This window comes from Chitinimonas sp. JJ19 (genome assembly GCF_036961565.1).
Taxonomy (GTDB): domain Bacteria; phylum Pseudomonadota; class Gammaproteobacteria; order Burkholderiales; family Chitinimonadaceae; genus Chitinimonas.
In genome coordinates this window covers 1-46314 of sequence record NZ_JBAMDD010000024.1, presented here as the reverse complement: position 1 = coordinate 46314, position 46314 = coordinate 1, and the positions used below count along the sequence as shown (strand labels likewise).

Here is a 46314-nt window from a genome sequence, read left to right as displayed (position 1 = left end):
GAAAGAGGCAAGGGATGCGCTGCTCAAGCAAATCGGAATGAAGTCCAAGACCCAACAGGCAAAAATTACCACAGTAGTGGGGGCATACGATCCTGCTACGGGCAAGGTTGTTGCAGTCGCGAAAACTACCTGTGCAAGTAATGCCGGAAAGTGCGCAGAGGATTTGGCGAAAGAGGCGCTCGGTAATCCATCAAACGTCGAGTTTACTCGCGTAGTTCGACCAAGAACCGATGAGGTCATTTCTCGTTGCCCACGCTGCACGGGGAAGTATGGCATAGAGAACTAGGAGAAACTATGTTTGACACTATTAATAGTATTAAATGGACCGCTTTACGCCAGGCACACGGGGATGCGAGTCACGTGCCGGCAGCGATTCGGGATTTGCTATCAGAGGATAGTGAGCGGCGGCGTGCCGCATACTGGCAAATCGACAATCATGTCATCTTGCAAGGAGATTTGTATGAGTCGGCCTTCTACTGTATTCCATATTTGGTTGAGATATTGAGTGCACCAGAAGTGCCAGGAAAAAAGCAGGCCTATGATCTATTGATTGAGGTGGCAAATGGTTATGCGCCGCCTGAAATTCGATGCCTCTATAATGAGAAGCAGTATTCATTGGTGGATGCCTGTCAATTGGCGATTTCTGATTGTTTCGAGATATATCTGGCTGAGGTAAGAAATACTAAGTCAATATATCGGAATGACGCATTGTGGCTGCTTGTCTCACTTGCGCATCATCGGGAAGAGATATTGCAGGGGCTAATGAATCAGCAGGCTATCGAGGAGGATGTTGAATTTAGAATGGAAATTGAGAAAACTATTTCTGAAATAAAGGAGAATATGCAAGGTTGATGTCGTGTGTGTGGCTGGAAGTTTATAGCCCACAGACCTGCTGCAATATGTTGATCTTCTAACTGCCACGGTCCAGCCCACCACCTGATCGCCGAAAGCGACGGGCAGAGGTGCACGGTGAAAGAATACATTTACCTGCGCGAGCTACCGGTAGCACTGGTGTGGGAAGGTCAGCTGTATGCCATCTACCCCAACCACTGGGGCACTCCAGTGACGGTGAGCGTGGCCTGAATCCGACTGGGCCTGGGGGAGGCTCTGCCTTTAACTACGTTGTGCAACAAAGTCTACTACATTGAATAAAGGTGTTGCAATAGGTGCCATTAAAGGCTGCGTGGGATTCTGAGAAATGAAAAAAATCGAGGTACTGTTGGTTCGGGAGTTCAGTGCCGCATCGCTTGTTCCTAAGGAGCGTTTACTTGCTGATGCGGCTTGCAAATTGGATGAGTGTATTCAGGTTAAATCAATATTCGGGGGCAAGAAGTGGCAGGATATTTCGGTAGGTGATTTGGACTATACCGAAGGGGTGGTGTTACGACTGTCAGATGAGGCTTTTTCCTACTATATTGCGGCATACCTGCATAGATTTATTACAAGGTATGATGAGGCTGATGTAATGCTTGATTGTATAATGAGTATGCTTACGCCGCCTTTGAGTCATGGAGAGCCACGGCCTGCTTGGGTGGCATCTAGACTGAGTTACTGGAGTGACGCCAAATGTGGCTTGATTGCCCAAGTGCTTAAATACCTTTCTGATGAGCATGACTGTTATGCGAGCAAGCAAGCACTGGCTGCATTCTGGGCAGCCTTGCTGCCGGCTCCATGACTGGTACTCTAGTTATTATTGGGCGGTGTCAAAACGCCAATGCAACTGTCAAGCGGTGAAAACGGAGTCAATTTAGCCTACTCAAAATAGCTTTTCAACGGCCTGCTGGTGCGAGCATCCGCCGCAGTGGCCCGCCATTGAGTCATCAAAATGCAAGACTCAAGATATCTCCCTGTGATTAGCCTACCCTGCAGATTCGCTACACCACAATAACCTCAGGCAGCGCAAAACCGTTGAAGGTGGAGCCACAGGCGTTGCTGTAGGCACCGGCATTGCGCACATAGACAAAGTCGCCTTCGGTCAGGTCGGCCGGCAGGGGTTGGCTGCGGGTGCAGATGTCCATGGAGTCGCAGGTGGGGCCGGCCACGACCCAGGGTACGATGTCGCCCTGGCGGTCGCTGCGCATGTCGTATTCGATGCCGGTGGTGGTTTCCAGCAGGCCGTTGAATACGCCGGCGTCAAGATAGGCCCAGGGCTGGCCTTTGCGTACGGTCTGGCCGATGACGCGGGTGACCAGCCAGCCGGCGTCAGAAACCAGGAAGCGGCCTGGCTCGGCCATGATGCGGATATCGTCAGGCACAGCGGCGAGGGCGGTGTTGATGACCTCGGCAATCTGCCGTATCGATGGGATGGCTTCCCGGTGCTCGACTGGGTAACCGCCGCCCAGATTGAGCAGGCGGGGCTTGAGCCCTCGGGCGCGCATGGTGTCGAACAGCGCGACGGCGGCTTCTATGCCGATACGCCAGTTGTCTGGATTGAGGCACTGCGAGCCGGCGTGGAAGGTGGCACCGGCCAGGTCGGCACCGAGCTTGACGGCTTCGTCCAGGATGGCTTCGATCTCTTCTTCAAATACGCCGAACTTCTCTGACAAGGGCGAGACCGAGCCTTCGTTGCTGGTGTGCAGGCGCAGGTAGAAGCTGGCGTCGGGCTTGATGCCATGTACCTTGCGCAGTTCGCTGACCGAATCCACCACATACCATTGCACGCCGGCCTGGGCTGCCAGGGCGATGGCTTCGCGCGCCCGCATGGGGTTGCTGAAGTACAGCGTTTCTGCGGGCACACCCAGGGCCAGGCAGGCATCCAGTTCGGCCGGGGAGGCGATCTCAAAGCCGGCGCCTTCGTCGCGCAATACCGCCAGCACCGCCTGGGTGGGATTGCACTTGACGGCGTAGTGCGGTGTTACGCGGGGCAGCGCGGCCTTGAAGCGGCGGACTTTCTCGCGCAGTACGTCGCTGTCCATCAACAGGAAGGGGCCTTGATAGCCGTGCTGCAGCTGCTGGCGCACCAGGTTGAAATCGGCTTGGGGTTCGCGGTGGGGGTCAAAGCTGCGGCGCATGGCTATCGTACTCGGTTTGCGGGACGCGGCAGTTTAGAGCAGCGGCCTGAATAGTTGTAGCGTGGCAGGGCGCTGCTACGCAGTGGTGGCGACAGCGCAACGCTGCTTCGCCATAATGGCCGCCGCCATCAAAAAGATCAGCAGGGGACACGCGGCATGTTTCAGCAGGGCACAGATTATCTGGATAGCTATTACAGCGTCAGCAGCCAGCCGCAGCAGGTGCGGCGGTCCCGCTTGGAGGGGGAGGTAGACGCCGATGTGGTGATTGTCGGTGCCGGCTATACCGGCCTCTATACCGCGCTCAATCTGGCTGAGGCCGGCCTCCGGGTGGTGGTGATAGAAGCCAGCCGGGTGGGCTGGGGTGCGTCCGGCCGTAATGGCGGGCAGATCATTCTGGGTTTTAGCTGCGATATGCCGCCGTTCGAGGCTGCGCTGGGCCTGACAGGCGCACGCGAGGTATGGCGGCTGATACAAGAGGCGGCGGGCGAGATACGCAGCCGTATTGTCCGGCACGAGATTGATTGCGATCTGGCCGAGGGGCATTTGTGGACATCGGTGCAGCAGCGGCGCGTGGGGCTGCTGACGGGGTGGCAGGAAGAGGCGGCCAGCAAGTGGGGCTATGAGGGGCTGCGCTTCATACCCAAGGCGGAACTGCCCCAGCATATAGGCTCGGATCGCTACCAGGCCGCCTTGCTCGACAGCAAGGGGGGGCACTTGCACCCGCTCAAGTACGTGCTGGGCCTGGCCCGGGCGGCGGAAGCCGCCGGGGTGCGTATCTATGAAGACAGCCAGGCCACCAGTTATGCCCGCAGCAGTAATGGCGTCACTGTGCAGACCCGCCATGGCCGCATCCAGGCCGGTAAGCTGGTACTGGCCTGCAATGCCTATATCGATAAGCTCGATAGCCGCCTGCAGAGCCGGGTGCTGCCAGTCGGTACCTATATCATTGCCACCGAGCCGTTGGGCGAGGCGGTGGCCCGGCAGTTGCTGCCATCGGGCCATGCGGTGTCGGATAACCAGTTTATCCTCGATTATTTCCGCATGACGGCTGACCACCGCCTGCTGTTTGGCGGCAAATGCACCTATACCGGCAAGACCCCGCGCAATCTGGCGGCGGGCATGCGCGGCGACATGCTCAAGGTGTTTCCGCAACTGCAGTCAGCCAAGGTAACGCACGCCTGGGGCGGGCATATCGATATCACCATGCCGCGTACGCCGGACTTTGGCTGCGATGGCGATGTCTACTGGGCGCAGGGCTTCTCTGGCCACGGCATTGTGCCGACCTGCGTGGCTGGCCGGGTGCTGGCAGAGGCGATACGGGGCGATGACACCCATCTCAAGTTGTTTACTGCCTTGCGCAATCCGCCTTTCCCAGGTGGCGAGAAATTGGGTGCGCTATTTCAGGCCGTGGGTATGTCATATTACCGTTTGCGCGACTATTTCTAGGCTGGCCCAGGTGGCCATGGGCAAGCCTGAATCTGCGGCCCATGCCAGATAGGCCTTAGATATCAAGCTGATGGTGCAGGCAGTGCGATATCCGCGCCGTCCTGCACTGTACTTGGCCCCCAAGCCGCCTGAGCGGGGGCGCCTTGTGTGGGGTGGGGGCTGTGCTAAGATTTTTTGTTGCATATAGGCAAAGCCCAGCATGTATGCGCCAGCGACGGGCAACGGTCGGTGCTTTCCAACTCTTCTGGAGAAAAGCGTGTCACTCAAGAGCTTCCTGATCAAAGCGAAATTGGTGGAGCCTGATCCGGTGGAGCCGGATGCCGCCCCCTTGGCTGCCCCGCTTGATTTCGAGCTGATGGGCGCCAGCCGGGCGGTGCCAGAGGCACCTGCACCCAAGCCGCCAGCAATACCGCAGGCTGGCTTGGAAGGCGTGAGCAGCCATATTGCCGAGAACACCCCGCTGGAATCCATCTACGCGGTATTTGGCGTGCCTGGTACCACCTTCCCGGCAGAGCGCCTGCTGAAAGTGCTGGATGGCCTGCGCGCCATGGACCCGGTGAACCAGCGGGCGGCTGTTGCCGCGTTGGATGCGGCGGATGATTCCTGGGCGATTGCGGATGTGTTGGAAGACGCCAGCCGTAAAGTCCAAGCCCTGAAAGCCCACCTAGCCAAACTGAATGAGACGGTGGCGGCGGTGCGCGAGCAGGAGCAGGTTCAGAAAGCCGCACTGGCCAAGGACTATGAAGGGCTACGTGCTTCCATTGCCGAGCAGATGGCCCAGTTGCAGGAGGCGGCCCAACTGGCCGCTGCCGAAAATGCCAGTGCCCTGGCGGCGCTGGAGGCCAGTACGCTGGCTGCAGTGAATACCAGCCAGCGCGAGCAGTCGCGCATACAGTCTGAAATAGAGCGGCTTGATGGCATTGCTCGCCATCTCGTCCAGGCCGCCAACCCGCTTTGATATCCCTTATCCAAGGATTGTGAATATGAAACTGACCCCCCTGTCAAAAGGCCTGTTGTCGCTGATCGTGTTGGCTGGCCTGGGATCCGTGGGCTGGAACCTGTACAAGAACAAGGCGGCCGCGCCGGCAGAGGCCGTGGATGCGGCGACGGTGCCTGCTGGTACACCTGCGCCGGTGGCCGTGGCGGATGTGCCGCCCGCACCGGTTGCCAGCCCTGCTGCGCAGCAGTCGGGGTTCAATTCCTATCGCAGCATTATTGAGAAAGGCGTGGTCCGCGTCAGCGTGCAGTCGCCCGCCAAGCCCTTTTTTGCGCTGGAGAACGGTGCACCCAAGGGCTTCAATGTGGATTTCATGAAGCTGCTGTTTGCCCAATCGGAATTCACCAAGCAGCATCCCAAGATCGTGCTGGATACCGACCATATCGTTGATACCTATCCCGCAGTGCCGGAGCAGCTCACCAAGAACGACAGCCGTGGCAACCCGGTGGTGGATATCGCCATCGATGGCCTGACCTTTGCTGATGGCGACCAGCCGGGTGTGGTCTACACCGTGCCTTACGTCAGCGACTTCGGCTATTCGCTGATCACGGCGGCGAATTCGTCGGTACGCGGCGTCAGTGACCTGGCCGGCAAAAAGGTAGGGGTGCTGCAGGGCGACCCGGATGCCAGGGCCTATGCCCAGCAGAATTTCCGTGGTGCGCAGATTGTTGAGCTGAGCGATGCCAGCACCAATGGCGAGCGTGACTGGATCAAGCGTGCCATCCAATCGGGCCAGGTGGATGCCCTGATTTATGACTACCCCTTTGGCGTGGCCGAAATTGCCGGCACCGACCTGGTGTTTGCGGTGGCCAAGCTGCCGCAATCGGATGTGCGTTACAAGATCGGTGTCCGCAAGGGTGATGCCGAGCTGCTGCAGAACCTCAATACCGCCATCAGCAAGGTCAAACAGTCGCCCGAATACCTGGACCTACTGCGCAAGTATTTCATCAGCAACAATCTGGGTCGTGTCGCCAGCGCCAATGGCAACGAGACGGTCTATGTGGTCAAGCCGGGCGATACCCTGTCCATCATCGCTACCCGCCTGCTGGGTAACAAGGCACGCTATGCCGAGATCGAGGCCCGCAACAACCTGCCCAATCCCGACCTGATCCAGGTCGGCCAGAAGCTGGTTATCCCCAAGGGCTGATGCGCTGCGATGAGTGATAACAAGCCAAGCTACTTATCGGATTTTCTGCAAAGCCCAGGCAATGTGAGTTTGCTGCTGGGCGGGGTGGCCACGGCTGTCGTCCTGTCGTTTCCCTATGGCTTGCTGGGGGCGGCATTCCCCTTGCTGGGCACGCTGGCACTGGAGTTTGTGGCCTGTCTGTTTGTGCCCGACATGACCACGTTCAGGCATTGGGCCGATACCCGGCGTGGCCAGCAGCATAGGGTGGAGCATACGCAGCGGGTGATGGGGGAGATACGCAGGCGTTGCTCCAGCCCCAATCAGTTCCGCCAGTATGAGGAGGACCACCGGGCCATAGCGCAGCAGGTGGCCAGCCTGCTGGAACTGGCCGGCAAGAAACCGGGCACGCTCAGGCTGGAGGACCTGGAACGGATTGCCGATGTGCCCAGCGAATATTTGGGCCTGCATCTGTCGCTGATGGTGATGGATGAGCGCACCAGTGCGATAGACCTCAAGGATATTCATCGCAAGCTGGACCATATCGTCAATCAGATAGACGACCCCAGGGCAGGTAGCGATATCCGCCAGCTTGAACGGGCGCGGGACGAGTACGAGGCGTTGATTGCCCGGCATCAGCGCATGCTCAGCAAGCGCACGGCAATCGAGGCCGCCATCGTGGCCTTGCCCGACCAACTGGCCGAGATTTACCAGATCGTCATGGGCGAGAGCACACAGAACGACGGCGCACGCCTGAGCGGTGCCATCGCCAGCCTGCGTCTGCGGCAGGACATTGAGTCGGAGATCGCCGAGGATATATCGGGCGCCATACCAAGCCCAACCATGAAACGCACGGGCGATGCCGCAAGCGTCCGCTCGGCTCGTTAGCCATAGCGCCTTACATTGAACAATCAGGAAGGAAAATCATGTCCGACATCAGCTTCTTCTCGCGGGTAGGCAATCTGTTCAAGGGTTTCATGTCTTTGTGGATACAGGATGTGGAAAAGGAGCACCCGGAGATCGCCTACCAGAATCGCATCGATGCCATGGTGTCCAAGTACGCCAAGCTCAAGGATGTCACCGCTGCCGTTCTGCGTCGGCGCGAAGACATCGATTCACGCCTCAACAAGCAGGGCGAGGAGCTGAAGCGGGTGGCGGCTGATCTGGAGGCGGCGGTTGCCACCGGGCAGGACGATCTGGCCGTGGTGCTGATACAGAAGAAAGAGGCACTGGAGGCGTCGATTGCGTCGCTGTCGGTGGAGTTCGAGCAGTCGCGCCGCGATGCGGAGGAGGCCAAATCCTCGCTCAACAGCATGAAGGCCGAGATCGCCAAGCTGAAGGACGAGCGGGATTCCATGCTGGCCAAGCTGCAGAGCGCGCAGGCCCGCATCCAGATTCAGGATCAGTTGGAGGGGCTGTCGGTAGAGGCCGATGTACGGGCGCTGGATAATGTCCGCGAGCACATCAACAATACGGCGGCCCGTGCCAAGCTCGGCGCCGAACTGGCCGATTCGGACCTGGACAACAAGCTGGCACAGCTGCGCGTTTCCAGCGGCGCCATCTCGGCCCGTGCCACGCTGGAAAAGCTGAAGGAAGCGCAGGCCGCCAAGGCTGCCGGTGGTAAAACCCTGTAAGGCGGGAGCCGGATCATGAGCGCGGAACCGATCAAAATGCCGGCCTGGGCCGACATCCTGCGTGAGCGCTATCTGGCGGGCGAGGCCAATGTCTTTGTCCTGCATGGCAATGTGTTCGATAGCTACCCGCTGGGCAAGGAGTACGCTGCGCTGCCCCGTGTGCTGGACAGCATGCTGGCCAAGAAGGACACCCTGCTGGAGCTGAGCCTGGCCCAGGGGGTAAGGATAGTGCGCAGCCAGCGGGCCTTGCCCTCGCTCGATGGCCTGCAGGAGAAAGGCCTGGGTGGTGCCCTCCAGTACCTGGAGAGCCATATGCGTACCCACCACAATACTGCTGTGGTGGTGCCCTATGCTGAGACCCTGTTCCCGGCTGCCGAGACTCACCATCTCTCCTTTGAAGAGCGGGCTGCTGTTACCACCCTACACCGCTGGTCTCTGGACGAAGCGCTGGGCAGGTCCGACGCCATCATCATTCTGGTGGCAGAGACACTGACCTCACTGGCGCCCTCGTTGCTGAGCAACCCGCGCATCATCGCCATCGACCTGGGTTTGCCGGACGAGCTTGCCCGCACCGAGGCCATCGCCCAATTCGCCCCGGCCTTGTCGGCCGAGCAGCGCACCCGCATTGCGGAGCAGACGGCCGGTCTGCGCTTGGTGCAGATAGCCAGCATCGTCAGCGACCACGGCCGTGCCGATGGCTTGGATGAAGCGGCGCGGCGCAGCTATATCGCCGGGTTGCTTGGTGATAGTCCTGATGCAGCAGGCCGCGCCCAGGAGTTCGCCCGGGTGACGGCGGGCATGAGCCGGCAGGCCATCCGTGCCCTGATTGCACCGGCCACCCCCGAGGAGCACGAGGAGGGTGAAGATGAGGTGATGGCGGTCATCCGCCGTCGCAAGCGGGAAATCCTGGAAAAGGAATGCTCGGGCCTGATCGAGTTCATCGAGCCCCGGCACGGCCTGGAAGTTGTTGGTGGCAATGCGGCCATCAAGACCGAACTGGCACGCGTGGCCAAGGCGCTGCGAGAGGGAGACATACGCCGGGCGCCCATGGGGCTCCTGGCTGTCGGACCCATGGGGTCGGGCAAGACCTTTGTGATCAAGGCCTTTTTGAAAGAGGCGGGTCTCAATGGCGTCATGTTGAAGAATTTCCGCTCGCAATGGGTAGGCGCTACCGAGTCCAATCTTGAGCGGGTACTGGCCATGGTCAAGGTCATGGGGCCGGTGGCGCTGGTAATAGACGAGGGCGATCGCAGCTTTGGGTCGCGTAGCGAAGACAGCGATGGCGGCACCAGCTCACGCGTGATTGCCCGCCTGAAGACGTTTATGTCCGAACCCGAAAACCGTGGCAGCGTGCTGTTCATCATGATGACCAACCGGCCGGACAAACTCGATATCGATATCAAGCGGCCAGGCCGGCTGGACGTCAAATTACCATTCTTCTACGCCCAGACCGATGCCGAGCGGGTCGAAATTGTAGGCGCACTGCTGGCGCGGCACGGCATGGCATGGCTGGCTACCGATGCCCAGCGCCTGCAGGCCTGTACGCCGCTGGCCGGGTATTCCAATGCCGATCTGGAGGCCGTGGTGCTGCTGGCTGCGGCCAGCGTCAGTGACCAGGGCAGCAGCATCAGCGCCGAACAGTTCGAGCAGGCGGTGGCCGATTTCATGCCGCCGCAGGACAGGAATATGGTGCGTTACATGGAGTTGCTGGCGGCGCTGGAATGCTCGCGCCGATCCTGGCTGCCCGCCCATCTGCAAGGCCTGAGCACCGAAGCCATGCAAGCGCAGTTGCTACAACTGCAGCACATCATTCATTGAGGAGACTTCATGTTTATCGATCAAACCTTGCCCGCGTTTTCTGCCGACCAGGTCAAATCCAGCTGCCTGGCCATGCTGCAGGTGGCCCGCTCGCATGGCATACATCCGGCGGAATCAAGCCTGATCAGCGGCTTCTGGCAGCAGGCTGAACCTGCCTTGGGGGCGTTCGATGCCAATACCACCGAAGCCTTCACTGCCGGGCTGTTTGCCTCGGCCGGGCACAAGCAACTGGTGTTGGACCTGTGCCTGGCCTGTGCCTTTGCCGATGGCCACTACAGCGCGGAAGAGAAGGTGGCGATTGCCGCTATCGCCGCCCAGCTGGGTTTACCCGAGGCCGTGGTGCAGGAGCGCACTGCCGAGGTACGCGTGGCCTTCCTCCGCTCCCTGGCGCATCTGCCAGACGCGCAATCGGTGGCGGCGCTGGCCAAGGGCCTGGAGTAGAGGGCCGCTCAGCGTGTGGGTGGGGAGCCTGTCGGCCACGGCGGCTGTTCAGGGTGCCTGCCCGCTAGTCGGGTAGTTGCCCCGGCCTGCAACTGGCTGGCCTAAGCTCGTTCCAAGCGGGATGTTCAGCGGGGGAGCGAGCCATGATCAAGGGTATAGCCAGCAACCTGCCTGCGCTCAATGCGCAGCGCAATCTACAGTCCAGCCGTGATGCCCAGGGACTGGCCTTGGGGCAGTTGTCGTCGGGCAAACGGTTGACCAGCGCAGCAGTCGATGCGGCGGCTAGCGCCATCGTCGAGCGCTTTGCCGCGCAGATTACCGGCAGCAACCAGGCCGCGCGTAATCTGAGCGACGGGATATCGCTGGCGCAAACGGCTGAAGGCGCTTTGACCAGCGTGGGCGACAATAGCCAGCGTATCCGCGAACTGGCGGTGCAGGCCGGCAATGGCACCCTCAACGCGCAAGACAGGGCGGCGCTGCAAAGCGAGGTGGATGCGCTAAGCCAGGCCAGTGCCGATACCCTGGCCAGCGCCAACTTCAATGGCCAGGCCCTGTTCCAGGGTAATACCCTGCGTTTCCAGGCGGGCCCCAATGCGGGCAATGAGATCAATCTGGCGCTGGGCGACCTGTCATCCGGCGTGGTGGCCAGTGCCGCAGGCCGGGTTGATTTGTCCAGTCCGGCCAAGGCACAGCAGGCATTGGGCCAAATCGACGCCGATATCGGCACTTTGAGCAGCCAGCGCGCCACCTTGGGTGCCGTGAGCAGCCGCTTTGGCGCCAGCATCGATGCCTTGCGCAACAGCAGCGAAAACCTGTCGGCGGCAAAAAGCCGCATCGGCGATACCGACTATGCCAAAACATCGGCGGATCTGGCGGCGGCCAATATCCGGGCCCAGGCCGGCATTGCCATGCAGGCGCAGGCCAATGCCCAGCCGCGTGGGGTATTGTCCTTGCTTAGATCCTGACAGGCTCAGTCGCCGTCCGTACGGGCCTTGATGCCACGCCAATGCTTGGCGCCGATCAGGATAAAGCGCAGTTTGTCTTCCAGCTGATGGGCCGGGCTGCGGCTGTCGGGCTGGTCGGATTCATGTGGGTTGATCAGCTCGGGCAGGGTGGTGAATACCGTTTTCACCACCAGGCTGGCCAGGACTTCGTAGTCTTCCGGGCCCAGGTGGCTGAGCCGTGGGCTGAGCGCCAGGTCGGCCTCCAGATCGGTAATGAAATCACGCTGCATGGCGTTGATGGCCTGCCGCACGGCGGCTGAGCCGCCGTATTGTTCCCGCGCCAAAAAAAGGAAGTGTTGGCGGTAGGCCACCACGTATTCGGCAAAGATGCGTACCGAGGCGTGGATGGCGCCATATTGTTCCAGCTCATTGCGGCGCACCAGCCGTATGGCTTCGCGGAAGGTGGAACTGACCTGCTCGACCAGGGCGAGGCCTAGTGCGTCCATATCGGGAAAGTGGCGATAAAAGGCCGCCGGCACGATACCCACCTGGCGGGTGACTTCACGCAGACTGACGGCGCTGAAGCCCTGGCCATCGGCCATCAGGGTCAGTGCGGCGTCCAGCAGGGCCTGGCGGGTCTGCTGTTTCTTTTCTGCGCGTATCAACAAAGTCATATGCCTAAGGTAATCATGCAATTGCGCTGCAATGTAGCAGAAGGCGGCTAGCTTGGGGCGGCCTGTAGAATATTTAGTGAACAACTGTTGACTGAGTTGCGTTTGACTGGCATCTTGGTAAACACTTGTTCACTTCTCAAGCTCAGACATGCCGCTTATCCCCGCTGCGCTCGTCAACCTCGCCCTGCCGCTGACCCGTCCGCTGGCCGCCTTTCTGCGCGAGGATGTATTCGATTACTACGGCCGCCTGCTGCACCCTCAGTTGCAGTTGCGCCGCGTGTTCGCCAGGCTCAAGGCACGCCGGCTGGAGGGCGAGGCCACCGTGGTGCTGACGCTATCCCCCAGCCGTAACTGGCGTGGTTTTCGCGCAGGCCAGCATGTGGCCGTGACGCTGGAGAAAGACGGCGTGCGCCATACCCGCCGCTACAGTCCCATGCGGGCAGCCAATGGCCGTATCGAGATCGCCATCAAGCGCCTGAAGGAAGGCTTGGTCTCCAGCCTGCTGCACGAGGAGGCTGATTCCATCGGCTACCTGGAGATAGGCCAGGCCGAAGGCGACTTTGTACTGCCCGATACCTTGCCGCCCCGCTTGCTGTTCCTGGCTGCCGGCAGCGGCATCACCCCCATACTGGCCATGCTGCGCGAGCTCAAGGCCCGTGGCTATCAGGGCGAGCTGCATCTGCTGTATTACGGCCGCCACCGTAACCAGATGGCTTATCTGGACGAATTGCGGGCCTACCCAGGCCTGCACCTGCATATTTGCCTGACGGGGGAGCAAGCCCGGGCGGGAGAGCAGGCTGGACGCTTCAGCGCCGCCCAACTCGATGCCCTGGTACCCAAGGCCGAGGGCAGTACGGTGTTCGCCTGTGGCAGCCATGGTTTTACCCAATCGGTGCAGGCGGTATGGCAGCAGCGTGGCTGGCAAGGGCTGGCCTGTGAGTCGTTTACGCCGCCTACCTGGCATCTGGAAGACGATAAACCGGTGACGCTGACCTTTGCCCGCGCCCGTCGGGAGTTGGCTGGCCGTACCGGCGGCACCCTGCTGGAGCAAGCCGAGGCCCATGGCCTCAAGCCTGCCAGCGGTTGCCGCATGGGCATCTGCAATACCTGTACCTGCCAAAAGCGTGAAGGTGCGGTGCGCGACCTGCGTACTGGCGAGATTTCCACCAAGCCTGACGAAACCATACGGCTGTGCATCACGGCACCCGTGGGCAATGTCGTGCTGGATCTGTAAACGAGGCCACCATGAGTAAAAGTCTGAGCTTGAACCCGGACCAGCTGGCGGCCTTTGGGGCCGAGCTGGATGCCCTGCGCAACCGTCACCTGGCCGAGCTGGGCGAAGCCGATGCGCGGTATATCCGCCGTGTCCGGGCCAGTGTGCGCATTACCGAGCTGGCCGGCCGGCTGATGCTGTTTGCGGGTTTCTTTCCGCCTACCTGGTGCCTGGGTGTGTTGCTGCTGGCCTTCTCCAAGATCGTGGACAATATGGAGCTGGGCCATAACGTGATGCATGGCCAGTATGATTTCATGAACGACCCGGAGTTTTCGGGCAAGCACTTCGAGTGGGACCATAGCTGCACCAGCGATGCCTGGCGGCGCACGCACAACTACCAGCACCACACCTATACCAATGTGCTGGGCAAGGATCACGATATCGGCTACGGCACGGTGCGCATCTTTGCCGAGCAACGCTGGCGGCCCTTCTACCTGCTGCAGCCCCTGTGGGCGCTGCTGCAGGCGGTGTTCTTCGAGTACGCCATCGCGGTCTTCGACCTCAAGCTGGATCGCTATCTGCGGGGCCGTGCCAAATTGTCCGAGCTCAAGGTCAAGGCGCCGCCGGTGCTGCGCAAGCTATGGCGCAAGTTCATCAAGGACTATGTGTTCTTCCCGCTAATCGCTGGGCCGCACTGGCTGGCGGTACTGGCTGGCAATGCGGTGGCCAACCTGCTGCGTAATCTCTGGACCTTCACGGTGATCTTCTGTGGCCATTTCACCGAGGACGCTGAAGTCTTTCCGCTGTCCGTACTCAAGGACGAGACCCGTGGCGGCTGGTATGTACGGCAGCTACGCGGTTCCTCGAATCTCTCAGGCAGCCGTTGGCTGCACTTCCTGACCGGCAATCTCAGCCATCAGATCGAGCACCATCTGTTTCCGGATATCCCCGCGCGGCGCTATGCCAGCATGGCGGTGGAAGTACGCGAAATTTGCCAGCGTTACGGCCAGCACTACAACACCGGTAGCTTTGCCGGGCAGTTCTTCACCGTGCTGGTGCGCCTGTTCCGCCATGCCTTCCCCAGCCGGCCGGCCATGCAGCCCGCCTGAACCCGGCCCTCACTGACATGCAAAACGGCACCTCCAGGGGTGCCGTTTTGCATGGTGCCGCGAGCTACCTTAGTTGGCTGGCTTGCTCAGGGCCATAGCTGCCATCTTGCGGGCTGGTTCGTCGCGTCCTTCCTTGGCCAGCTTTTCCAGGGCCAGCTTGTGAGCGGTGGCCAGGGCATCCGCCGCAGGTACGGCCACGTCCGGTATGACACCCGTACCTTCCCAGTTGGTCTTGCTGATGGGGTTGATGGCGCGGCCGGTGGGAACAAATACGCTGAAGTGCGCATGTGCCCGATACCGGTCGCCGGGATGGGCGCCGCCGCCGGTGGTTTCGCCGACGAGGGTGGCGCGCTTGAGGTTCTTCAGGTTGTAGCTGAACTCCTCGGCTGCCGAGAAAGTACGCTTGGCGGTCAGCACATAGACGGGGGTGTCAGCCATGCGGGCACCCGGCACATGGGCGTGGGTCCAGTACTGGGTGGTTTCATTCTGCGGCCGGTAATAGAGGTCGTTCAGGTGTACCGGGGTGGTGCCAAACAGGTAGGAGGTGATCCATTGCACCATCTCCGGGCTGCCGCCGCCGTTCTCGCGCAGGTCCACAATCAGCGCCTCGCTGTTGGCCAACAGGTTCATGGCGGCGGTAGCCGTGGCGCCACCTACCGAGGGGTCTTCAAAGCCATCCAGCTTCAGATACCCTATATTGCCCGGCAGTCGCTCAATCTTGCTGAAACCGTAGTTCTGGGCCCGTGCCTGGCGGGCATAGCGTGCCAATTCCTCAGCCGACTCACTGGCCGTGGTGCGGTCGTCGGCAATGGGTTCGTGCCGATAGCGGGCATTCAGGTGCTTGTCGCGGCTCAGGGCCTGCATGTCGGCGGTCAGCTGCTTGGCAAACTCGGTGGCGCTGGTGAGCTTGTCGTATTCGCCACGCTGCTGCCGTGCCTTGAGGTCTTGCACCAGCTTGTTGGCCATGTCGGGGAAGACATAGTTGTCACCCAGGTACTTGATGGTATTGCTGATGACTTCCTGGCGCACCTTGGCGTCTATGGTCATGTCGGGCTGGGCAGCCTGCAGGTCGGCGCTGAGCAGGCCGGTGGCCAGCAGGCCGGCAAGCAGTGTGCGTTGTGAGCGTTGCATGGAAGTCATCTGGGTCCTCTATCTTCTCTTGTAGGATTGCTGTTGAGATTGCCAATCTTATCGAGGTGTGTGCAGAGATTGGTGAGCTTATCTGTAGAATTTTGACGATTGAACAGTGGAAAAATCTGCAATGGATAAGTTGGACAGAGATATTGTTGATCTGCTGCGGCGCGATGCCCGGCTGACCTTCCGCGAGCTGGCCGAGCAGGTGCACCTGAGCGCCAATGCGGTGGCGGAGCGTGTGCGACGGATGCAGGCGCAGGGCGTCCTGCAAGGTTTTCATGCGCGGGTGGATATGGCCGCGCTGGGCCTGCCGCTGGAGGCCCTGATCGATATCAAGATGCGGCCCGACACCTCGGCTGCCCACTTCGAGGCTGTGATACAGACCATACCGGGTATCGTGGAGGCGACGCTGCTGACCGGGGCATTTGACTATATGGTGCGCGCAGCCTGCGCAGACCAGCAGGATCTGGTGCGGCTGATAGAGGCACTGCGCGAGCGTGCAGGCGTACAGGAGACCTACAGCCGGCTGATACTGAGCCAGGTGCCGGTCAAGGGCAGATTGGGCCGCTAGGCCCTTGCTGCTGGCCCATGACACCATGGGCCCGCGGGGCGCAACAGCCGGCCCAAGCCAGCACGGTTGCTACGCTTGCATGCTCAGGGGGTGACCAGCCCATCCATGCGGATAACCTCGAAGTCACCACCCTTTACGCTGCCCAGTTCACGGACCAGTTTGTCATTGTTCCAGCGATCATCGGGGGCGCCGCTGACATACCAGTTGCTGCCGTTGTCGGCGACTATCATGCCGTAGGTCTTCATGGCCTGCAGTATGGCCCGGCTCTCGGTGCTGAAGCTGGCAGGTATCGCATAGCTGGCCTTGAGCCTGACCCGCATGCCCATGGGCGCGCGATTGGGGTCGGTGCTGCTGGCGGCCCAGTGGGTGGCAGGGGGCACATAGGCGCGTCGCGACTGGCTCACGGTAAAGCGCAGCGCGTGGCGTATCGTGCCGCTGGCGGCTTCATCGTACCTGACCAGGCCAGGAAAAATGGGCAGGCCGGCCGCATCGGCGCTGGTCCAGCCGGGCTTGCCGCCGGGGCGTACGGTGTTGGAATCCAGGTGGAAGACGGCGCCAGCATCGGCGTTCCAACTGCCGTCGCTTTGGGGGAAGGCGCGATACAGCTCATACAGGCGGTTGTTGTCCTTATCCACCACCAGTACATGCCTGTCGCCATCGAATGCCCCGCCATCGGGCCGCTTGCCCTCGATAGGTGCATTGCCCGGCACCGGATAAGGGCCAGGGTCGCTTTCGTCGCCATAGGCGGTGAAGCGGATATTGACCTTGGCCTGGGTGCCGGCGACCACCACATAGGGTATGCCTATGGGCGCGCCTTCATACAGGCCGGCACCGAAGTCCGGATGCAGGCCCCGGGTTAGCCCTATGGTGGTAAGGATATTGGTGGAGTTGGGGTCTACCGCTGCGGCCGAGATATCCTGGTTCCAGGCATTGCTGGCCGGGAAGGGAATGCTGCCGTTCAAGGCCGCACCTATGCCCAGGCTGGCCGCTGCCATGCTGCCGTAGCTGCCATTGTTGTTGCCGCTGCCCACCGTGACGGTGGTGCTGGCCGTAACGGTGCCGGCTGCATTGCTGGCCGTGAGCGTGTAGGTGGTGGTGGTGACAGGAGCAACAGCAACACTGTTACCGCTGACCACGCCCACGCCAGGCGAGATGCTGAGGCTGGTGGCATGGCTCGATTGCCAGCTCAGCGTGCTCGATTGGCCTGCGGTGATATTGGCCGGCGTGGCACTGAAGGACTGGATGCTGGGCTGGCTGGCGCCGGGCGTGGTGGTTCCGCCGCCGCCATCGCTACCTCCGTCACCACCGCAGGCGGCAAGTCCAAGCAAGAGTGGCAGCAGGTAGTGAGTGTGATTCATGACGTTGTCCTGAGTTGTTTGGGCCGATGATAAGCAAACCCGCCCCGTCGCGCATGTAAATAAGCACTGAAAATCTGCTGGCCGGACACAGCACAACGGCGAGATTCATACCAGAATGAGGTGACGGGTCGGAATCGAGCCGTGGTTGATGGAGAGCATGGTGCTGATACCGCTGCTGATGGCGACGCTGGCAACCCCCGCAGAGACGGTGATCTTCTATTACGAGGATCGTCCGCCCCTGACCTATGTCGAGGGCAAGGGCTTGGGCGGGGTGGTAGGCGGGCCAGCCTATGTAGCGGTGCAGGCATCAGGCGTCCCGGCCAGCCTGATGGAAGCGCCTTTCAAGCGCCATATGGCGCTGATCGAGCAGAATCGGGAGCGTGCCTGCGCCATAGGGCGCTTCAAGACAACGGAGCGTGAGCGGCTGGGCAGGTACAGCCAGCCCATCTACCGCGACGGCAGCTTTGTGGCCATGGTTAGGGCGGGCGATCCCCGTATGGGCAATGGCAGCAAGCTACTGCCGCTATTGACCCGGCGTGACATACGGGTGGTGCTGAAGGAGGGCTATTCCTATGGCCCCACGCTGGATGCGGCACTGGCACAAATGCAGGCCCAGCGTATCAACACGCCGGATACGAGTAGCGGCATTGTCCGCATGGTGGCAAAGAATATGGCCGACCTGACCTTCGCCGCCGAGGAGGAAGCGCGCACGCTGCTGGCCGAACATGGCGAACAACTGGGCGATGTGACTGTGCGTCGCTTCGGCGATATGCCGCCCGGCGAGCTGCGCTATTTTTTTTGCAGCAAGCAGGTGCCGGACAGCGTGATGGACAAGCTCAATGCTGCCCTGCCGCCGCTGAAGTAAACGCCGCTAGCCCACAGCGGGTGTTTGCGTCTGCATTGCATGTGCCATGTGGGCAAAGCGCACGGTGGCGATGCAACCGGGACTATCCTCACGGTTCTGCAGGGTCAGGATGCCATGATGGGACTCACTGATCTGTCGGCACAGCACCAGGCCTATGCCTGAACCCGTGGGCTTGGTGGTATAGAAGGGGATGAACAGATTGTGCGGGTTGGCAATGCCGCAGCCCTGGTCCAGCACACTCAGTTGCAATGGCTGTGCCTGCCAGCGCAGGGTGACATCGCCATTGCCGGCTTCCACGCCGTTCTTGAGCAGATTGATCAGCAATTGTTCGATCTGCGCGGGGTCGCCAAAAAAGGGCAGAGGGGTAGTGGGGCCATCCAGCGTGATACGGCCCCCGGGTAGCAGGCTGGGCAGGCGTTGCAGCAGTTGCTGCAGGTCGAATACCTGCTTGTGTGGCTCGGGCAATCGGGCCAGTGCAGCGTAGCGCCGGACAAACTCACCCAGGCGTTTGCTGCGATCCGCAATGATCTCCAGGCCCTGCTGCAAATCGTCGAGATGGGCTTGCGGCCCCTGCGGGCTCTGCAACAGCGTGCCCAGCGTAGCGCTGATACTGGCGATGGGGCCTAGCGAATTGTTGACCTCGTGACTCAGCACCCGTATCAGCTGCCGCCACGCCTTCAGCTCCTCGCTGCGCAAGACTTGCTTGAGGTCGGTTACGAACAGCAGGGTGTGCTGCTTGCCCTCGACGCGATAGCCCTGACACCGTAGCTGCCATAGGCCAGCCCCGCCAGGGAACACCCATTCGACGACCCCCTGGTGGTCGCTGGCCAGCAAATCAGCCAGCCCCAGCTGCGAGGTTGTTTGCCCTTGCAAGGATGCCTGGCTGCGGCCCAGCAGCCTGCAAGCTGCCGGATTGGCGAGTTTGAGTCGGCTCTCGCCATCGAAGGCAAAAATGGCGACCTCGATGCCATCGACCACGCTATCAACCAGCCTCAAGGCTTCTTCTGACTGCAGCCGCTGCTTGTGCAGGCTGCTGGCGAGCTGATTGATCTCGCCGGCTAGTTCACCCAGTGCATCGCCCTGCTGTTGGCGCATGCGCAAGGAGTAATCGCCCACGCGTATGGCCGCGACCAGATTGCTGATGGTGCGCCGCTGGCTGAGGGTACGACGATACAGGCCTAGGGCACAGCCCATAGGCAGCAGGCCAGTCAGCACCAGCAGCAGTATCCGGGGGTAGACCAGCCAGGGCAGTTGCCATACCAGCACGGCCTGTATCAGCCACACCGGCAGGCTGGCCGCCAGCATGGCCAGCAGCCAGGCTTTATCCTGCGTAAGGCGCGCCAGTCTCACTGCTTACAATCCATATTTCTGCAGCCGACGGTAGAAGGCTGACCGGCTCAGGCCCAAGGCCATCGCGGCGGTACTGGCGCTGCCGTTGTGGCGGCGCAGGGCGATGTGTATCAGCAGCTTCTCGGCGTCTTCCAGCGACAGGGTGTCTAGCCCTGCGGGATCGGCAGGGCGTTGCCCAGGCGCAGCCTGATGGGCCAGGCCAAGGTCTGCCGCTTCGATGACGCTGCCACGGCACAGCAGGGTGGCACGCTCCATGGTATGGGCCAGTTCACGGACATTGCCAGGCCAGGGGTAGGCTTGCAGGGCCTGGATGGCCGAGGCCGACAAGGGCAGCTCGGGCTTTTGATGGCGCAGGGCCTGGCGGCTCAGTTCGTGTTGCGCCAGGGCGAGCAGGTCCTCCTGCCGCTCTCGCAGCGGCGGCAGATGTATCGCCACGCTGTTGAGCCGGTACAGCAGGTCCTGCCGGAAGCTGCCTTCGGCGACACGTTCGGCCAGGGGCGCATTGGTCGCTGAAATCAGCCTAACATTGCTGAACTGCGCGCGACTGGAGCCCAGCCGCTCGAATTGGCCGGTTTCTAGCACCCGCAACAGCTTGGCCTGCTGGTTCAAGGGGATATTGCCGACTTCATCGAGAAACAGCGTGCCTTGATCTGCCAGTTCAAAGCGCCCTATCCTTGCTTCCCGCGCATCGGTAAAGGCGCCTTTCTGGTGACCGAACATCTCGCTCTCGAATAGGCTATCGGCAATCGCCCCCATGTTGACGGTGATCAGGCTGGCATCGGCACGACGGGAGTGGCGGTGTATCCAGGCGGCGAGTTGGCTCTTGCCGGTGCCATTCTCTCCCGTCAGCAGAATGTTGACGTCGGTCGCGGCCACCGATGCCAACTGGGCCATGACGGCCTGCATGGCGGGCGACTGGCATATCCAGGGGCGATCCTGGGCCTCTGCCTTCAGCAGGGTGTTCTCGGCGGCCAGCCTGGCGCCCCGCCGGTGGCTCTGCCGCAGTTGAATCAGATTGCGCACGATGCACGCCAGGCGGGTGTTGTCCCAGGGTTTCTCGATAAAGTCGCTGGCACCCAGTTGCATGGCCTCTACTGCGATGCTGACCGTGCTCCAGGCCGTCATGGCCACAATGGGTAAATCGGGCTGGCTGGACCGTACCTGGGCAATCAGATCCAGGCCTTCGCGTCCCGAGGTCGTGTCGCGGCTGTAATTCAGGTCGGCCAGCAGCAGGGCGTAGTCCTGTTGGGCGATGGCAGCCAGGGCTTCATCGGGAGAGGCCACCAGGTCGCAATGCCAGCCCTCGCTCTTGCAGAAAAGACGGAGGGCGGCACGGACGGCGACGTCGTCATCACAGACCAGCAGTGGCAGGGGGGCAAGCGCGGTGGTGTTCATCAGTGCGGACAGAAACCTGTCTTCATCGTGGTGCGGGGCGCCTGAGTGTTGCAGTCGTACTGGCGGTTGCCGCAATACGGGCTGGGATCAGGCGTACTCCACCTGTAGGCACCGGGCAGACCGGATGCTGGTGCTTCCGGCCATGCTCGCCTGCAGGCGCGACCCGCAGCATACAAAGAAAAGCCACACTGCGCCTGTTCCTTGCCTATTCGTAGCGCAAGGCCGCGCTGGGGATCAGGGCGATGACCCGGCGTGCCGGGATCAGGGTCGCCAGCAGGATGACGGCGGATATCAGCAGGCTGACCAGCAGCATGGCCAATGGGACTGCAAGGCCCACCTGGTAGAGCAGTTCCGCCATGGCCGTGGTGACACCCCATCCCAGCAGCAGGCCCAGTGGCAAGCCTATCAGCAGCTGCCTTACCCCTCGCCGCAGCAGCAGCCAGACGATGGCGCCATCGGTGGCGCCGACGGCGCGGCGCACACCGACCTCGTGGGTACGCAAGGTCACGGCACGGGCTGTAATGCCGTAGATGCCGCTCACTGCCAGGAGCAGGCTGATCAGGCCCAGTGCCACAAACCAGGCGCCCATCAGATCCAGACCACCCGTATTGTCCTCATGCAATTGCTCGAAGCTGAACAACTCGGTCGGCGCCAGATTGGCATCGGCGCGGCTGATGGCCTGGCGCAGCAATGCCAGTGTCGATGCCATATCGCCACTGCCTACCAGGGCAATGCGCAGGGTGTCGGGTACAGTCTGACGCAGGGGGCGGTAGATATTGGCCTGCACGCTGTTGTCACCGCCGCTGGGACTGCCTTGCACCACCGGGCGGCTAACGCCTACCACGGTGATCCACTCGCCATCAGGCTCTGCCGCATTGATCCTGAAACGCTTGCCCAGCGGTGACAGGCCAGGCCAATGCTGGTTGGCAAAGGCGGTATCGACCACGGCGACCTTGAGGGTATCGGCACGGTCCTGATCGTTCAGTGGCCGGCCGCTCAGTATCGGTATTTCCAGTGCAGCAAAGTAAGTGCTGTTGACACTGTAGAGCCCCGCATCGGGATACCGGCCGTCGGTAATGGCCTGGCCTTCAGGCTGGACAAGCGTACCCTCTGTCCGCCCATCACCGGGCAGCGCATTGGTCAGGGCGAAACGAGGCTGGCCGGGCAGGCTACGCAGGGCGGTATCCAGGCGTTGGAACAACTGCTCACGAGCCGCTTTGTCGCGGTAGCCGGATACACCGTTGCGATCACCCAGGCGGGCGGTGGCGACATCCTTGACCCGACAGCCATAGTCGGCGTGCAGGGTCTGGTACATGGCATAGGTCAGGACACAGGCAGCCACCAGCAGCATGCTGCTGACCGCAATCTGTATCACCACCAGACTACCGCTGAAACGGCCGGCAGCCCGGCCCTGGCCATGGCGGGTGCCATCGCGCAGCACCATCATCAGATCAGTACGGGCATTGCGCCAGGCGGGTAACAGGCCGATGACCAGGGTGGAGACCAGCGTCAAACCCATGGCAACCAGCACGGTGGGCAGGGATAGACCGAACTGCAGCCAGAACGGCGCCTCTGGTGCGCTAGGCATGGCCAGCAGCACCTGATTGGTGGCAGCCAATGCCCAGGCTGCAAAAAACAGGCCGACCAGGCAGGCGCCTACCGAGAGCAGCAGGCCTTCGGCCAGCATATGACGCAACAGGCGATGGCGGGGGGCGCCCAGTGCCGAGCGTATGGCAGTTTCCTGCTGTCGCTCGCTGGCGCGAGCCAGCAGCAGGTTGCCGGCATTGATCCAGACCAGCAGGAGCAGCAAGCCTGCCGCGCCGCCCAGGGTCAGGTACATGGTGCTGACACCTTGAGTCGGTGACTGCACAAAGGGCACCACCATGGCCCCTATCACCTTGTTGGTCTTGGGCCAGTCGGCTGCCAGGCGCTGGGCGATCACCGATATATCGGCAGTGGCCTCAGCGATATCCACTCCCGGCTTGAGCCGCGCCAGGATCGTGACACGGTTGTCATCGCCAGGTGCGTAGTGCTTGGGGGCGGCAAAGGGTAGCCAGAGCTGCTCGGAGATGGGGAAGCGAAAGCCGGCTGGCATGACACCGACGATGGTGGTCGTCACCCCGTCAACCTTGATCTGGCTGCCAATAATGGCTGGGTCTTTGGCAAAGTGCTGCTGCCATAGATCGGCGCCGATCACCATGACGGGGGCGGCCCCCGACAGTTCGTCGCTGGCTTCCAGCTTACGCCCCAGCAGTGGCTGCACACCATGCAGCGCCCAGCTACCGGCAGTCAGGCGCGCGGCCACGAAGTTTTCGGGATAGCGCTTACCCCCTATGGCGACCCGATTGCGCTGGGTGGGGTAAAGGTGCTCAAACCGGGTTTGCGCTTTGCTGTATTCCACAAAGTCGCTGTAGCGTATCTCGCTGCCATTCTCACGGCCGTCGTAGGTCTCCTTGATCACCACCAGCCTATCGAATGCGGGCCAGGGCAGGCGCGTGAGCGCAATGGCGTGGATGGCCGCTGCCATGTAGATGGCAAAGGCCAGGCCTGCTGCCAGGGTGAGCAGGGTGAGCAGCGAAAAGCCCGGGGCTTTCAGCAATAACCGCAAGGCATAGCGGAGGTCGGTCCACATATTATTGCGCCCCCCAGGCCAGTTCGCGGCCTTGTGCCTGGCCTGTGGTGTTGAGATGGTCCTCCACCACCCGCCCATCAAACAGCGCAACCGTACGCTTGGCCAGCGCCGCCGAGCGTGGGTCATGGGTCACCATGCACAAGGTGGCGCCATCGGCGTGTATCTGGTTGAGCAGGCCCATCACCAGCTCGGCATTGCGGGAATCCAGGTTGCCAGTCGGCTCATCGGCCAGTATCAAAGCCGGCTGCCCCACCAGGGCGCGTGCCACGGCAACCCGCTGTTGCTGCCCCCCAGAGAGCTGGGCAGGGTAGTGCCGGGCACGATGCGCCATGTCTACCCGTTCCAGCGCCTCCTTGACGCGTTGCCTGCACACCTGCTTGCTCAGGTCATCGCGGTATTGCAGGGGCAGGGCCACGTTTTCTTCCACGCTGAGATCCGAGATCAGGTTGAAAGCCTGGAAAATGAAGCCGATCTCGCGATTGCGCAGGCGGGCACGGGCACGGTTGTCCAGCGCTTCGACCGCCTGACCGGCCAGTGTATAGCGTCCGCTGCTGGCGTTATCCAGCAGGCCCAGTATGCCCAGCAGGGTGGACTTGCCGCAGCCTGAGGGGCCGCTGATGGAGACGAACTCGCCCTTTTTTATCTGCAGGTGCACTTCATCCAGTGCGCGGGTCTCGATTTCATCGGTCAAGAACGATTTACTGATGCCTTGCAGGCTGATGACGGTGTCTGACATGGTGGGTTCCTGGGCGATACGGGGTGTGGCAGCCGCTATCGGCTGAAGAGTACGCGAAGCCATGAGAATTGGTGTAATGGTCAGGGGCGGTCACAGGCTCCTTGCTTTAATAGGGGGTGGGGCAGAGGGGCAACCCTGAGGTGTATCGTCAGGGTTGCCCTGGTGCCTGCTTACCGCAGGCTTACCCGCTGATGGGTGCGCCAGCTGCTGGTGTCGGACACCACGATACGATCACCGGCCATGAGGCCAGCCTTGACGACGATGCGATTGATGGCGGCGGTGCCGAACTGCACGTCCAGGCGTTCGGCGACGCCATCGGCACCTATGCGGTAGACACTGGCCGGGCTGTCTGGCTGGCTGAAGACCGGGCGTGCCACCTGCAGCACGTTATCGATGCGGGCAACTTCGATGCTGCCGTCCACGCTCAGGTCGGGCCGGGTTCCCTTGGGCAGCTCACCTCGGAGCTTTACATCCACCCGTACGGTGCCATTGCTGACGCTGGGCGCCACGCGCAGCACTTCGGCGGGGATCAGCGCATTGCGTATGTCTATCTTGGCGCTCTGGCCGGGGGCAAGGTCACGGGCCTGGGATTCCTGTACTTGCAGTTCGGCATAGAGATCACCGGCCTTGGCCAGCTTGGCCAGTGCCGCTCCCACTGCCACAGCCTGCCCTGGCTGCAGTTCCAGGGCCTGTACTGTTCCGGCCATGGGTGCGCGTACGCTCAGGGCGGCTACCTGGTCTTCGGCGCGCTGCAAGGTCTTGCGTAGGCGTGACACCACGGCTTCGCGGGCTGCTAACTGGGCACGCAAATTGGCACGGCCTTTCTGCAGCCGGTCACGCTCCAGCGTGAGGGTCTCATTCAACTGCTTGAGATTCAGCTCGCTGCGCTGAAAACTCAGGCGCGAGACTATGCCTTCCTTGACCAGGCTGGCCTCTGCCGTCAGCTGCAGCCGGGCGCTTTCCGCTGCGTACTGGGCCTTGGCGATGGTGGCCTGCTGGTTCAACTGCTCGCTATCCAGTTGGGTGCGCAGGGCGTTCAGCTCGGCCGCTGCCTCTTGCAGGCTCCAGCGGGTTTCCTCCGCCAGTTGGTTGAGGGCCGGGTTGACCAGTTGCACCAGCAGATCGCCTGCCTGCACCTGTGCACCTGCCTGCACCGCTACCCGCTCGACCCGGGCATCACTCTGGGCTGAAATCAGGTGTACATCACTGGCCCGCAGCATGCCGCTGCCGTGTACGGTTACCTGCAAGGGGCCGCGCTCCACCACGCTGGTGCTGACGCCGAGCTTGTCTACTTTCAGGCTACCGGGATTGGATCGCAGACCAGCGACCACGATACCGGTCAGTAGCACGGCGGCAAGGGCTATCCAGACAGGGCGGCGTTGCCAGAGGCGGGGTTTACGGCCAGGGCGAGGAACATCCATGGTGCTTCCAAATGATCTGGGTGACCAGGATGGAAGAGCAGATAGGATGCCAGATTATTAATATCTTGATTATTAAGTGATTTATTCGATTTGTGGAGCGTGGCTGGCTGTCAAAGTCCCATATGTGGGATCATCGTTATCCCAAAAATGGGACGGATACTCCCGTGCCATGGTGTTGCGTGTAATTCTCGATCTGACTTTCTGGCGACCACCACCTTTGGGTGTGCGCGGCAAAAGCGGGTACTTACTCAGGCTGTAATTGTGAGATTGACGGTCGACCCGTCTGGTAGGTCTTTGATCTGATAGGCGAGTAGGCCAGAGAAGCGTATCAGCTCCAAGAGTGGCACTGTGCCGAGATTGGTCCGATCGTAAAGACCGCCCAATACACCGGGAATCTTCAGGCAGTATTTTTGGCCATTGTCTAGCTCACCCAGCAATGACCTTGCTTCATTCACGAGTGCTTGCATGTACCAATCATGCAAAAAATCCTGGTCCAGTTGTAGCGCCGCGAGTTCTGTGGCATTTGCCGCGACAATTTCACAGTAGGCATCCTCTGGGCAAAGTCGCCAGTAGCAGCCACCCTCATCGCGCAGCATCAAGTTACCAAACGCATTCTCACCAACCAGCTCCATTGGTCGAATGCCGGTCCATCCCCATGCCTCTTCAACGGCGCTCAGTATGGACATGGCTAGCCCTTTAGCACGCTCAACGCCAACGCTTCCGCCACCTTGATGCCATCCACGCCAGCCGAGAGTATCCCGCCGGCGTAGCCTGCACCTTCGCCGGCCGGGAACAGGCCACGGACGTTGAGGCTTTGGCAGTCCTCGCCTCGGGTAATGCGCAGGGGGGATGAAGTACGGGTCTCGACGCCGGTAAGCACGGCGTCGTGCAGGTCGAAGCCCTTGATCTGCTTGCCGAAAGCTGGCAGCGCTTCGCGTACAGCCTCGATGGCGTAGGCAGGCAGGGCGGTATCGAGATTGCCCAGCTTGACCCCGGGCTTGTACGAGGGCTCCACGCTGCCCAATTGGGTAGACGCGCGGTTGGCGATAAAGTCGCCCACCAATTGGCCTGGCGCTTCGTAGTTACCGCCGCCCAGCACAAAGGCGCGGGACTCCAGCTCGCGCTGGAACGCCACGCCGGCCATGACGCTGCCTGGGTAGTCGTCTGGCGTGATGCCGACCACGATGCCCGCGTTGGCATTGCGCTCATTGCGCGAATATTGGCTCATGCCATTGGTGACCACCCGATTGGGTTCTGAGGTCGCCGCTACCACGGTGCCGCCAGGGCACATGCAGAAGCTGTAGACCGACCGGCCATTGCGGGCATGGTGTACCAGCTTGTAGTCGGCTGCGCCCAGCAGCGGGTGACCGGCATGCTTGCCAAAGCGGGCCTGGTCGATCAGCGACTGCGGGTGCTCGATGCGGAAGCCGACCGAGAACGGCTTGGCCTCCATGAACACGCCACGGTCATGCAAGACCTGGAAGGTATCGCGGGCACTGTGCCCCAGTGCCATGACGACATGGTCGGTACGCAGCTGTTCGCCGCTTTCCAGTACCAGGCCGCGTACGGCGCCGTCTTCGATCAGGATATCGGTTACCTTTTGCTCGAAGCGGACCTCGCCCCCCAGCGCAGTAATGGTCTCGCGCATTTTTTCGACCATGCCGACCAGGCGGAAGGTACCGATGTGCGGCTTGCTGACGTAAAGAATCTCGTCGGGTGCGCCTGCCTTGACGAATTCGGCCAGCACCTTGCGGCCCAGATGACGCGGGTCCTTGATCTGGCTGTAGAGCTTGCCGTCGGAGAAGGTGCCGGCACCGCCTTCGCCGAACTGCACGTTGGATTCCGGGTTGAGTACATTCTTGCGCCACAGTCCCCAGGTATCCTTGGTGCGCTGGCGCACCTCCTTGCCACGCTCCAGTACGATGGGGTTGAAGCCCATTTGCGCCAGCAGCAGGGCGGCAAAGATGCCGCAAGGGCCAAAACCCACCACCACCGGCCGGTGCTGCAGGTCGGCAGGCGCCTGGCCCACGAAATGGTAGCTGGTGTCGGGCGAGGGGCCGATCTTGTTGTCGCCGGCCATGCGCTTGAGCAGGGCGGCCTCGTTGGCGACCGTGATATCCAGGGTGTAGATCAGGGTCAGTGGATGGCCACGGCGGGCGTCATAGCTGCGCTTGAATACCTCGAATGCCAGCAGCTCGGCAGGCTTGATCTTGAGCCGCTGGGCTATGGCTGCCGGCAAGGCTTCGGGAGCGTGGTCTAGTGGCAGGCGGAGTTCGTTCAGGCGCAGCATGGTGTTTCCAGTCGGGAAGGCAAGTTCACGGCAGGGTCTGGCCTGCCGGTTCAGCGTAATGCAAAGCCGCCGGACACGAGGCCGGCGGCAACTCCCTCTATTGTAAGGCATCCTTAGATGAAGAGCCTGATATGAACTTCAGTCACCATCGTGTCGATGCCTGCAAGCACTGTGCCGTAAAGGTGAGTTTGCCTACAAGCCACCATGGTGCTTGTGGCATAGTGCGCGCCCCCGCACAGCACGAAGAAAAACATGCAACAAGGTCGCCGTACGTCCCGTCGCCCGCAACTGTTACGCCTGCTGGTGCCATGCACCCTGGCTTGGTCAGCCGCTGCAGCCGAGGTCGGCGAAGGTGCGGTGGCGCCGCCAGCGCAAGCGCCTAGCGAGACCTTGGTCGTGAATGGCAAAAAGGCGGGAGAAACCGATCTGCGTCGGCAGTCCACCGCAGGCAAGATTGTGGTGGGCCGTGAGGAGATCAGCCGCTATGGCGATAGTGGGCTGGGCGATGTGCTCAAGCGCTTGCCAGGCCTGAGCGTTTCGGGCTCGGGCCGTAGCCTGCAGGTACGCATGCAGGGCATGGGTAGCGCCTATACCCAGATACTGATCAATGGCGAGCCGATAGCCCGTGGCTTTTCGCTGGATACGCTGACGCCTTCGCAGATTGAGCGCATCGAAATACTGCGCGCGCCCACGGCGGAATACAGCGCCCAAGCCATGGGCGGCATACTCAATATCGTGCTGCGTGAAGGCAGCCGCAAGCAGACCACAGACTTGAGCTTGCGGGGCCGCTACAGCGAGCACGATCACTACGCCCAGCCCCAGCTCAATCTGCAACTGGCAGACCAGTTGGACCGGCTGGGCTACACCGTGGTTGCCCTGCTGCGCCATTACGACCAAACCGAACACGACACTAGGCAGCAGATGCAGCGTTACGATGCTGCCGGGCTACAGCAGCAGGATGAGCTGACGCTTGATCGCTATCGTGCGCGCGGTGTGCTGTTCAACCTGATGCCGCGATTCAACTGGCGCTACGGCGAAGGCGACAACCTGAGCCTGCAGATGCAGCTGTCCCACAATGTGGATACAGGCCAGGGTGAGGTGCAGCGGCGGTCTTTGCTGCCGGGTACCGTGCCTGACTACGATGGCTCGCTGGGCAGCGTGGACTGGCGTTGGGGGCGGGCGCAGGGCACCTTGATACGGCAGGTGCCGTTGCCGGATGGCGGCAAGCTGTCGCTGCGCTTGATGGCCGACCAGGGCAGTACCTATGAGGACAACCGGCGGGTGTTCAGTGGCGCGCTGCCGCCTGGCACGCCGAGGCTGGTACACGAGAGGCAGCACAATCGTGACCTCAGGTTGGCGCACAGCGGCAAATGGTCGCTGCCCCTGAGCGAGGCTGAGCACAAGCTGGAGCTGGGTTACAAGACCGAGTGGAAGCAAAGGCGGGAGCACAAGACCCGACTGGCAGACGGGGTGGATATGGACACCGGGCTGGGGCGTGAATTGACGGCCTCGACCTGGCTGTTGGCGGCCTATGGGCAGGATGAGTGGTCGGTGAACGAACAGTGGTCCATCTATGCCGGCTTGCGTTGGGAGCAGTTGGTCAGCCGTAGCCGCGATGCCCAGACCAGCCTGGACCGTCGTAGCCGGGTGCTGAGCCCCAGCCTGCAGAGCTTGTGGCGATTGCCGCAGAGCAAGCAGGACCAGTTGCGCTTCGGGGTGTCGCGCAGCTATGCCGCGCCAGACCTAAGCAGCCTGATGACCAAGCCACGGCGGGTAGACGACAACACCGAACTGACGCCAGACCAGGCGGGCAATGCGGCACTGAAGCCGGCGCTGGCCTGGAAGTTCAATACGGCTTTCGAGCACTTCCTGAGCAAGGATGGCATGCTCAGCGCTGCCCTGAACCACCAGCAGATACAGGATCTGGTACGGCAACGTACAGGACGAGAAGGGGAGCGCTGGGTGCGCCGCCCCTACAACCTTGGCCGGGCCAGCCTGACAGGCCTGGAGCTGGAGGCCAAGTTTACGCTGGCCGAGTTGATGGAGCTGGCCATACCCCTGGACCTGCAACTGGCCTATAGCCGCTACTGGTCGCGGGCCCGCGATCTGCCGGGGCCTGACAATAGACTGGAGGATCAGGAAACCGAACGCTTGAAGCTGGGGCTGGATTACCGGCTGGCGTCGCTGCCCTTGACCCTGGGGGGCAGTTACAACTGGTCGCCTGGCTATGTGGTACAGCTGGAGACGGGCACCCGTCGCTACAAGGGGCGCGAGCGCTCTCTGGACATGTATGCGGCGTGGCGGTTCAGCCCACAGGTGCAGTTGCGGCTGACCGCCAGCCAGTTGGGTGCCGGTGACGCACGGCAGACCGAGTCACGGCAGACCGGGGCGGGCCGGAGCGAGCATTACAGCGTGGAGCGTAATGCGGCCTATTGGTCTGCCACGCTGGAACTAAAGTACTGATACGAAAACAGTTCAGCCCTGCAAGGCGGTGGTGGCCTGGGGTAGAATGCGGCTGCCATGCTTACTACCCAGGTCCATTGAATGTCTGCTCGTCCCGATTCGCCCTGTGTGGCACGTTGCTCTACCGCCCTGGGGGATGAAACCTGCATGGGTTGCGGCCGCAGCTTTATCGAGGTGGCGCAATGGGTGGCCATGACGGATGCCCAGAAGGAGGCCGTATGGCAAAGGCTGACGGACTACTGGGCCGCCCGTGGCGAACCGCCTCCCTGGCTGGCGCGCGGTCGCAATGAGGCAGAGACACTGCGGTGGGACTGACCGCCACTGCCAGAAACAGCAGCCCGGCGCAGCTAGTTGACCAGCCGCCCGCCGCTGGTAAACACCGCCAGATCCACCAAGCTCATTGCCCGTCGGCGGGTGCTGTCTAGTTGTAATCGCACGCCTCCCATATCGCTACGGTAGCTGGCCAGGCTCTGGTGCAGCCTGGAAGGGCTGGCATCGCCACCGCCCTTGCGCAAGGCATCTACAAGCATGCGTGCCGCCATATAGCCTTCCATGGAGGCGTAGCTGGGTGGCTCGTCGCGGTATTTCTTGAGGGTGCCGACAAACTCGCGTGCCACCGCCGAAGTCGGGTTATAGGGCGAGGGCACCAGGGCGCTGATGGCTACCCAGCGGGCCGCCTCTGGCCCCAGGAACTCCTGCAGGGTCTGCGGATTGATCCAGCTCAGGGCATAGAAGGCGGTACCTGGGCGGCGCTGCTGGTAGGCCTGCACAAAGGCAGCCGAAGCAATGGTGGGCGCAGCCAGGATGATGGCCTGCGGATTGATGCGCGCCAGCGTGTCGGCCGCGCCGTCTACTTCCAGGCTGTTGCTGGCCAGCTTGACCCGCCCCACCAGCTGGGTCTTGCTGCCTTGCAACTGCTGGGCGATTTCCACGCCAGCGGCCCGTCCCAGGGCATCGTCGCCAGTCACCAAGGCAATCCGGTTCAGGCCCGAACTGGTGGCAATGCGGCTGATCTTGGCCAGCTCGTCGGCTGAGCTGGCGCGCAGGTAATAGACTGGGTTGGCAGAGGGGAGGTTGATACCCACATAAGGGGCGACCAAGGGTATGCCCTGGCTGGCAATGCTGCGGTCAGCCAGCACGGCCTTGACGTTGTCGGCGCCAAAATAGCCAAATAGGGCAGCAGGGGCATACTGGGCCACGCCCTTGCGGCTGAGTGCCACGGTATTGGCCTGCTCTCCCTTGTCGTCCTCGACCACCAGCCTGACTTCGCGCCCGGCGATACCGCCTTTGGCATTCAGCTGGTCCAGGTAGACCTGGGCACCGGTGACAAAGTCACGGCCGGTGTCGCCATTGGGGCCGGACAGGTCGGTTACTTGCAGTATATGGATAGGATTGCCTGCAGCCATGGGCTGCAGGTGCGTCAGGGCCAATATCAGGCCGGCCAGCAGTAGAGGAGTGCGCATGCCAGATCACCTTGCAGATTGCGAATGGTGACAGTTTGGCGGGCAATTATTGTGGCCTGATGAAGGAAGCGCTAATAAAGCAGGGAGAGGTACCTATTCGTCTGCTTCTGCCTCGGCATCGCGTAGGCGCGAGAGCACCTCCTGCACTGCCGCCTCGCGGTCTTCCTCGCTCAGCTCGATATTGTTCTGCTCTGCAGCGGCATCCACCATCTGGCGCGCCAGTTCTTCCTGACTGTCCGTGGTATCCGTCGTCACTTCGTCCGCTGTCTCTTCTATTGTGGCAGGCGCCACACCTGCCTTGAACGGGCTGCTGGTATAGCTGCTGACACCGGAGGAGATCGTCAGCAGGGCGGCTATTACAGCACCTGCGATTACCCAGGGGCCGTTCGGTTCATTGGGGGCGCCGTAGTCATTGGTATCGGCATTGCCGGGGACAACCCACAGGGCCAGCGAGCCGAGGACAATGATGGCATACACCACCATGGCCGCCTTGGGCGAGCCTGTGATCAGCATGAGGCCGCTGAGCGGGAACAGCAGTAGCCATTTGCCACTGAGGCCGATATCGTGCAGCCGCAAGGCCATGTAGCGCAGGCTGAATACCAGCATCAGGACGACCATCACAGCAATCGCAACCCAGCCCAAGGCAGCGGCGCCCAAGATGGCGGCCAGCACGAGGGGGAAGAAGAAGGCCGTGCTGTAGGCGATATAGCGCAGGCGGTTGAGGCGGCCCTCGAAGCTGAAAGAGAAAAAGGCCGGTGTGTGTGTTTCATCCTGCTGCTCATCCGACCGACCTGGCTGCCGCCGATAGGGATTGCTGTCGGCCGTATCACGCGCCGCTGGCTTGGGTTCGCGCGCGGCGGCCATCATCCGTGGCATGTCGGCACCGCATTCACGGCAGAGCGTACGCTTGGGCTGCACAAACTGGCAGGACGGGCAGGTAATGGTCTCCACCTCGGGGGCCGCTGCTGCCGCTACGGGCGGTGCTGCAGGCGCAGGTGGTGGCTCAGGTGCCAATGGCGCAGCAGGTGCCAGGCTCAGGGGCGCCGTGGCAGGTGCCTCAAGCACTGGAGCGTGCAGGACTTCTACACCTATCTCTCCCAGCACCTGCTGATAGCGCGGCAGGGCGGCGATGGGCAGGGCCTTCTTGATCACTGTGGGCTGGCCGGCCAGCATGGCCTGGGCTTTCTCTTCGCTCACCTTGAGCAACTGCGCCAGGGCGGCGACGGCGGTAGCGTGTTGGTAGCCAGGCAGCAGCAGGCCGCTGAGAGAGAGTTGGACGTGGTCGGACATGGCAAAGCGAGCAGTTAGGTGGACAAGCAGGCCGCGCATCATCCCTGTCTATGCAGGGGCTGGCAAGTTTGTTCTGCAGCGATTGGTATGCCCACTGGCGTTGATCTAAGTATTTGATTTGCTTGGATTGACTATGACTTCGTCATTGAGGGTTGCTGACCGGGGATTTCCGAGGGGGCGCCCGACATTTCGTCGGCACTGTACGTCATTCGCGCCCGTCTACCTGCACTTGGTCGCAAGCCGGTCGCGGCTTGCCAGGCACTCCGCCACTATGCCAACCATGCAAGGCGGGCAGGGGCCTGCCAGACAAACCCACCAGGAGCCATACCATGCAACGCAACCAACTGAATGACCTGTTCCAGTCCGGCCTGATTCTGGGTCTGCTGGCCTTGTTCAGCGTCGCCATCGTGTCCGATCTGCGCCAGCCGGCACCTCAGCAAGATGCCGCGCAGCAGCAACTGGCACAGACCACCAAGGCCGCTCGCCATGCTTGAGTCTGTCGCGGCAGTTTCCCCACCAGGGTCGGGCGGCAGAACACGATGTTTGCCGCCAGCCCACTGAGCAGCCCGTGAGTTCCCTCACGGGCTGTTTTGTTTTGCGGCCAGGGTCTAGGTAGCGACCTGGAATCCTTCGGCCTGCTCGCGCAATTGCCGGTAGTGGGCCAACAGCGTGCGGCGATCAGGTGCGATGGTTTCGTCGGCTAGCGCACCGCAGGCACGCAGGGTGTCGTGGTGCTGGGTGACGGCATCCAACAGCCAGTCGCATCTGGCCAAGGTACGGGGTGTGCAGGTTTGGCCGCGTAGATCGTCATCCAGGTCCAGCCGGTGCGAACGCCAGCCTTCCTGCCAGTACAGCGCCTCCAGCTCACCCTTGAGTGCCTGGCGCCAGTGCTTGATGATGCCATCCAGCCAGTCGCGCACATCCAGCGTGGCCCCTGCGGCGTTCAAGTCCGCACGCAGCCGTAGATAACACTCCAGCGCAATTTCCTTTTCCAGCCTGAAGGCAGCCAGGGTGGCATCCTGCCCCTGGGTCTGTTCCAGTTGCAGCAACCAGGCAAAATAGTTGCGCGTCTCGAAGCGCTCGGCCAGATGGTGCTGGGGCACATCGTTGCCCATGCCGGCCGAGTTGAATTGGCGCAGCGGGTCAAACCGGTACATATAGCCAAAGTCGAACAGCCAAAGCCGGCGGCCGTCATCCAGCAGATTGCCTGGGCAGTAGTCCCATTCGAACAAGCCATGGCGTACCAGCTCGGCACCGCTGTCGAACAACTGCAGCAGTGTGCGTTCGTCCCACTGTTGTACCGTGCCGCCCTCTATCCACGGCGAAACGATGATGCCATGGGCCAGCGAGCCATACAGTGTCGGGACCATGCCGGCAAAGCCGCCGTGGCGGGTCTGGATTTCGGTAATATCACGCCGCCGCTGTAGCTCATTCAGGAACGAGGTCTGGCCGTCCAGATTCTGCACCAGGCATTGCGGACGGGCTTTCTTGATGGCATAGCCCACACCCCCTTGTTGCAGGTGATGCACCCAGGCAGTAAGGCCTGACGATAGCGTGGCCAGTACCCCGTCGCCGCCGGGCTCAAGTGCTGCCAGTTGGGCTGGGGTGCGTGGGCAGAGGCCGGGATGACCGAGTTCTAAATCCTGGCCGCTGGCGATAAAGGCCAATTGGGTCTGGTGGCGTAGGCTGTCTAGGGTAGGCATGCCGGGCATGATACCGGGGTAGTCATAAACTACCGAGTACAGGCCCAGCACAGCTCACCAAAGGCGCTCAGTTTATGCTGGGGTGTGTCATTTCCAGCGGCACCATCCACTCGGCGTACTGCTGCTCGGTCAGGTAAGCCAGTGCAAGGGCGGCCGCCTTGAGGGTGGTGCCTTCCTTGTGGGCCTTCTTGGCGATCTCGGCGGCGCGGTCGTAGCCAATATGGCGGTTGAGGGCGGTGACCAGCATCAGGTTTTTGTCGAGGTTCTCGTGGATGCGCTCCAACGCCGGGGCGATGCCCATGGCGCAGTGCTCGCGGAAGGCATCACAGGCGTCGCTGAGCAGGGTGATGCTTTCCAGCACGTTGTGCACCATGACGGGCTTGTAGACGTTGAGCTGGAAATTGCCCTGGCTGCCGGCAAAGGCCACGGCGGCGTCGTTGCCGTACACCTGTACGCACACCATGGTCATGGCTTCGCACTGGGTGGGGTTGACCTTGCCAGGCATGATGGACGAACCCGGTTCGTTCTCGGGTATGGTCAGCTCACCTATGCCACAGCGCGGGCCGCTGGCCAGCCAGCGCACATCGTTGGCCATCTTCATCAGGCCACCGGCAAGGGTACGCAAGGCGGCCGAGGTATTGACCAAGGCGTCGTGGGCGGACAAAGCAAAGAACTTGTCGGCGGCGGCGCGGAAAGGGTGGCCGGTCAGCTTGGCGATGTGGGCGGCGGTGCTATCGCCGAATTGCGGATGGGCATTCAGGCCTGTGCCAACAGCGGTGCCGCCGATGGCCAGGTCGTATAGCCCTGGCAGGGCGCTTTGCACGGTGGCGAGGCCAAAATCCAGCTGCGCCACCCAGGCGCCGATCTCCTGCCCCAGGGTAATGGGCGTGGCATCCTGCAGGTGGGTGCGGCCGGTCTTGACCAGGCCGGCGTGCTGGGCTGCCTTGTCGGCAAGCACGTCGCGCAACTGGCCTACGGCGGGGAACAGGCGACGGGCCAGCTCTTCTACCACCGCAATATGCATGGCCGTGGGGAAGGTGTCATTGGATGACTGACCGCGATTGACGTGGTCGTTGGGGTGTACAGGCTGCTTGCTGCCCATGGTGCCACCGGCCAGCTCGATGGCACGGTTGGCGATCACCTCGTTGGCATTCATGTTCGATTGAGTGCCGGAGCCTGTCTGGAATACCACCAGGGGGAAATGGGCATCCAGCTTGCCCGCGATGACCTCGTCGGCTGCCGCCACGATCAGCCGGGCCGGTTCAGCCGCCAGCTCACCCAGTTCGGCATTGGCTTCGGCGGCGGCGCGCTTGAGCACGCCCAGGGCGCGGATGACCGGTCGCTGCCAGCGAAAGCGGTCTACACCGATAGGAAAGTTATGGATGGAACGCTGGGTCTGCGCCCCCCAGTAGCGGTCGGCGGCGACGTCAACGGCGCCCATGGAATCGGTTTCGGTGCGATGTTGGCTCATGCGGGATTATCCTGAAAGCGTACGCGAGAAGCCCGACCCAGACAGTGGGGTCTTGAGCTAGATGAGAATTATTCTATTGTAATGCGCCAGCGTAGTCACCCCGGCGCAGGGCGTCGTAGCTGATGCCCAGCGCTGCGCGATAGCGTGCATCCAGCTCGCCGCGCTTGATGCGGGCCTGTACCTCCTGCTCATAGCGCTCGAACAGGGGGGCCAGGTGGGGTTTGTAGAAGTGCTGTTGCGGCTGCGCGGCAATCAGGGGCGGTAGCATCCGTATCTTCAGCTTCTTGCTCTTGGCGATCTCGCGCATCCAGATCAGGTCGTCGAACATGACATCGACCCGGCGCGCAGCCAGCTGACGTACCCCGTCTATGGCGTCCCCCACCATGACGCTGTGCCAGCCGTGATAGCCATGTATGGGGGCCGGGTAGATATAGTCGGTCACCATGGCGACCCGCAGGCCATTGAACTGGGACAACTGCTCATAGCGCTGCAGGGGGGATTGCTGCGGCACCCAGGCGCCCACCAGCCAGAACTCGGTAGGAATGGTGGTGGCCAGCCAGTGGGCGGGCAGGGCTTCCTTGTCGCCAAACAGCATGATATCGATGCGGCCAGCATGGGCAGCTGCCACACAGCGGCTCTGGGTGGCCGATTGCAGCTTGAGGCCCAGGCCCATGTCGTTGAATATCTCCCGCATCAGCGTCACCGTGATGCCATGGTGACCACGCTCCGGGGTATAGGCAGCATAGGGCGCCCAGTCATCGAAGCAGACGGTGAATTGCTCACGAGCCTGGGCCGATGCCAGGGTAAGCCAGAAGAGCAATAATGCGGCAAGGCGACGCATGGTGGTTTGCGATCCGTAATTCCCGTTATTCAGGTTTAGTGTGTTTGCCGACAATTGGCAGTATTAAATGGTTCTGGCCGGTCTTGCTGGCTTGCTATGGTGTATGAACTATGATGCAAATATCGCAATTGTTGCCCTATCAGAAAGTGTCTGCCCATGAGCAAGCCGGTACTGATTGTCGACGATAGCCGCGTGTCGCGCATGCTGGCGCGCGCCTATCTGGAGGAGATGCGCCCTGGCTGGGTATTCTTTGAAGCAGCCAATGGCGACGAGGCCATCGCGGTGGCCGAGCGTGAGCCCATAGAGCTGGTGACGCTGGATGTGAATATGCCCGGCATGTCTGGCCTGGCCGCCGGTGAGCGCATTCTGCAGATACGGCCGGGTATCCACGTGGTGGTGCTGACGGCCAATGTGCAGAGCAGTGTGCGCCAGCGGGCCGAGACCCTGGGCATGCACTTTCTGCAGAAGCCGGTGACCGAAGCCACCATTACCCGCCTGCTGGAGTTGGTGGAGGGCGAATGAACAACTACCTCAGCCCGCTGCAGCATGATGCGCTATGCGAGATATTCAATATCAGCGTAGGGCGTGCTGCCGCTGCCATGAGTGGATTGGTGGGCGAAGAGGTCAGCCTGTCGGTGCCGGCCATGCGGTTTTGCCGGCTCGATGAATTGAATGACCGCATAGGTTGGGCGCAGTGGCGCCATGTGGATGCCGTGGCCCAGCATTTTGCCGGCAGCTTTGATGGCGATGCCCTGCTGATGTTCGCCGACGACGATGGCGAAGAAGTGGTCCGCCTGATGCTCAACTCGCTGAAGCAGCCGGTGGATGTGGAGGCGCTGACCAGCGATGCCCTGGCCGAGGTGGGCAATGTACTGCTGACCGCCTGCCTCTCGGCCCTGGCCGATATCATGGCCGAGGATTTCGATTACTCGCTCCCCAGCCTGTGCAGCGGCAAGGGGGTGGATGTGCTGCTGCAGCGGGGAGCCGAGCCGGAATGTCAGGTGCTGTTCCTGCACATTCAGTTTCTGCTAGAAACCAAGCGCATAGAAGGTTACCTGGCGTTCTTGCTGGGGGTATCCTCGCTGGATGGCTTGCGCAACGGGGTCGACCGCTTCCTGGGACACCTGGGGGCGGCGGTCAATCACGGATGAGCGACGCCATGCGCCCCAATGAATTGAGCATGACGGTGCTGATGACACCGGACATGGCCAATTTCTCGGGCAACGTCCATGGCGGCGCCATACTTAAACTGCTCGATCAGGTGGCTTATGCCTGCGCCAGTCGCTATGCCGGCAGCTATGTGGTGACGCTGTCGGTGGACCAGGTCACCTTTGCCCAGCCTATCCATGTGGGCGAGCTGGTCACCTTTCTGGCCTGCGTCAACTACACCGGCCGCAGCTCCATGGAAATCGGTATCAAGGTGGTGGCCGAGCATGTGCGCCAGGGCAGCGTACGCCATACCAACAGCTGTTTCTTTACCATGGTGGCGGTAGACGACGACGGTAAGCCCGTGGCGGTGCCACCGCTGGCACTGGATAGTGCCGAAGCCCGTCGGCGTTATAGCGAGGCCCAGCTCAGGCGCCAGCACCGGCTGGATTATGCCGAGCAGCGCGAAGCTATGAAGCAAGGCAGCAGCCCGTCCCAGGGCTGATCAAACGACGCCCAGGCGAGCTTTGCCGGCTTGCCTACCAGTCGTTTTCATCCAGGCCCAGCACCGGTAGGCGCATGCCGGGGTCCTGCCGGTAGAACTGGCGCAATTGCTCGTAGATGGCCGGGTACTCGGCATGTAGCAGATGCGGCAACTCAAAGAAGTATTCGGATAGCACGGCAAAGAACTCGGCCGGATTGGTCGCGCCATAAGGGTCGATACGCACCGGTTCGCCGTAGTCCACCCTGCGGCGAAAATCCTGATAACCGCGCTCGAAGGCGCGGCTCCAATCGGCCTGCACCATGCCGGCATGCAAGGGTGGAAAACCATCGGCGCGGCCATTGAGCATGTCGAGTTTGTGGGCGCACTCGTGTATCACCACATTGCGGCCATCCAGTGCCGGCCCCTGGCGGCTATCGGGCCAGGACAGCAGGATAGGACCATCGCTACGTGCCATGCCCGACACATTCTGCGCACCTTCATGCATCAAGCCCTGCTCATCGCGCCAGGCTTCGCGGCTGACAAAGGCGCCGGGGTAGATCACCACGTCGTGCCAACCCTGGTAGGCCGTATCGTCGAGATTGATGATGGGCAGGCTGGCCTGTGCCGCGATGGTCAGCAAACGGTTCTGGCTTAGCGCAAAGCCATGCGCCCCACTGATGGCCTTGTGGCCCAGGAAGTGCCGCATGCGGTCTTCCAGCCTCTGCCACTCCTCTGTGCTCAGGCCTTGCAGCAATGGCATCTGCCGGCCCAGCTCCGGCCAGGCTGGGTTGGCCAGTGGGTCATGCTCGGGTTTGCGGCTGAGGAAGTTGAACATGGTGGTATCAGTAGTCGTAGTACCGATCAGATGCAGCCGTAGTTGCCAAACACAAGAGGCGTCTACACTGGTGGAATCCCGCCACCATCGCGCTGGTCATCTTGTAAGGAGCATGTCATGTCGCGTCTCGCCCGTCATACCTGCCTGATCCTTTTCACTGCTGCCGTCTGGGCCAACCCCGCCATCCGGCCGGGCATGTGGTCCATTACCAGCAAGATGAATATGGAAGGCATGAAGGTCAATATCCCGCCGACGACCGTCAAGCAATGCATGAAGCCCGAAGACGCCCAGAACATGAGCCGCCCTAGCATGCCCAAGAGCCCGGACGGCAAGCCGCCAGCCTGCACCATGCTGAGCAACAGCATGACGGGCAACACCATGGTCTACCGCATGAAATGCACAGGCGCCCAACCCAGCGAGATCAGCGGCAGCATGACCTTTGGTACCGACAGCTACAGCGGCAAGACCACCGTGGACAGCATGGGGCCGCAGGGGCGGATGCGCATGAGCACCGAGTTCAGCGCCAAGCGTTTGGGTGACTGCAAATAGCCGCAGCGATTTTTTGACAGCCTGTGTAAGAAAAGCGTGGGGGGGCAGACCAAGGTGCACGGCGGCTGCGTTCGGGCTCTGCCGGCAACACCGGATAGCCAGTGTTGCTGGCCAAACCCGATACCACACCGCCGAGTCATCCCCACCTTATACTCAGGAGCACAGCATGAACGCACGTACCCTCAAATCGGCCACTTCCTTCGCCCTCGCCGCCGGCGCCTTGGCTCTGGCTGCGGGCGCCATGGCCGCCGATGCCCCCAAGGGCTCGTCCGGCAAGGCCGTTGCCGCCAACGACAAGGTGCACTGCTACAACGTGCACGACTGCAAGGGCAATAGCGACTGCAAGACCACCGAGCATGGCTGCAAAGGCCAGAATGCCTGCAAGGGCCATGGCTTCAAGGCCGTGGCTGCCAAGGAATGCCTCAGCAAGGGCGGCACCATAGGCGACCTGTAATCGGCCATGCCAGGCACCCAGCCCCAGGCTGCCAGCCGGCGGCATGGCCTGGGTGCAGTGCACCGATAAAGCGCATTGCCTGCGCTGCGGCTGCCTGGCGGTTGCCGCAGCGATCTTCCTCTACACCGAGTTTACGCCGCCATGCCCAAACCACCCCACGCCCCAGCCGGTTTTGGCCTGGGTTTGCGCACACCGCATTACCGGGATTTCCTGGCGTCACCCCAGCCGGTCGATTGGCTGGAGATCATCAGTGACAACTTTCTGGTCGATGGCGGCAAGCCGTTGGTGATGCTGGAGCGCATCAGGCGTGACTACCCCATGGCCATGCACGGCGTTGCCATGGCCATAGGCAGTGCGCAGGGGCTGGACCAGGCTTATATCGCGCGCATCAAGCAGCTGGCAGACTGGCTGGAGCCCATGTGGGTGTCGGATCACCTGTGCTGGACCGGCTTCGCCCCCCATGTGCTGCACGATCTTTACCCGCTGCCCTATACCGAAGAATGCGCCCGCCTGCTGGTGGCGCAAATACGGCAGGCACAGGATATGCTGGGGCGCCGCCTGGTGCTGGAGAATGTCTCCAGCTACGTCGGCTACCGGGCCTCGCAGGTGCAGGAGTGGGAGTTCCTTCATCATGTGCTGGTCGAGGCCGATTGCGAGCTGCTGCTCGATGTGAACAATGTCTATGTCAGCAGCGTCAATCACGGCTTTTCGGCCCAGGCCTATCTGCAGGGCATCCCTGTGGACAGGGTGCGGCAGATCCACCTGGCCGGCCATTCGCGGGTGGATGAACACATTATCGATACCCACGACCATCCCGTCGCCGCCCCGGTCTGGCAGCTCTATGCGCAGGCTTGCCAGCGCTTTGGCCAGGTGTCCACCATGATAGAGCGCGACGACAATATCCCACCCCTGGCCGACCTGCTGCAGGAGCTGGACCAAGCCCGCACCATTGCCGCCCAGCACTGCAGCAGCGGCCATGCCGAAGTGCCCGCCTTGCCCGCGTGGCAGACCCAAGCTACCCAGCATGCCGATCTGTTGCAGAGCCAGCAGCAGGTGGCTGCGCAGGTGCTGGAGGATACCGTACAAGGCATACCAGACTGCATCGTGCCTGACGGCATCCTGGCAGGCGAGACGGGCATGGTGATCTACCACCACGCCTACCGGGCACGCCTGCTGGAGGTGCTGGCCGATAGTTATGGCAAGACCGAAGCCTATCTGGGCAGCGAGCTGTTCCAGCAACTGGCGGCGCGCTATATAGCGGACCAGCCACCGCGGCAGCGTAACCTGGGGCACTATGGCGCAGGCCTGGCCGATGTGCTGGCGCAGGCCTACCCTGACAACCTTGAGCTGGTCGATCTGGCACGGTTGGAATGGGCCTTGCGTACCGTGTTCGACGCGGCCGACCAGGCCAGTTGGGACAGACAGACCATGGCGGACGATGATGCGGAAGCCTGCCTGGGCCAGCCTGACATCGTGCACCCTACGGTCAGCCTGCTGGCGGTACACAGCAATGCCCTGGCCATCTGGCAGGCCATCGATGCCGACGAGGACGTACCCGAGGCCGAACGCTGGCCCCAGCCCCGCCAGATACTGGTCTGGCGCAAGGGCCTGCAGCCGCACTTCCGCTCGATAGGCGAGGCCGAGGCGGCGTTCCTGATGGCGCTGCAGCAGCAAGGCTGCAGCATTGCCGAGCTGGCCGATGCCTGGGGCGGCACCCCGGCACTACCCGACCCCGCCAGCCTGGCAGCTTGGTTGGCGAGCTGGTGGGATGACGCGTTGTTGAGTCGCACTGTGCCTTGCGATCAGGCAGGCGTGTCCGCCACGCCTACCGCCTCCCTGGTCAATCTGGCCTGAGCGGGCTTGGCGCCCAGTTGCTGCCAGGTCACGATCTTCAGTTCCCCCTCATAGGTCTCCACCAGGGCGGTCAGGCTCTCTACCCAATCGCCATCGTTGCAATAGAGTATGCCGTCTATCTCCCGCATCTCGGCCTTGTGGATATGCCCGCAGATCACGCCATCCAGCCCCCGTGCCTTGGCCTCGCGCGCCACGGCCTGCTCGAACTGGCTGACAAAGTTCACTGCTTTCTTCACCTTGTGCTTGAGGAACTGCGATAGCGACCAGTAGCCCAGCCCCAACTTGGCCCGCACATGGTTGAACCAACGGTTGAGCTTGAGCGTGACGGTATATGCATGATCCCCCACGATGGCCAGCCAGCGCGCACACTGGATCACCCCGTCAAACAGATCGCCATGCAGCACCAACAGGCGGCGGCCATCGGCGGTGGTGTGGATGACTTCATCCTGGATATCGATACCGCCAAACGCCAAGCCGATGAACTGTCGTACCACCTCATCATGATTGCCAGCGATATAGACCACCTGGGTGCCCTTGCGGGCCTTGCGCAGAATCTTCTGGATGACATCGTTGTGTTCTTGGTTCCAGTACCAGGAACGCTTGAGCGCCCAGCCGTCTATGATGTCGCCGACTAGATACAGATAGTCCGATTCGTTCTGCTTGAGAAAATCCAGCAGATAGGATGCCTGGCAACCGGCCGTGCCCAAATGCACGTCGGATATCCAGATGCTGCGGTAGTGGTGGCTGGCGGGCTCGCTCACGGTCAGGCCAGGTAGTTGATCTCGACCCAGCATGCCCCGCTAATGTGACAAGGCGTTGACGTGACTCAGGTCTTGCCGGAAACCTCGGTTTCCAGGCCAGGCAAGGCAGGGATGCAAGCCACGATGTGGCATGTATTTGATCTGAAGAGATAAAGGCCCGTCTAGCAAGCTATGCCGCAACGCGTTGAGGCTGCTGGCAGCGCCCTTCAGCCTGCACTATCGTAGGCCTGCCGCAACCAACCCAGCAGCGCCTCATCCACTTCCTCTGGCTGGCTCAGCCTGACCTTGTACTGGCACATGCCACCTGCCGGTAGCGCCTGCAGGCGCTCGTTCGGGCTCAGGCTCTTGTGGTTGATGCCAACCTCGACACAGGTCTTGGTCGCCGGCCCCACCATGGCAAACTGTTTCTTGCGTCGCAGGCTGACATAGGTCTTCTTGGGCGCAGTCTCAAACTCGCCAAAGCCGGCCAAGGCCGCCATGAGCTTGTCGTGGATAGGCCGCAACGCGGCTTTCGGCCCGCTGTAGAGTTCCGCCAGCACCTCATCGTCGGACAAGCCCTGGGCTGCCGCAGCGCTCGCGCCATCCGATTGCAGGGCATGGTGCACCAGGGTATTGGCATCGCCATACCCCAGGCCCAGCTCACGCTGCAGCATATCGCGCAGCTCGCCGTGCTTTTTCAGGCTGCTCTGCCGCACCAGCGCCACCAGTTCATCCAGGCGCTTGCCGCTGCGTTGCTCGATATTGGCCAGCTGCGTGGCCAGGGCCTTGGCGGTATCGCTCATCATGGGCTCCGGTTTGGGGGGTGATTACAGCTTAGTGGCTGGTTGTGGGCGTGTATGGACGAAAGCGCGAGGGGGTTGTGAGGTTTTTGGTGTTAAAATTGGCTGAAGATTAAATCGCAGGGTTGACTTTGGTCAAAATGGAACATCTATATCACTGGCGTTTGCAATGTCAACTAGGTAAATAATTTGTGATGCGCTTAATGCTAATACATATTCGGTCACCTCGAGTGTAGCTTTTCCTCCTTGGGTGCCGCCGTGACCAATTCCCTCGCCACCACTTCTAAAGGCGTAGATGCCTTCAAAAGTTTGGCATATGGCTTTGGGTACGGCTACATTGTTGGGGTATCGTAGCCACTTTATTAGGTCACCAAGTGTTGATGCTTTAGATGTGGGGAAGAGTATTTTTCCAGCTGCTTCAACTGCACATACTGCCTCCTTAATGGAGTTCTCATAATCTGGGTTGGTCGGATTTCTAAAGAATTGTAACGCTTTTTCATAGTGCCTTCTTGCACTTTGTAACTCAGGATTTCCTAAAACTACTTGTGTCCTTGTTATAAGATCTGTGGTGTGCTTTCTTCCGCGACGTCGAACAGTACCTTCGTCAAACTCATATGCCAAGCGTTCCTCAAGAAATAGGCGCTGAATTTCTCCAGCAATGTACGCTTGAATTTCGCCACGTGAAGTTTTAATTATATAATCCTCATGGTTGTCGTGATATCCAACTTCACTGGGTAAGTGTGTATATAGGCGTTCGCAGAAATCATAGCATTTTTCCCATGAAAGATTGTCAAGGGATTTTATGGCGTCGTTTTGTAATGCTTTGAGATTGGTCGCCGAATTCAAGTTATATTCAACAGGTGATAGCCTACTGATGCGGTGTAATTCGCGCGCAATGACAGCCCAGTTGGAAATATATTCGGAATCCACAAGGTCAATTAAAAGGTGAACAAGTCCAATGCGTGCTGAGGTGGGAAACTTGTTATCAATTTGGCTATGTGGTCCTGTAGTCCTAGATGAAAATGGTGGCTGGGTGGCTGTCATTTGTTTCTATCCCTATCATTGAAGGCAAGCGAGTCGTCCCAACAAAGTCTAAGTGCGTCCACTTTGATCGGACTGCTATTAAATTAGCATCGAATTGACTAAATAATAGACTACGCATAAATAAACCGCGAGCTGGGTGCGAGTTAGCAGCGCGGGTAACCATGTTGACCAGTAGTCTCCATGGAACCCCAAACCGGCCGGTAAGGAGTTTCGCTATGCATAGTCAGCACACAGCCACTCCTGGCGTTGCTGTCCGCGATCAGCCGCTCTATTGGCACAGAAACAACACCACAAGCCACGCCAACTTACTCGCAGATGCTTTATGTGGATTCTAAGTGGTATCTTAATGGTTCTTTCTGTCCCGCCACTACGGATACTCACCATGCGCTATGCCATCTTGATTGCCGGCCTGCTGTGCAGCAGTGCCTTTGCCGCCGAACCCACCAGCAGTGCCGCCACGCCAGCGGCATCGGCCAAGCTCGACTGCATGCAGCCGGAGTTCCTCGGCGCCAAGGCCAAGCCGGCCAAGATAGAAGCTTTCAACAAGCTCTATCAGGCTTATGGAGACTGTGTGAATGCGTTTATCCAGAGCCAGAATGCCATCGTGGCGGCGGCCGAGGCGCAGCGAAAACTGGAGCTGGAGCGGGCCAATGCGGCCATTGATGCTGGTAATGCGGCGACGGCGGCTTACAAGGAATACGCGGCGCGGATAGAGTTGGCCAGCAAGGGCAAGTAGGACCAAAGAGCCTGTTCACGATCTTTTCGCCCCGGCGTTCCGGGCAGTGCCGGATAGTGGACAAGGCACAAGCCGCTTCCGGTACCGGTACCGCAAGCGGCTTGTAACGCCGGTCGCTGCCGGCAGTGCCCGGAACCCGTAGGGCCGGACCGGAAAAGGGTCATGTACTGCGTTGGACTCCTTGGCAATAGCCCGTTATTGCCTGCGTCGCCCGCCTTGTACCTGACCCTTTTCCGGTCCAGCGCCGAGGCGAAAAGATCGTGAACAGGCTCTTAGCGG

General features: G+C 61.3%; 45 protein-coding genes. 25 read left to right on the top strand and 20 right to left on the bottom strand.

What is annotated here, in order from left to right:
- The 3 genes from V7714_RS19975 to V7714_RS19965 all read left to right on the top strand — a co-directional run.
- Window positions 1-286 (top strand): hypothetical protein (locus V7714_RS19975; RefSeq protein WP_335711308.1); only part of this gene is annotated, 286 nt, incomplete at its 5' end.
- 8 nt (window positions 287-294) lie between these two features.
- On the top strand, window positions 295-852 hold the full coding sequence (locus V7714_RS19970; protein ID WP_335711307.1) for a hypothetical protein: 558 nt from the start codon (window positions 295-297) through the stop codon (window positions 850-852).
- 346 nt (window positions 853-1198) lie between these two features.
- Window positions 1199-1675, top strand: coding sequence for a DUF6714 family protein (locus V7714_RS19965; protein ID WP_335711306.1), 477 nt, complete (start codon window positions 1199-1201; stop codon window positions 1673-1675).
- A 199-nt stretch (window positions 1676-1874) separates the two neighbouring features.
- Here V7714_RS19965 and V7714_RS19960 read toward each other — a convergent pair whose 3' ends face one another.
- Entirely contained in the window at window positions 1875-3011 is a 1137-nt protein-coding gene (locus tag V7714_RS19960; RefSeq protein WP_335711305.1) for a type III PLP-dependent enzyme, read from the bottom strand.
- Window positions 3012-3167: 156 nt separating this feature from the next.
- Here V7714_RS19960 and V7714_RS19955 point away from each other — a divergent pair, with 156 nt between their 5' ends.
- From V7714_RS19955 to V7714_RS19920, 8 genes are all read left to right on the top strand, one after another.
- Window positions 3168-4457, top strand: coding sequence for an NAD(P)/FAD-dependent oxidoreductase (locus V7714_RS19955; RefSeq protein ID WP_335711304.1), 1290 nt, complete (start codon window positions 3168-3170; stop codon window positions 4455-4457).
- 256 nt (window positions 4458-4713) lie between these two features.
- Window positions 4714-5415: a hypothetical protein gene (locus V7714_RS19950; protein ID WP_335711303.1), complete on the top strand. Its 702-nt coding sequence runs from the start codon at window positions 4714-4716 to the stop codon at window positions 5413-5415.
- Between the two features lie 25 nt (window positions 5416-5440).
- Window positions 5441-6601 carry a transporter substrate-binding and LysM peptidoglycan-binding domain-containing protein gene (locus V7714_RS19945; RefSeq protein ID WP_335711302.1) on the top strand — a complete coding sequence of 387 codons (1161 nt, stop codon included), beginning with the start codon at window positions 5441-5443 and terminating at the stop codon, window positions 6599-6601.
- Between the two features lie 9 nt (window positions 6602-6610).
- Complete coding sequence (locus V7714_RS19940) at window positions 6611-7465, top strand: hypothetical protein (RefSeq protein ID WP_335711301.1); 855 nt, start codon at window positions 6611-6613, stop codon at window positions 7463-7465.
- A 38-nt stretch (window positions 7466-7503) separates the two neighbouring features.
- Window positions 7504-8211, top strand: a complete 708-nt coding sequence (locus V7714_RS19935; protein WP_335711300.1) for a PspA/IM30 family protein — start codon at window positions 7504-7506, stop codon at window positions 8209-8211.
- A gap of 15 nt (window positions 8212-8226) precedes the next feature.
- The gene (locus V7714_RS19930; RefSeq protein WP_335711299.1) at window positions 8227-10029 is read left to right on the top strand and encodes an ATP-binding protein; all 1803 of its coding nucleotides are present in this window, start codon (window positions 8227-8229) and stop codon (window positions 10027-10029) included.
- Between the two features lie 9 nt (window positions 10030-10038).
- The gene (locus tag V7714_RS19925) at window positions 10039-10470 is read left to right on the top strand and encodes a TerB family tellurite resistance protein (RefSeq protein WP_335711298.1); all 432 of its coding nucleotides are present in this window, start codon (window positions 10039-10041) and stop codon (window positions 10468-10470) included.
- A gap of 143 nt (window positions 10471-10613) precedes the next feature.
- Window positions 10614-11435 carry a flagellin N-terminal helical domain-containing protein gene (locus V7714_RS19920; RefSeq protein ID WP_335711297.1) on the top strand — a complete coding sequence of 274 codons (822 nt, stop codon included), beginning with the start codon at window positions 10614-10616 and terminating at the stop codon, window positions 11433-11435.
- A gap of 5 nt (window positions 11436-11440) precedes the next feature.
- On the opposite strand, the gene V7714_RS19915 is transcribed toward V7714_RS19920, so the two are convergent.
- Window positions 11441-12088, bottom strand: coding sequence for a TetR family transcriptional regulator (locus V7714_RS19915; RefSeq protein WP_284194561.1), 648 nt, complete (start codon window positions 12086-12088; stop codon window positions 11441-11443).
- A gap of 148 nt (window positions 12089-12236) precedes the next feature.
- Here V7714_RS19915 and V7714_RS19910 point away from each other — a divergent pair, with 148 nt between their 5' ends.
- Together V7714_RS19910 and V7714_RS19905 are read left to right on the top strand one after the other, a co-directional pair.
- Complete coding sequence (locus V7714_RS19910; protein ID WP_335711296.1) at window positions 12237-13322, top strand: ferredoxin reductase; 1086 nt, start codon at window positions 12237-12239, stop codon at window positions 13320-13322.
- Window positions 13323-13333: 11 nt separating this feature from the next.
- On the top strand, window positions 13334-14410 hold the full coding sequence (locus V7714_RS19905) for a fatty acid desaturase family protein (RefSeq protein WP_335711295.1): 1077 nt from the start codon (window positions 13334-13336) through the stop codon (window positions 14408-14410).
- Window positions 14411-14479: 69 nt separating this feature from the next.
- On the opposite strand, the gene V7714_RS19900 is transcribed toward V7714_RS19905, so the two are convergent.
- On the bottom strand, window positions 14480-15541 hold the full coding sequence (locus tag V7714_RS19900; protein WP_335711294.1) for a S41 family peptidase: 1062 nt from the start codon (window positions 15539-15541) through the stop codon (window positions 14480-14482).
- Window positions 15542-15671: 130 nt separating this feature from the next.
- Between V7714_RS19900 and V7714_RS19895 the strand changes: the two genes are divergently transcribed.
- The gene (locus V7714_RS19895; RefSeq protein ID WP_335711293.1) at window positions 15672-16115 is read left to right on the top strand and encodes an Lrp/AsnC family transcriptional regulator; all 444 of its coding nucleotides are present in this window, start codon (window positions 15672-15674) and stop codon (window positions 16113-16115) included.
- An 83-nt stretch (window positions 16116-16198) separates the two neighbouring features.
- Here V7714_RS19895 and V7714_RS19890 read toward each other — a convergent pair whose 3' ends face one another.
- Window positions 16199-17473 carry a hypothetical protein gene (locus V7714_RS19890; RefSeq protein WP_335711292.1) on the bottom strand — a complete coding sequence of 425 codons (1275 nt, stop codon included), beginning with the start codon at window positions 17471-17473 and terminating at the stop codon, window positions 16199-16201.
- Between the two features lie 157 nt (window positions 17474-17630).
- On the opposite strand from V7714_RS19890, the gene V7714_RS19885 reads away from it, so the two are divergent.
- Complete coding sequence (locus V7714_RS19885; RefSeq protein ID WP_335711291.1) at window positions 17631-18338, top strand: transporter substrate-binding domain-containing protein; 708 nt, start codon at window positions 17631-17633, stop codon at window positions 18336-18338.
- Between the two features lie 6 nt (window positions 18339-18344).
- On the opposite strand, the gene V7714_RS19880 is transcribed toward V7714_RS19885, so the two are convergent.
- From V7714_RS19880 to V7714_RS19850, 7 genes are all read right to left on the bottom strand, one after another.
- Window positions 18345-19688 (bottom strand): sensor histidine kinase, encoded by a 1344-nt coding sequence (locus V7714_RS19880; protein ID WP_335711290.1) that lies wholly within the window; start codon window positions 19686-19688, stop codon window positions 18345-18347.
- Window positions 19689-19691: 3 nt separating this feature from the next.
- Entirely contained in the window at window positions 19692-21083 is a 1392-nt protein-coding gene (locus V7714_RS19875; protein ID WP_335711289.1) for a sigma-54-dependent transcriptional regulator, read from the bottom strand.
- Between the two features lie 205 nt (window positions 21084-21288).
- Window positions 21289-23715, bottom strand: a complete 2427-nt coding sequence (locus V7714_RS19870; RefSeq protein WP_335711288.1) for an ADOP family duplicated permease — start codon at window positions 23713-23715, stop codon at window positions 21289-21291.
- Window position 23716: 1 nt separating this feature from the next.
- A complete protein-coding gene (locus V7714_RS19865; RefSeq protein WP_335711287.1) occupies window positions 23717-24451 on the bottom strand; it encodes an ABC transporter ATP-binding protein in 735 nt (244 codons plus the stop codon).
- 170 nt (window positions 24452-24621) lie between these two features.
- On the bottom strand, window positions 24622-25872 hold the full coding sequence (locus tag V7714_RS19860; RefSeq protein WP_335711286.1) for an efflux RND transporter periplasmic adaptor subunit: 1251 nt from the start codon (window positions 25870-25872) through the stop codon (window positions 24622-24624).
- A gap of 248 nt (window positions 25873-26120) precedes the next feature.
- The gene (locus V7714_RS19855; RefSeq protein ID WP_335711285.1) at window positions 26121-26558 is read right to left on the bottom strand and encodes a T6SS immunity protein Tdi1 domain-containing protein; all 438 of its coding nucleotides are present in this window, start codon (window positions 26556-26558) and stop codon (window positions 26121-26123) included.
- 2 nt (window positions 26559-26560) lie between these two features.
- On the bottom strand, window positions 26561-28162 hold the full coding sequence (locus V7714_RS19850) for an NAD(P)/FAD-dependent oxidoreductase (RefSeq protein ID WP_335711284.1): 1602 nt from the start codon (window positions 28160-28162) through the stop codon (window positions 26561-26563).
- Between the two features lie 252 nt (window positions 28163-28414).
- Between V7714_RS19850 and V7714_RS19845 the strand changes: the two genes are divergently transcribed.
- Both V7714_RS19845 and V7714_RS19840 read left to right on the top strand, forming a co-directional pair.
- The gene (locus tag V7714_RS19845; protein ID WP_335711283.1) at window positions 28415-30625 is read left to right on the top strand and encodes a TonB-dependent receptor plug domain-containing protein; all 2211 of its coding nucleotides are present in this window, start codon (window positions 28415-28417) and stop codon (window positions 30623-30625) included.
- Window positions 30626-30706: 81 nt separating this feature from the next.
- A complete protein-coding gene (locus tag V7714_RS19840) occupies window positions 30707-30940 on the top strand; it encodes a DUF1289 domain-containing protein (protein ID WP_335711282.1) in 234 nt (77 codons plus the stop codon).
- A 32-nt stretch (window positions 30941-30972) separates the two neighbouring features.
- On the opposite strand, the gene V7714_RS19835 is transcribed toward V7714_RS19840, so the two are convergent.
- Both V7714_RS19835 and V7714_RS19830 read right to left on the bottom strand, forming a co-directional pair.
- The gene (locus tag V7714_RS19835; RefSeq protein ID WP_335711281.1) at window positions 30973-32088 is read right to left on the bottom strand and encodes an ABC transporter substrate-binding protein; all 1116 of its coding nucleotides are present in this window, start codon (window positions 32086-32088) and stop codon (window positions 30973-30975) included.
- Window positions 32089-32181: 93 nt separating this feature from the next.
- The gene (locus tag V7714_RS19830) at window positions 32182-33378 is read right to left on the bottom strand and encodes a DUF805 domain-containing protein (protein WP_335711280.1); all 1197 of its coding nucleotides are present in this window, start codon (window positions 33376-33378) and stop codon (window positions 32182-32184) included.
- Window positions 33379-33707: 329 nt separating this feature from the next.
- Here V7714_RS19830 and V7714_RS19825 point away from each other — a divergent pair, with 329 nt between their 5' ends.
- The gene (locus V7714_RS19825) at window positions 33708-33872 is read left to right on the top strand and encodes a hypothetical protein (protein ID WP_335711279.1); all 165 of its coding nucleotides are present in this window, start codon (window positions 33708-33710) and stop codon (window positions 33870-33872) included.
- Between the two features lie 114 nt (window positions 33873-33986).
- Here the strand turns inward: V7714_RS19825 and V7714_RS19820 are convergent, their stop codons facing one another.
- The 3 genes from V7714_RS19820 to V7714_RS19810 all read right to left on the bottom strand — a co-directional run bounded on the left by V7714_RS19820 (window position 33987) and on the right by V7714_RS19810 (window position 37393).
- Entirely contained in the window at window positions 33987-35081 is a 1095-nt protein-coding gene (locus tag V7714_RS19820; RefSeq protein WP_335711278.1) for a hypothetical protein, read from the bottom strand.
- Between the two features lie 67 nt (window positions 35082-35148).
- Window positions 35149-36552, bottom strand: a complete 1404-nt coding sequence (gene fumC, locus V7714_RS19815) for a class II fumarate hydratase (protein WP_335711277.1) — start codon at window positions 36550-36552, stop codon at window positions 35149-35151.
- A gap of 73 nt (window positions 36553-36625) precedes the next feature.
- Window positions 36626-37393 carry a substrate-binding periplasmic protein gene (locus tag V7714_RS19810; RefSeq protein ID WP_335711276.1) on the bottom strand — a complete coding sequence of 256 codons (768 nt, stop codon included), beginning with the start codon at window positions 37391-37393 and terminating at the stop codon, window positions 36626-36628.
- A 156-nt stretch (window positions 37394-37549) separates the two neighbouring features.
- Between V7714_RS19810 and V7714_RS19805 the strand changes: the two genes are divergently transcribed.
- Genes V7714_RS19805 through V7714_RS19795 form a run of 3 tightly spaced genes read left to right on the top strand, consistent with a single transcriptional unit; the run spans window position 37550 to window position 39044 of the window.
- Window positions 37550-37915 carry a response regulator gene (locus tag V7714_RS19805; RefSeq protein ID WP_284194545.1) on the top strand — a complete coding sequence of 122 codons (366 nt, stop codon included), beginning with the start codon at window positions 37550-37552 and terminating at the stop codon, window positions 37913-37915.
- A complete protein-coding gene (locus tag V7714_RS19800) occupies window positions 37912-38544 on the top strand; it encodes a chemotaxis protein CheX (RefSeq protein WP_290331266.1) in 633 nt (210 codons plus the stop codon). The genes V7714_RS19805 and V7714_RS19800 overlap by 4 nt, the downstream gene beginning before the upstream one ends.
- On the top strand, window positions 38541-39044 hold the full coding sequence (locus V7714_RS19795) for an acyl-CoA thioesterase (RefSeq protein WP_442891414.1): 504 nt from the start codon (window positions 38541-38543) through the stop codon (window positions 39042-39044). The genes V7714_RS19800 and V7714_RS19795 overlap by 4 nt, the downstream gene beginning before the upstream one ends.
- Before the next feature lie 34 nt (window positions 39045-39078).
- Here V7714_RS19795 and V7714_RS19790 read toward each other — a convergent pair whose 3' ends face one another.
- Window positions 39079-39858: a zinc-dependent peptidase gene (locus V7714_RS19790; protein WP_335711274.1), complete on the bottom strand. Its 780-nt coding sequence runs from the start codon at window positions 39856-39858 to the stop codon at window positions 39079-39081.
- A 117-nt stretch (window positions 39859-39975) separates the two neighbouring features.
- Between V7714_RS19790 and V7714_RS19785 the strand changes: the two genes are divergently transcribed.
- The 3 genes from V7714_RS19785 (at window position 39976) to bufB (ending at window position 42715) form a co-directional block, all read left to right on the top strand.
- Window positions 39976-40407 (top strand): DUF3617 domain-containing protein, encoded by a 432-nt coding sequence (locus V7714_RS19785; RefSeq protein ID WP_335711273.1) that lies wholly within the window; start codon window positions 39976-39978, stop codon window positions 40405-40407.
- A gap of 166 nt (window positions 40408-40573) precedes the next feature.
- The gene (gene bufA2 / locus V7714_RS19780) at window positions 40574-40861 is read left to right on the top strand and encodes a BufA2 family periplasmic bufferin-type metallophore (protein ID WP_335711272.1); all 288 of its coding nucleotides are present in this window, start codon (window positions 40574-40576) and stop codon (window positions 40859-40861) included.
- Between the two features lie 141 nt (window positions 40862-41002).
- Window positions 41003-42715 carry an MNIO family bufferin maturase gene (gene bufB / locus V7714_RS19775; protein WP_335711271.1) on the top strand — a complete coding sequence of 571 codons (1713 nt, stop codon included), beginning with the start codon at window positions 41003-41005 and terminating at the stop codon, window positions 42713-42715.
- On the opposite strand, the gene V7714_RS19770 is transcribed toward bufB, so the two are convergent.
- The 3 genes from V7714_RS19770 to V7714_RS19760 all read right to left on the bottom strand — a co-directional run bounded on the left by V7714_RS19770 (window position 42664) and on the right by V7714_RS19760 (window position 45299).
- Window positions 42664-43509, bottom strand: coding sequence for a UDP-2,3-diacylglucosamine diphosphatase (locus V7714_RS19770; RefSeq protein WP_335711270.1), 846 nt, complete (start codon window positions 43507-43509; stop codon window positions 42664-42666). The two genes, bufB and V7714_RS19770, sit on opposite strands and share 52 nt — an antisense overlap.
- A gap of 173 nt (window positions 43510-43682) precedes the next feature.
- On the bottom strand, window positions 43683-44261 hold the full coding sequence (locus tag V7714_RS19765) for a DUF5655 domain-containing protein (RefSeq protein WP_335711269.1): 579 nt from the start codon (window positions 44259-44261) through the stop codon (window positions 43683-43685).
- Between the two features lie 129 nt (window positions 44262-44390).
- Window positions 44391-45299 carry a hypothetical protein gene (locus V7714_RS19760; protein WP_335711268.1) on the bottom strand — a complete coding sequence of 303 codons (909 nt, stop codon included), beginning with the start codon at window positions 45297-45299 and terminating at the stop codon, window positions 44391-44393.
- 382 nt (window positions 45300-45681) lie between these two features.
- Between V7714_RS19760 and V7714_RS19755 the strand changes: the two genes are divergently transcribed.
- The gene (locus V7714_RS19755; RefSeq protein WP_335711267.1) at window positions 45682-46035 is read left to right on the top strand and encodes a hypothetical protein; all 354 of its coding nucleotides are present in this window, start codon (window positions 45682-45684) and stop codon (window positions 46033-46035) included.
- The last annotated feature ends 279 nt before the right edge of the window (window positions 46036-46314 follow it).

Coding starts and splice junctions, on each gene's coding strand:
- V7714_RS19970 (WP_335711307.1), top strand. CDS start 295: ATGTTTGACACTATTAATAGTATTAAATGGACCGCTTTACGCCAGGCA.
- V7714_RS19965 (WP_335711306.1), top strand. CDS start 1,199: ATGAAAAAAATCGAGGTACTGTTGGTTCGGGAGTTCAGTGCCGCATCG.
- V7714_RS19960 (WP_335711305.1), bottom strand. CDS start 3,011: ATGCGCCGCAGCTTTGACCCCCACCGCGAACCCCAAGCCGATTTCAAC.
- V7714_RS19955 (WP_335711304.1), top strand. CDS start 3,168: ATGTTTCAGCAGGGCACAGATTATCTGGATAGCTATTACAGCGTCAGC.
- V7714_RS19945 (WP_335711302.1), top strand. CDS start 5,441: ATGAAACTGACCCCCCTGTCAAAAGGCCTGTTGTCGCTGATCGTGTTG.
- V7714_RS19940 (WP_335711301.1), top strand. CDS start 6,611: ATGAGTGATAACAAGCCAAGCTACTTATCGGATTTTCTGCAAAGCCCA.
- V7714_RS19935 (WP_335711300.1), top strand. CDS start 7,504: ATGTCCGACATCAGCTTCTTCTCGCGGGTAGGCAATCTGTTCAAGGGT.
- V7714_RS19930 (WP_335711299.1), top strand. CDS start 8,227: ATGAGCGCGGAACCGATCAAAATGCCGGCCTGGGCCGACATCCTGCGT.
- V7714_RS19925 (WP_335711298.1), top strand. CDS start 10,039: ATGTTTATCGATCAAACCTTGCCCGCGTTTTCTGCCGACCAGGTCAAA.
- V7714_RS19920 (WP_335711297.1), top strand. CDS start 10,614: ATGATCAAGGGTATAGCCAGCAACCTGCCTGCGCTCAATGCGCAGCGC.
- V7714_RS19915 (WP_284194561.1), bottom strand. CDS start 12,088: ATGACTTTGTTGATACGCGCAGAAAAGAAACAGCAGACCCGCCAGGCC.
- V7714_RS19910 (WP_335711296.1), top strand. CDS start 12,237: ATGCCGCTTATCCCCGCTGCGCTCGTCAACCTCGCCCTGCCGCTGACC.
- V7714_RS19905 (WP_335711295.1), top strand. CDS start 13,334: ATGAGTAAAAGTCTGAGCTTGAACCCGGACCAGCTGGCGGCCTTTGGG.
- V7714_RS19900 (WP_335711294.1), bottom strand. CDS start 15,541: ATGCAACGCTCACAACGCACACTGCTTGCCGGCCTGCTGGCCACCGGC.
- V7714_RS19895 (WP_335711293.1), top strand. CDS start 15,672: ATGGATAAGTTGGACAGAGATATTGTTGATCTGCTGCGGCGCGATGCC.
- V7714_RS19890 (WP_335711292.1), bottom strand. CDS start 17,473: ATGAATCACACTCACTACCTGCTGCCACTCTTGCTTGGACTTGCCGCC.
- V7714_RS19885 (WP_335711291.1), top strand. CDS start 17,631: ATGGTGCTGATACCGCTGCTGATGGCGACGCTGGCAACCCCCGCAGAG.
- V7714_RS19875 (WP_335711289.1), bottom strand. CDS start 21,083: ATGAACACCACCGCGCTTGCCCCCCTGCCACTGCTGGTCTGTGATGAC.
- V7714_RS19870 (WP_335711288.1), bottom strand. CDS start 23,715: ATGTGGACCGACCTCCGCTATGCCTTGCGGTTATTGCTGAAAGCCCCG.
- V7714_RS19865 (WP_335711287.1), bottom strand. CDS start 24,451: ATGTCAGACACCGTCATCAGCCTGCAAGGCATCAGTAAATCGTTCTTG.
- V7714_RS19860 (WP_335711286.1), bottom strand. CDS start 25,872: ATGGATGTTCCTCGCCCTGGCCGTAAACCCCGCCTCTGGCAACGCCGC.
- V7714_RS19855 (WP_335711285.1), bottom strand. CDS start 26,558: ATGTCCATACTGAGCGCCGTTGAAGAGGCATGGGGATGGACCGGCATT.
- V7714_RS19850 (WP_335711284.1), bottom strand. CDS start 28,162: ATGCTGCGCCTGAACGAACTCCGCCTGCCACTAGACCACGCTCCCGAA.
- V7714_RS19845 (WP_335711283.1), top strand. CDS start 28,415: ATGCAACAAGGTCGCCGTACGTCCCGTCGCCCGCAACTGTTACGCCTG.
- V7714_RS19840 (WP_335711282.1), top strand. CDS start 30,707: ATGTCTGCTCGTCCCGATTCGCCCTGTGTGGCACGTTGCTCTACCGCC.
- V7714_RS19835 (WP_335711281.1), bottom strand. CDS start 32,088: ATGCGCACTCCTCTACTGCTGGCCGGCCTGATATTGGCCCTGACGCAC.
- V7714_RS19830 (WP_335711280.1), bottom strand. CDS start 33,378: ATGTCCGACCACGTCCAACTCTCTCTCAGCGGCCTGCTGCTGCCTGGC.
- V7714_RS19825 (WP_335711279.1), top strand. CDS start 33,708: ATGCAACGCAACCAACTGAATGACCTGTTCCAGTCCGGCCTGATTCTG.
- V7714_RS19820 (WP_335711278.1), bottom strand. CDS start 35,081: ATGCCTACCCTAGACAGCCTACGCCACCAGACCCAATTGGCCTTTATC.
- fumC (WP_335711277.1), bottom strand. CDS start 36,552: ATGAGCCAACATCGCACCGAAACCGATTCCATGGGCGCCGTTGACGTC.
- V7714_RS19810 (WP_335711276.1), bottom strand. CDS start 37,393: ATGCGTCGCCTTGCCGCATTATTGCTCTTCTGGCTTACCCTGGCATCG.
- V7714_RS19805 (WP_284194545.1), top strand. CDS start 37,550: ATGAGCAAGCCGGTACTGATTGTCGACGATAGCCGCGTGTCGCGCATG.
- V7714_RS19800 (WP_290331266.1), top strand. CDS start 37,912: ATGAACAACTACCTCAGCCCGCTGCAGCATGATGCGCTATGCGAGATA.
- V7714_RS19795 (WP_442891414.1), top strand. CDS start 38,541: ATGAGCGACGCCATGCGCCCCAATGAATTGAGCATGACGGTGCTGATG.
- V7714_RS19790 (WP_335711274.1), bottom strand. CDS start 39,858: ATGTTCAACTTCCTCAGCCGCAAACCCGAGCATGACCCACTGGCCAAC.
- V7714_RS19785 (WP_335711273.1), top strand. CDS start 39,976: ATGTCGCGTCTCGCCCGTCATACCTGCCTGATCCTTTTCACTGCTGCC.
- bufA2 (WP_335711272.1), top strand. CDS start 40,574: ATGAACGCACGTACCCTCAAATCGGCCACTTCCTTCGCCCTCGCCGCC.
- bufB (WP_335711271.1), top strand. CDS start 41,003: ATGCCCAAACCACCCCACGCCCCAGCCGGTTTTGGCCTGGGTTTGCGC.
- V7714_RS19770 (WP_335711270.1), bottom strand. CDS start 43,509: ATGCTGGGTCGAGATCAACTACCTGGCCTGACCGTGAGCGAGCCCGCC.
- V7714_RS19765 (WP_335711269.1), bottom strand. CDS start 44,261: ATGATGAGCGATACCGCCAAGGCCCTGGCCACGCAGCTGGCCAATATC.
- V7714_RS19760 (WP_335711268.1), bottom strand. CDS start 45,299: ATGACAGCCACCCAGCCACCATTTTCATCTAGGACTACAGGACCACAT.
- V7714_RS19755 (WP_335711267.1), top strand. CDS start 45,682: ATGCGCTATGCCATCTTGATTGCCGGCCTGCTGTGCAGCAGTGCCTTT.